This window comes from Mesorhizobium sp. M0563 (assembly GCF_040321065.1).
Classification (GTDB): Bacteria; Pseudomonadota; Alphaproteobacteria; order Rhizobiales; family Rhizobiaceae; genus Mesorhizobium.
Map to the genome: position 1 here is coordinate 109,078 of NZ_JAMYQV010000010.1, position 57,049 is coordinate 166,126.

Sequence of the window (57,049 nt, forward strand, 5' to 3'; positions counted from 1 at the left end):
GTGCCGTCGGACCTCCCGCCGAGATCCTGGCTGCGGACTTCGACAATGAACGCCTTCGCAGCTTCCTGGCGCGGTTTCGCGCCTCGCATTTTTGACACCGGACGGCGAAAGCTGTCGCAAGGAGCTTTTATGACGCCTTACATCCGGCTCGCGGAATTGGGCCTGACGCTGCCCGAGCCGCCGAAGCCCATCGCCAACTTCGTCACCTATGCCGAGAGCGGACGGCTGATCTTCCTCTCCGGCCAGGGGCCGTTGCGCGCTGATGGCGCGCTCTGCACCGGCAAGGTTGGCGAGGATGTCTCCGTGGAGGAGGCCTATGGGCATGCCCGTCTCACCGGCCTGAACCTGCTCGCCGTCATGCATGCCGCGGCCGGCGACCTCGGCCGCATCGTGCGCGTCGTCAAGCTGCTTGGCTTTGTCAATGCAACGCCGACATTCAGCGAGCACCCCAAGGTGGTGAATGGCTGTTCCGATCTTTTCGCGGCCGTCTTTGATACGCTTGGCGGACACGCCCGTTCCGCGATCGGTGTCGGCTCGCTGCCGGGCAACATCACAGTTGAAATCGAGGCGGTCGTCGAGATCGCCGCCTGAAAACAGGATCTACAGAGATGACGACCTATGCCGCTGACCGTTCCAATACGACAATCCGCGAACGGCTCGGCCTTCGCCCGATCATTAATGTTTCCGGAACGATGACGGCGCTCGGCGCTTCGATCATCGTGCCGGAAGCGATTGCCGCAATGTCGGAAATCGCCTCGCAATGGGTCGAGATGGACGATCTGCAGCGCGCCGCAAGCACGGTGATTGCACGCCTCACCGGCGGCGAGGCCGGCTTTATCACCGCATGCTGCGCCAGCGGCATAACCATGGCGATTGCCGGCGCGATGACCGGAACCAGCCTTCTTGCGATCGAGCGGCTGCCGGACGACACCGAGGGCCTCAAATCGGAGGTCATCGTCCAGCTTGGCCACATCGTCAATTATGGCGCGCCGATCGACCAGTCGATCCGGCTTGCCGGAGCCAAGGCAGTGCCCGCCGGCACGGTCAGCGTTACGCAGGACTATCATGTAGGCGAGGCGATCCAGGACCGGACGGCGGCAGCCCTCTACGTCGTCGCGCACCACACCGTGCAATACGGCATGCTCTCGCTCGAAGAGTTCTGCGAGATCTGCCACGCCAAGGGCGTGCCGGTGATCGTCGACGCCGCCTCGGAATACGATTTGCGCGGCTTTCTGGCGCGCGGCGCCGACATTGTCGTCTATAGCGGGCACAAATTTCTCTCAGGGCCGACAAGCGGCGTCGTTGCCGGCCGCAAGGATCTGGTGCGGGCCGCCTATCTCCAGAACCGCGGCGTTGCGCGGGCCATGAAGGTCGGCAAGGAGAGCATTGCCGGCACCATGGCGGCCCTGGAAGCCTGGGAACGGCGCGACCATGCCGGCATCCGCCAGCGGGAAGAAGCCGCACTGCATCTGTGGCAAACCGCATTGCAGGGCCTGCCCGGCATCGCAGCAAACATCATTCCCGATCCGACCGGAAATCCTCTCGAGCGCCTGCAGGTGTTTGTTGCGCCCGAAAGCCGGTTCACCGCCGCCGGGCTGGCCTCGGCACTGGCGGCGGGTTCGCCCCCCATTATCGTTCGCAACCACGAGGTCGAGCGCGGCCACTTCTTCCTTGATCCGTGCAATCTGCACCCCGGCGAGGCGGAGATCGTCGCCGAGCGCCTGCGGGCGGTGTTGAGCGCTGCTGAGCGGCCCGCGGATGCGATGAAGTCCGCTCGCAAGCAGTCTGCCGGGGCTTTGCGCTGGCCGGATTAGGTAGCGATGGCGCCATTCGCCCGAGTGCGGGAAGCTCCTATCCTTGCGGCTCCCCTCGATTTCCGCTAATGCGCGCGTTTGCCGCCGGGGAGCAGAAGCTTGGACAATCGCCGCGCCGACGTCGCCATCATCATGGGCAGCCAGTCCGACTGGGCGACGATGCGCCACGCCGCCGAAACGCTTGAAGCGCTTGGCATCCCGCACAAGCGGCTGATCGTCTCGGCCCACCGTACTCCCGACCGGCTCTATGACTTCGCCAAGGGCGCCAAGGCCGCCGGCTACAAGGTGATCATCGCCGGTGCCGGCGGTGCGGCGCATCTGCCCGGCATGACGGCGGCGATGACGCCACTGCCGGTGTTCGGCGTGCCGGTGGAATCGAAGACGCTGTCCGGCCAGGATTCGCTGCTATCCATCGTGCAGATGCCGGCCGGCATTCCGGTCGGCACTTTGGCCATCGGCAAGGCCGGCGCTGCCAACGCTGCCCTTCTGGCTGCCGCGGTGCTGGCACTGAGCGACGAAAAGCTTGCCGCCCGGCTGGATAGTTGGCGCGCCGCACAGACCGCCAAGGTGGCCGCCGAGCCCGTGGACACGCCGTGAGCCTGCCCGCCGGATCGACCATCGGCATCATTGGCGGCGGCCAGCTCGGCCGCATGCTGGCGATGGCCGCGGCCCGCCTCGGCTACCGCATCGTCGTGCTGGAGCCGCAGCCAGACTGCCCGGCGGCACAGGTCGCCAACCGGCAGATCGTCGCCGCCTACGACGACGCGGCCGCGCTCGGCGAGCTGGCTGCGGCCAGTGCCGTCGTTACTTACGAATTCGAGAACGTTCCGGTTGCGGCCGCCGCGGCACTTGCCACCACGGTCCCGGTCTATCCGCCGGCACGCGCACTGGAAGTGGCTCAGGACCGGCTGGCGGAAAAGAAATTCCTCAACGGCATCGGCATACCGACCGCGGATTTCAGCCCCGTCGACAATGACGAGGAACTGACGGCCGCGCTGAAAAAGTTCAACGGCAGCGGCATATTGAAGACGCGCCGGATGGGCTATGACGGCAAGGGCCAGCGTGTCTTCCGCAACATGGAAACAGGCGGCTTTGCCGGCACTTGCGAGGCGATGGGCAACGTGCCGTTGATCCTGGAATCATTCGTCGCCTTCGAGCGCGAGATTTCGGTGATCGCCGCGCGCGGCATCGACGGTTCGCTCGCCGCCTACGATCCGGCCTGGAATGTCCATCGCAACGGTATTCTTCACAGTTCGACGCTGCCGGCCGGGGTGAAGTCCGACACGGCGGCTGCGGCTCAAACGGCGGCGGCCGAGATACTTGCAGCGCTCGACTATGTCGGCGTCATCGGCGTCGAATTCTTTGTCCTGGCCGACGGTTCGCTGCTGGCCAACGAGATTGCGCCGCGCGTCCACAATTCCGGTCACTGGACGGAGGCCGCCTGCACCATCTCGCAATTCGAGCAGCACATCCGCGCCGTCGCCGGCCTGCCGCTGGGAAATCCCGCACGGCAGTTCGACTGCGTCATGGAAAACCTGATCGGCGACGACATCCGGCGCGTTCCTGAACTTCTCGCCGAGCCCGATCTGATGCTGCACCTCTATGGCAAGGCCGAGGCGCGGCCCGGCCGCAAGATGGGCCATTTCACGCGCGTGAGCCGCCGCAGCTAGAGCATGATCCCGAAAAGTGGAATCCGGTTTTCGGGAACGATCATGCTCAAACAAAAGTTAGAACCTACGCTTACTGGATGTCGCCGCTCTCGTCCTCGTCGGGGCTGGCGCAGCTCACATCGCCTTCCGCGCAGGTCGAATCGGCGGTGAGCTGTTTGGTGCGGTCGTCGGTCAGCCGCGTCAGGCATTCCGATATCAGCATCGGATAGATCGAGTCGCCTTCGCTGTCCGCGGCGGAATAGCTGCATTCCGCGTCGCGAAAGGCGATCCACGCGCGCTGCGCCGTCTGCAACAGCTTCCTGGCTTTTGCATCGCTTGCGCTGATGAGCTCTTGGTAGGCCTTGTTGAGTTTGGCGTCGGCGGATTTGTAGTCCGCGTCGGCGCAGATGTTCATCATCTGCTGGCTGTCGTCGTTGCGGTCGCATTCCTGCGCATGGGCAACAGAACCTGCCGCAAGGACGGCAAGACAGGCGGACACAAGAATTCGGCGCATGATGATCTCCAATTCGCAACCGCATCATTCCAGCCGTCTCAAGCCCGCGCAATGCCGCAAGGCGCCGTTGGCGGGTATTTCGATGATACGAAACGGTCCGTATCGTTTAGGCAACGCGCTTGCGGTTGACACGGGCAAGGCTCCTCGTCTATGAGCCACGCACAGTTCAAAGGCGCGTCTGTGGGCGCGCCTTAATAGTTCGGCCCGGGACCGGGCCCAGACCGACGGGCAAGACCATGAAGATCAAGAATTCGCTCAAGGCGTTGAAGGCGCGTCACCGCGACAACCAGCTGGTTCGTCGCAAGGGCCGCGTCTACATCATCAACAAGACCGCTCCGCGCTACAAGGCGCGCCAGGGTTGAGTTTTTGACCGGAGGCTGCGTGCCTCCGTGCGCATGATACGCCTCTCACGCTAAATTCAGTTTGACGATCCGGCGTCGGGGGCTAGATTCCCGCGATGCGGATTCTTTTTGCATTTTTCACGGCTTTCTTCGTTTCCAGCGCTGTCTCGCTGCCGGCGTGGGCTGAAGATCCGACAGCAAATCGGCCGACAGCACCTCCGGTTGTGATGACGAAACAGGCGCGGCTCGATCAGCTGTTTGCCGATCTCAAGCGCGAACGCAACGAAAAGGCGGCTGAGCGCATCGCCGGGCGCATCGGCAGCGAGTGGTCCCAGTCGGGCAGTGCCTCGATCGACCTGATGATGCAATGGTCGCAAAAGGCGACTGAAAACCAGAAATTCGATGTTGCGCTCGATTTCCTCGATCAGGTGGTAACCCTGCAGCCGACCTATGCGGAAGGCTGGAACCGGCGCGCCACGGTTCATTTCATGATGAAGAACTACGGGAAGTCGATGTCGGACATCGACCGTACCCTGCAGCTCGAACCACGCCATTTCGGCGCGCTTTCCGGCCTGGCCCAGATCATGGCCGAAACCGGCCACAAGCAGTCGGCGCTCGAGGCCTGGCAGCGCGTTCTCGGCATCTATCCGATGATGCGCAGCGCCCAGGACCAGGTCGCCGCACTTTCCGAAGAGCTTGCCGGCGAAGGCATTTGAGACCAGTAAGGGAATAGGGGAGTAAGGCAGTATGTGAGTGGTGTAGATGCACTCCGGAACACATCCCCTACTCCCCTACTCCCCTATCGGCCCGATCTATGCCGCTTGCTTCCGTGACGAGTTTCTCCACAAGGGCGGCGGCCGGCATCTCCCGCAGCTTCGCAACGCCCTGCCCGGCCCAAATAGGCAAGAAGTCAGCCCGCTTGCTTTCATCCTTTGCCATTGAAAGCGGCATGACCAGACTCGCCTGTAGCGGAAACGCCAGCGCAGCATCTTCCTCACCAGCCATTTCCATCACAAACCGGTTGCGCACCACGCGCGCTGGGCGGCCAGTGAAGCAGCGAGTCACCGACGTGCTCTCGTCGTTGGCCGAGCGCAATGCTACGCGATAGACTGGCTGCACATTGGCTTCAGGACAGGCCAGGAAAGCCGTGCCGATCTGCACACCAGATGCACCAAGTGCAAAGCTGGCAGCAATGCCGCGACCGTCGAAGATACCGCCGGCAGCAATTACAGGCACCCGCACGGCATCAACAATCTGTGGTACGAGGGCCATAGTGCCGGCTGTGCCGATAGCAGGGTCGCCAGTGAATGTGCCGCGATGCCCACCCGCCTCGTATCCCTGCGCGATAATGGCGTCCACCCCTCCTGCCTCAAGCTGGCGCGCTTCCGAGACGGTGGTAGCCGAACACAGGACAATACAGCCGCCGGCTTTCAACTGCTGCACAATTGCGGTGTCGGGTAGGCCGAAGTGGAAGCTGACCACCTTCGGGCGAAGCTCGAGCACAATTTCGAGACGCTCACGATCGAAGGTGGGGAAGGGTTCGCCCGGCTCGGGCACCGGTCCGAGGCCGACCTCCTCATAGCAGCCGCGAAGGCGGTCTCGCATACTTTGAGCTGCCGCATCATCGCGTGCCGGCGCCGGGTGCGCAAAGAAGTTGACGTTGATCGGACGATTGGTGGCGTGCTGTGTCGCCGTGAGCTGCTCGCGGATAGCCGCCGCAGGCAGAATGCCGCATCCGAGCGAGCCAAGCGCCCCGGCATTGCTGACTGCCGCCGCGAGTTCCGGCGTGGTGATGCCGCTCATCGGCGCCTGGATTATCGGGTGTTCAATGCCGAGGAGTTCCAGAAGATCAGTGCGCATCCACATTGGATCACCCTCCTCTTTCTCCCAGGAGAGATTACCTTAACTGACTTCCAGCTCAAGTCGGATAGGGCCTTCGAACCGCTTCACGGCCGGCCACAGGCTGATGCAAGCTGGCGGAGTTCGGCGTCGATCCTAACCCGACTGCGGTCGATGCGCCGGGCTGGCGCCGCGTTTACGACGCGCCATGCAGCCGGCCCATCCGGCAGCCGCAGCCGACATTAGCGGCCGACTTCCGATCCGACATAGGCGATGCGCAGCATGTTGGTCGAGCCCGGCGTCCTCAGCGGCACGCCGGCCGTGATGATGACGCGGTCGCCGGGCTTGCCGAAGCCTTCGTCCAAAGCGATGCGGCAGGCGCGATCGACCATGTCGTCGAGGTCGATGGCATCGGGAGAAACGACGCAATGCGTGCCCCACAGCAGCGACAGCCGCCGCGCCGTGTTGAGGATCGGCGACAGCGCCACGATCGGCACTTGCGGCCGCTCGCGCGCGGCGCGCAAGCCGGTTGTGCCGGACGCGGTATAGGTGATGATCGCCGACAGCTTAAGCGTCTCGGCTATTTCGCGGGCGGCGAGCGAGATGGCGTCGGCTCCCGTCGCTTCCGGTTCCGAGCGCTGCGCGTTGATGATGCCGGCATAGGTCGGGTCGGTTTCGACCTTGGTGGCGATCCGGTTCATCATCGCCACCGCCTCGACCGGATAGGCGCCGGCGGCGGACTCTGCCGAAAGCATTATCGCGTCGGCGCCTTCAAACACGGCGATCGAAACGTCCGACACCTCGGCGCGTGTCGGCACCGGCGCGGTGATCATCGATTCCAGCATCTGCGTGGCGACCACCACCGGCTTGCCGGCACGGCGCGCGGCGCGAGTGATCTGCTTCTGGATGCCAGGCACGGCTTCGAGCGGCATCTCGACGCCGAGATCGCCGCGGGCAACCATCAGCGCATCCGAAAGTTCAATGATCTCGGCCAGCCGGGCGACGGCCTGCGGCTTTTCGATCTTGGCCATGATCAGCGCCCGGCCGCGTGCGATCTTGCGTGCTTCGGCCAGGTCCTCGGGCCGCTGCACGAAGGACAGTGCCACCCAGTCGACGCCGGTCGCCAGAACCGCGTCGAGATCCCGGCGGTCCTTTTCCGTCAGCGCTCCGACCGGCAGGTCGGTGTCGGGCAGGCTGACGCCCTTCTTGTCGGAAATGATCGTGCCGGCGACGACGGTGCAGACGATCGCCTTGCCGTTGCTGCTGACCGCCTTGAGCTCGAGCTTGCCGTCGTCGATCAGCAGGCGATGACCAGCCTCGACCGAACGCAGGATTTCGGGATGCGGCAGGTAGACCCTCGTCGAATTGCCGGGTTCGGGATTGTCGTCGAGCGTGAAGGTCTGACCGACGGTCAGCACCTCTTTGCCGTTGGCGAACTTGCCGACGCGCAGCTTTGGCCCTTGCAGGTCTGCGAGAACGCCGATCGGCCGGCCGACCGCCTCCTCGACGGCACGAATACGGCCGACGAGCGTACGCATCAATTCATGGTCGGTGTGGCTCATATTGATGCGGAACACGTCGGCGCCGGCTTCGAACAGCTTCTTCAGCATCTCCTCGGACGAGGAGGCCGGACCGATGGTGGCGAGGATCTTGACCTTGCGGCTGCGTCTCATTGACTGTTTGTTCCCGGGGCGGCTGGAGCGCCATCCGTTGCGGGCTCGTCAGTCAGCTGGACCATCCAGCTTGCCTGCTCGCCCGTGTCATATTCCTGGAATCCGGCGCGCTGAAAGCCCCGGGCGACGCAATCGGTAACGCCGGCGATCTTGAACTCTTTTTCGGCCACGCACATGTTGATCGGGCCATCCCAGCGTCCGCCGCGCTCGGCGTCTTCTGCATAAAGATAGTAAAACCTTGATGACAACGGTCCCTCGATCAGCGTCTTGCAGCTCGATCCTTCGATGTGCCACCAGCCTTCGGTGATCCAGCCGGCTTTGGCGCGATAGCCGATGCCGACGCCGACCAGGTTCTGCGTGGCATTGCAGACGCGGAAATCGGCGCGTGCCGGCGAGGCCGAAATCACCACAAAAAGGCCCATGGCCGGTATCAGGAGCGGCATGGCCAAGGCATGGCGCACACGCAGCCTGCCGGCGAAACCCATCCCGAAACCCCTCAAGAACCACATTTGCATCTCTCAACGCCCCTTTTCGGAAAAGTCCGTACGCATGTCAACGCGCCGATCTGTCCAATCCAATCGATTTAGAAGGCTCTGGCGCGCTTACGGTCGCCCCTGCTCAGTTTTTTGGCAGAAACCGTGGCCAAACAACGGCATTGCGCGAGCGTTCTCTTCGTGGAATGACGGTACCACCCTCCCCGGAAGCCAGCGAACAGACCTTTCCCGCCAATGACCCGATCCACAGTTTTCGCGCCTTTCGACATCGTCGAAGGCGATCGCAAGCGCGGCATGGTGCTTTTGGCCGATCACGCCCGCCGCGACCTGCCGGAGGAGTATGGCAGCCTCGGCCTGCCCGCGGCGGAGTTCGACCGCCACATCGCCTACGACATCGGCGTCGAGACTGTAACCCGCGAACTCGCAAGTCTGCTCGGCGTTCCGGCGGTGCTTGCCAATTTTTCGCGACTGCTGATCGACCCCAATCGCGGCGAGGACGATCCAACGCTGATTCGCCAGCTCTATGACGGCACCGTCATCCCGGGAAATTATCCCATGGCGCCGGAGGAACGCGAAAGACGGCTGGATCGCTTTTACCGCCCCTATCATGACGCCGTCGGCGCCATGATCGCCTCGGTGGCGCAAGCGTCAGCGCAGGCGCCCTTCATTTTTTCGGTGCATTCCTTCACACCGACCATGCAGGGCTTCGTGCGGCCGTGGCATGTCGGCATATTATGGGATCTCGACGATCGCGTTGCGCGGCCGCTGATCGACATGCTCGCCGAGGACAAGAGCCTCGTCGTCGGCGACAACGAACCCTATGACGGCGCACTGCGCGGCGATACCATGTTCAGGCACGCTATCGTCAACGGCTTTGCCCATGCGCTTATCGAGATCCGCCAGGACCTGATCGCCGACCGGAAGGGTGCGCTCGCCTGGGCCGAACGGCTGGCGCCGATCGTTGACGCGATAGATCGACGTGCCGATATACATGCAGTGAAAATATTCGGCTCGCGCACCGGGCCGGCATGATGGAGGCCAAGGAGGCCAACAAGCCATGACCGAACTCAGCGACGTACAAAAGCGCGATTTCGAAGCCGCTGCCTTCCGCCGGCTGGTCGCGCATCTGCGCGAGCGTTCCGACGTGCAGAACATCGACCTGATGAACCTCGCCGGCTTCTGCCGCAACTGCCTGTCCAACTGGTACCGCGATGCGGCGCAAGCCGAGGGTGTCGAACTCAGCAAGGACCAGTCGCGCGAGATCATCTACGGCATGGCCTATGCCGAGTGGCAGGCACTGAACCAGATCGAGGCCTCCGATGCCAAGAAGGCCGAGTTCGAGGCAAGACGCCCCAGGGACCACTAGAGCAATTCCAGGAAAAGTGTGAACGGTTTTCCGTCCGGAATTGCGTCAAGACAAAAGGATGGAACGGTTCGGCGTTTCCGTGAAACGATGAACCGTTCCAGGTCACAATCCATCGCACTGAACGACCTTCACGAATGGTTTTTGCCCCAAATGGGAGGACTGCCGTGCCTAAGATCGACGTCGCCGACGTACCCGGACGCAAGGGCTCATCCTATCCACCTCCGTTCGATGCACCCTGTGCCGAACGCGTGCGGCAGCGGCTGGGCAACGCCGGCGGGCTCACCGACTTCGGCATCAATCTCATGCGCCTGCCGCCGGGCAACTGGTCGAGCCAGCGCCACTGGCATTCGCACGAAGACGAGTTCGTCTACGTGCTCGAAGGCGAGCTGACGCTCGTCGAAGATGCCGGCGAGACGGTGCTGCGCGCGGGTGATTGCGCGGCCTTTCCGAAAGGCTCCGGCAACGGCCATCACATGATCAACAAATCGGGCGCAGTTGCGATCTATCTCGAAGTTGGTTCGCGTTGGCCCGCCGACGTAACCACCTGCTCCGACATCGACATGATGAGCACCAACGCCGACGGCCGGTTTGTGCACAAGGATGGCGCGCCTTATCCCGAGCCGTAGAGATTTTGGAGTGGACCACCGAGGTGGTTGGCCGACACGAGAGGACGTAGCGTCCACCGGCGCCTTGTGGCGCCGTCTGGTCCAAGCACTTTCGGCGAAGAGCGCTTGACTGTGAATTGAATCGATCTAATTTGCCGCGCAAAGCCATTTCCGGACCGGATTCTACCCGATGGACGCGCAGAAAATCACGCAAATCGCGATTCGTGGACGCTGGGCCGTGGCCGGCATCTTCCTCGCCAACGGCTTCCTGACCGGCAGCTGGGCGCCGCAGATCCCGGTGTTCCTGACCCGGCTGGACATCAGCAAATTCACGCTCGGCCTGCTGATCCTGTTGTTCGGCGCCGGCGCCGTCACCGCCATGACCTGGTGCGGCCATCTGATCTCGAAGCATGGCTCGCGCACCGTGCTGCGCTGGTTCGGACTTGCCGGCAGCTTCGGTCTTTTGATGGTGGCTCTGGCCCCCAATGTGCCCCTGGCGGCCATCGCCATGTTCATCTTCGGCGGTTCGATCGGCGGCATGGACGTCGCCATGAATGCCAATGCGGTGGCGGTGGAACGGCGGCTGTCCCGCGCCATCATGTCGTCCTCGCACGGTTTCTGGAGCCTTGGCGGTTTCGCAGGCGGCGCTTTGGGCGGTTTCGCCATCCAGAACTATGGTCATCTCGCGCATGCGACGATGGTGACGGCGCTTGCCTTTGCTGTCATCGCGGTAGCGATCCGCTACCTGATCGCCGAGGACAAGCATCCGGTCGCCGAGCATCACAAATTCGCCCTGCCGGCAAACCCGCTTGTCTATCTGGTCGGGCTGATGGCGCTGCTGACGATGATCTCCGAAGGCGCGGTGCTCGACTGGGCAGCGCTGTATCTCAGGCAGGAGCTCGGCGCCGATCTTGCTATCGCAGGCCTGGCCTATGCCGCCTTTTCCGGCGTCATGGCCGTCATGCGCTTTCTCGGCGATGGCGTCCGCAACCGTTTCGGTGCCGTTACGACGCTGCGCGCGTCGGCGCTTGCCGCTGCAGCCGGCATGCTGGTGGCCGGGCTGGCTCCCTCGCCGTGGCTGGCCATTGCCGCCTTTGCCTTTTGCGGCCTGGGTATTGCCAATATGGTGCCGATCATCTTTTCGGCCGGCGGCAACCAGGAGCGCATGGCGCCCGGCACCGGCATGAGCGTCGTCACCACAATGGGTTACTCAGGCATCCTGGTGGCGCCTTCGGCGATCGGCTTCATCGCCGAACACTCGAGCTTCGGCCCGATCTTCGTCGCTCTGTCCGGGTTGCTGATAGTCGTGCTGTTGATGGCCGGGCTCGCTCACCGCGCCGAATTTGCTGCCGAGCCTGCACCGGCTGAATAGCGCTTGAACTGTTCGTAGAGGAAATCCGCGACGCGGCGGATGCGGACGCTGGTACGCACGTCGCGGTGCATGGCCAGCCACACCGGCAGCGTCGGCAGCGGGAGGTCCGGCAGCACGATTTCCACCAGTGCATCGCGCTCGGCCAGCGGCTGCTGGCCAAAGCCGATGCCGTTTCCCGCCCGCAGTGCCTCCCACAAAACTATGTGGTTGTCGGTCCTGAAGCGGAAGGCATTGCGGTTGAGCGGAACCCCGAATTGAGCGAAGCCGCGAATGATTTCATCGCTGCGATCGAAGCCGACCAGATCGTGCTCGGCAAGATCGCGGGCCTCGCGCGGACGGCCACGCCGGTCGAGATAGGATTTTGCCGCGCAGGCGCGGAGCGGAATGTCGGTCACCTTGCGCGCGACCAGTTCATTCTGCGCCGGCTTGACCATGCGGATGGCAATGTCGGCGTCGCGACGCAGCAGATTCTCGGCCTGGTTCGAAGCGACGATCTCAACCTCGATGCCGGGTTCCTCGACGGCAAGCCGCGCCGTCATCTCGGGTAGCACATAGGCCGCCACCACCTCGCTGGCGGCAATGCGCACCGTGCCCTCGATCGCTTCGACCGATCCCAGGGCCAGCAGCGAAAATGCGCTCGCCTGCTCGCTCACCGCGCGGCCCCGTTCAAAAAGCGTGCTGCCCGCTTCCGTGAGCGCATAGCCGCGCCGCCCGCGCCGGAACAAGGTGACGCCGAGCGCCTGCTCCAGCTCGGCGATGTGGCGGCCGAGTGTCGGCTGGCTTGCGGCAAGCTTTCGCGCGGCGGCCGACAGGCTCCCGGTCTCCGCCACCGTGACGAAACTCTTGATCAGGTTCCAGTCTATATCCATTCAAAATTGAATATCAGACCACCAGCTTTCGTCAATTTCCATTCGTTTGCGAGGAGATCATATTGGGTCATACGCAAACATGGAGACAAACAATGACCAAGATGGCAATTCTCGGCGCCAATGGCCGGCTCGGCCGCACGGTGGCCAAGGCCTTCATTAATGCCGGCTACGATGTCCGTGCCGTCACCCGCAGCGGCAAGGTGCCGGCGGAACTCAAAGGCGCCACGGCGATCGCCGGCGACGCGCTCGACCGTGCTGCGCTGATCCGCGCGACCGAAGGCGTCGATATCATTTTCAACGGCCTCAACCCGCTCTACACCGACTGGAGCAAATGCCTGCCGATGGCCGAGAATGTGATGGCTGCCTGCCGGGCGAATGGCGCACTGCATCTCTTCCCGGGCACCGTCTACAATTACGGCTCGCCGATGCCGGCGGTGATCGCCGAGGACACGCCGTTTCGTCCGACGACGGAAAAGGGCCGCATCCGCGTTGCCATGGAAGACCTGTTTCGCCGCGAGGCCGACGCGGGTCGGGTGCGCACCATCCTGCTGCGCGCCGGTGACTTCTTCGGCGGCACCGGCAGCGGATCGTGGTTCGATCTGGTCGTTGCCGCCAAGATGACCAAGGGCGTCTATACCGCCCCAGGGCCGGTCGATCTCGTGCATGAATGGGCCTATCTGCCCGAACTGGCCAAGGCTTTCGTCGGACTGGCCGACAATCTCGACAAGCTCGGCTCCTACGAGGCGCTGAACTTTCCCGGCCATGCGGTGACCGATCTCGAGATCAAGGCGGCCGCTGAGAAGGCGCTCGGGCGCACGTTGAAACTGACGTCGATGCCGTGGTGGGTGCTGCGTGCCGGCAGCCCGTTTGTGGCGATGTGGCGCGAGATCGTTTCGATGTCCTATCTCCGCTTCGAGCCGCACCGGCTGGTTTCAGGCGGGCTTGAAGGCATTATCGGTGCGATCCCCCACACGCCGCTGGAAAATGCAGTGTCGGAAGCGCTTGAAGACATCGGTATCGCCACGGTGAAGGCAGCGCAGAAGCAATCTGAAAAAAGGCGGATGGCCTGACGGTCATCCGCCGCTTGTCGGGGACCAATGATTGCGGTCAGATCCGGCCCATCAACAGCAGCACCAGGACAACGATCAGGATGACGCCGACGATGCCGGATGGTCCGTAACCCCAGGACCGCGAATGCGGCCACGCCGGAACCGCGCCAATCAGGATAAGAATAAGGATAATGATGAGAATGGTGCTTATCGTCATCAGAAAATCCTCGCTTTGAGGTTGCAATGACGGAACAATGCAGAAGGCCGCCCATTGTTCCCGGGCGGCCTTTGCTTGATCAGGACGGCGATTCAGCCTCTATTCGGCGGCCTTCGGGAAGGCGATCGCCGGTTCGGCGCCCAGATCGGCCTCCAGGCCTTCCGAGGAGATCTCGGCCTTGCCGCGCCCGAACAGGCGACTGAACCAGCCCCGACGCGCACTGGGTTTTACTTTGGCGCGGGTGAACACCATCAGCATTGACGGCGTCACCACCAGCGTCAGCACGGTGGCGAAGGACAGGCCGAAGACGATCGCCGACGACAGCGAAATCCACCATTGCGTCGACGGCGCGTTGATCGTCGTCTCGTGATGGAAGATTTCGAGGCCGAGGCCGAAAGCGATCGGCAGCACGCCGAGGATCGCCGACACCGCCGTCAGCACCACCGGGCGGGCACGTTCGCGGCAGGTCTGCAGAACGGCTTCGTATTTGTCCCAGCCCTCTTCGCGCAACCGGTCATAGGTGTCGATCAACACGATGTTGTTGTTCACCACCACGCCGGCCAGCGCGATGACACCGATGCCCGACATGACGATGCCGAATGCCTCTCCCGTCAGCAGCAGCCCTAGGAACACGCCGATCGTCGCCATGACCACGCAGGACAGCACCAGCCAGACGCTGGTGAACTTGTTGAACTGCGCCAGAAGCACAATGAAGATCAGGAAGATCGCGGCACCGAAGGCTTTGCTGAGGAAGGCCCCGGCCTCCGCGCTGTCCTCATTGGAACCGGCAAGCTTCCAGCGAATGCCGCTGCCGAGGTTCATGTCGGCGACAGCTTTGGTGACCTCCTGCTGGACGGCAGCCACCTGGGCGCCGGCAGCGACGTTGGCCTGGACGACCACCGTTCGCGCGCCGTCGATGCGATTGAGGATACCGACCGTCGGCTCCGGCTTGCGTACGACGAAGTTCGAGATCGGCACCGAGCCTTGCGCGGTCTGAACCCTGAGTTCGTCGAGCGTCGACAGCGTGCGCCGATCCTCGGGCAGGCGCAGTCTGATGTCGACGGCATCGTCGGCGCCGGCGGGGCGGTACTCGCTGAGCTTCAGCCCGTTGGTCACCAGTTGGACCACCGTTCCGACCGCGGTCGGGCTGATGCCGTACTGCGCCGCCTTGGCGCGATCGACCTCGAGCGCCCAATCGACGCCGGGCGGCGCCAGGCCATCGGAAATATCGATGACGCCGGGCACCTTGGTAATGCGCGCGGCGACGGCGCGGGCCTTGTCGTCAAGACCCTTCGGATCGACGGCCGAAAGCCTGATCTGGATCGGCTTGCCGGTAGGCGGGCCGGCTTCCGGCACGCGAACCTCGACGTCGACACCGGGAATGCCGGCCATCACGCCGCGCAGTTCGTCGAGGATTGAGTTCGCCGATTTGCGCTCGCGCCAGTCGACGAATTCGTACTGGATCACGCCGACCACGTCTTCCGGAACGTCCTGGCCGCCGCCCTGCGTCTTGCCGACATGGGTATAGACAGACTTCACGCCCGGCCAGCCGAGCAGCCGATTTTCCGCCGTCTTGGTGGCCGCGTCCATTTCGGCAAGCGAAAGATTGCCGCGGGCGTGGACATAGAGCAGGCCGTAGTCAGGCTCGACATTCGGGAAGAATTCGACGCCGGCGCCGAATTTCGAATAGGCGTAGCCCACGCCAAACAACAGCGCGACGGTAAGGACAAGCACGGTGATGGGATAATGCACCGCCTGCTTGACCACGGCCATGTACCAGCCGTCGCGATTGTCGTCGGGGTGATGAGCCGGCGCCTTGGCAAATATGGCGCCCAGCGTCGGCGCGAAGACCAGCGCATAGAGCATCGAGGCCGAGAGTGTCACGATCAACGTGATCGGCATGTATTTCATGAAATCGCCGATGATGCCCGGCCAGAACAACAGCGGCGAGAAGGCGGCAATGCGCGTCATCGTCGCGGCGATGACCGGGCCGGCCATGCGCTTGGCCGCAAGCGCGAACGCCTGTTCCTTCGGCATGCCCTCGCTCATGCGTCGCTCGGCGAATTCGGTGACGATGATAGCGTCGTCGACCAGCATGCCGACCGCCAGGATGAGGCTGAACAGCACGATCATGTTGATCGTGTAGCCCATCATCGCCAGCAACAGGATGCCGATCAGGAAGGATGAGGGGATGGCCAATCCGATCAGTAGCGAGGCACGGCCAGACAGCGCGTAGAGAATGACGATGAACACCAGGATGACGGCGATCATCACGTGGTTCTGAAGGTCGCCGAGTAACTGGTTCACGAAGACGGACTTGTCTTGCGTGTAGGTGACGTGCATGCCCTCCGGCATCGTCTCGATGAAGGCGTCGGACACCTCCCTGACCTTGCCAATCGTATCGATCAGGTTGGAGCCGATGCGCTTCTTCACCTCGATGGCAATCGCCGGCTTGCCGTCCAGGCGGGTAACCGTCTCGGCGTCCTTGAAGGTCGAGCGGACGGTGGCGATATCCTTGGCCTGCACCACCGCGTTGGGGCCGGCGACGACCGGAAGCGCCGCCACATCTTCTGGTGTCTCGATAAGCGAGGGCACCTTGACTGCGTATTTGCCCTCGGATCCTTCGATGTTGCCGGCGGCGACAAGACTGTTGGAAGCGCCGACCGCACCGATCAACTGGTCGAGCTGCAGCCCGTAGGACGAAAGTTTCATCGGATCGATGACCACTTCGACGAGGTCGTCGCGCGCACCCTGCAATGAGCCCTCGAGCACGCCAGGCACTTCCTCGATGCGGTCGCGCAACTCGCGCGCCGCCGCCGTCAGCACGCGCTCGGGCACCTCGCCCGACAGCGTCACGACCAGGACGGGGAACTCGGAGATGTTGACCTCGGAGACCACGGGCTCCTCAGCCGCTTGCGGCAGGTCGGCCTTGCCGTCCTGCACCTTGCTGCGCGTGTCCTGCAGCGCGGTGGCGAGATCCGTCTGTGGTTGGAATTCGACCAGCACATAACCGCCGCCCTGGAAGGCGGCCGAGCGCATCTCCTTGAGGCCCTTCAGGCTCTTCAGCTTGGCTTCCATCGGCCGCAGCAGGAGGCGTTCGGAGTCTTCCGGCGAGATTCCCTGGTAGATCAGGCTGACATACATCATCGGAATCGGAACGTCGGGTTCCGCTTCCTTCGGCGTCGACTGGTAGGCGACCGCACCGGCAAGGATGAGAAAGACCAGGACCGCAATGGTCAGCCGGGCATTGCTGATTGCAAGTTTGACGATGTCCATGATTACTGCGTCCCGGTCGTCGCTTCGCCCAACAGCTTTTGAATGGTCGCCTGGTCGGCCTCGACCGGCTTGACCACTTCGCCTTCCTTCACCAGCTCCTGGCCAGCGACGATGATGCGGGCGTCGGCCGGAATGCCGCCGAGCACCAGGCCGGTCGGCGTGTCGTCGACCAGGTCGATCGGGAAGAACACGACCTTGTCATCCTTGTCGACGGCGCGGATGCCGAGGTCGCCCTTGTCGCCGAGCGTCACCACCGATCGCGGCAGCATCACGGCGTCGGTCGGCTGGGCGCTGAGCGCAATTTCTGCCGTCATGCCGGCCGGTACGGACCCATCGGCATTGGGGATAGCGACTTCAACCCGGAAGGTACGGGTTGCCGAAGATGCATCCCGGCTGATGTAGCGCACCGTACCCTTGACGGTCTGGCCACTGACCAGGCGCACATTGGCTTCGTCACCGATCTTCAGATAGCCGAGATCGCGCTCGCTGACTTCGCCGCGGGCGATCACCGGATCGAGCTTCAGAATGGTCGCCACCTCGCCGCCCTGCATGACGGAACTGCCAAGCTCCACCGGCACCCGGTCGATGACACCGTCGAAGGGCGCCTTCACCTCGTTGCGGTCGAGTTCGGCTTGCGCAGCGTCCAGTTGCGACTTGGCCAGCGTCAGGTTGGAACGGGCCGTATCGAGCTGCAGCGTCGGCAGATTGCCGGTTTTCATCAACCGCAGGGCCGCAGCCAGCTCGGCCTCACGTTGCACGACAAGCTGCTTGGCGTTGTCGACCGCCGAGATTTTTTCCTCGGCGGCAAGCATCAGGATCAGGTCGCCGGTCTTGACGTGCTGACCCTGCTTGACCGGCAGCTTGTCGATGACGCCGGCGACGCGTGTCGCCAGGACCGCGCGCTTGTCGGCTTCGGTCAGTCCGGAAATGCGGATAGCGCGCGCATAGATGCGCCGCGGCGGGGTTATGATCGCGACCGTCCGCAAGGCCGCTTTGGGCTGTTCTGCCTCGGCAGTCCCCGGCTTGGCAGCCCCCTGTTCGCCAGTTTGGGGCTTGCCTGAGTCGGCGGCCTTGGGCTGCTCGACCTCTCCTGCCTTGGGCTTGTTGTCGGCGGACGCGCTGCCGACGGACGAGAATTCGCCTGTCGCCATCCAGCCGGCGAACCCGATGAGCACAACAATGGCTGCAAGCTTGTGAAACCTGAATTTCGGCATCGTCATTTTTTCCAGTGCGCGGGGTTCGGCCAGGCCGCATCTTCTACTTGGGGCGCGTCGCCGATATGGGTGCGCGCGAGGCCGTATTCAAATTGCCGTGATCGGCGAAGCGCGCTTCTACCTTAAAGTTGCGTCGCAATATAGTCAGAAAAGTTGATGGATTGTTGCTTTGTCCGCAAAGATGCGGCTGCAGCATCGGCTGTTGATCGCCAAAACAGCGGTATGGCAGCAAGTGTCAGGATGATTGGACAGATTGCGATGTCATCTGCTTTGCGGGGGAGCCAGAACAATTCCAGGAAAAGTGTGAAACGGTTTTCCGTCCGGAATTGCGTCAAAAAAGATAGAGCGGTTCGGCGTTTCCGTGAAACGGTAAATCGTTCTAGGCCGGACGGCGGGCGGCCTCGGGCTGCTTGCGCGCCGCAAGAAACTCCTTGACCCGCCGGCCCGGCGCCGGCCCGCGCACCGGCTTCAAGCCGTCGTCGAGCTCGCCGGACAGATCGATCGTCGGCCGCTTGCCGACGGCGTCGTAATTTTCTTCCAGCCAATCACTGGCTGCGGTGCGGCCGAGGTCACGCAGATAGGCAAGGAACGCCCATTCGGCATTGACCTTGGACGATGCCGACAGATCCTTGAACGCTTCGTCGGCATCGATGCGGTGCATGCGGATGTCGCGATATTCGCCGTGCGGCAATCGGCCGGCGGCGATCAGTTCCTTGACGAAGGCGATCGAGCGGAATTCGCGCAACAGCCCGGCATTGAAGGTGATCTCGTCGATGCGGTTCTGGATCTCATTGGCGCTCTTCGGCGTCCCTTCGCGGACCACCGGATTGATCTGCACCAAAAGCACGTCCTCAGTGGCCGCCGTCTTGAAGAACGGGAACAGTGCCGGGTTGCCGCCATAGCCGCCATCCCAATAGGGCACGCCCTTGATCTCGACGGCGCGGAACAATTGCGGCAGGCAGGCCGACGCCATTACCGTGTCGAGGTCGATCTCGCCGTCCGAGAAGACACGCAACTGGCCGGTCTCGACATTGGTCGCGGAAATGAACAGTTCCATCGACTTGCAGGCGCGCACATTGTCGAAATCGATCTCACGTTCGACCACATCGCGCAGCGGATTGATGGCGAGCGGATTGGCGACATAGGGCGAAAATACCCGCGACATCGTATCGAACAGGAAATAGCCGGGCGTGTTCTCGATCGACCAATTGCCCCAGGCGACGTCCCACGGCATGCGCTGCACTGGGCTGAAGCGGCCCTTTGCCGCCACCGCACGCCAGAAATCATCAAGTTTCCGCCGTGCGCCCTCGACGCCGCCGCGAACGAAGCCGTCGGCCAGCGCGACGGCATTCATGGCGCCGGCGCTGGTGCCCGAAACCGCCGTTATATCGAGGCGCCCGTCCTCGAGCAGCCGATCGAGCACGCCCCAGGAAAACGCCCCGTGCGAACCCCCGCCTTGCAGCGCGATGTTGATCTTCTTTGGCTCCTCCGCCTTGCCGTTTTTCGGCATGGCGTGACCCTTGACCGCTGGACGGCTCACTGAGCGGTCCAGCCGCCATCGACAGAGATGTGCGTGCCGTTGATCTGCGCTGCCGCATCCGAGCACAGGAACACTGCCGCCGCCGCAACCTGCTCGACGGTGACGAACTCCTTGGTCGGCTGCTTTTCGAGCATGACCTCGCGGACCACAGTCTCGCGGTCCATCTTGTTGGCCTTCATCTGGTCGGGGATCTGCGCCTCGACCAGCGGCGTCAGCACATAGCCGGGACAAATGGCATTGCAGGTGATCTTGTCGCGCGCCAGTTCCAGGGCGACCGTCTTGGTCAGGCCCATAATGCCGTGCTTGGCCGAGACATAGGCCGACTTGAACGGCGAGGCCACCAGCCCATGGGCCGAGGCGACGTTGACGATCCGGCCGCCACCGGCCTGTTTCATCAACGGGATGGCGGCGGCGATGGTGTGGAAGGCCGATGACAGGTTGATGGCGATGATCGCATCCCACTTCTCGATCGGGAAGCTTTCCACCGGCGCGACATGCTGGATGCCGGCATTGTTGACCAGGATGTCGACCGAGCCGAATGTCTCGGCTGCCTTCATGACCAGAGCCCGGCACTCGGCCGGCTTCGACATGTCAGCCTTGACATAGGCGGTCTGGACCTTGTGGTGTTTCGCAATTGCGTCGGCGATGGCGTGGTCGTCGGCGGTGTCGGAAAAGGAATTGACGACGATGTTGCAGCCTTCGGCCGCGAGCGCGTGGGCAATGGCCAGGCCGATGCCCGAGGTGGAACCGGTGACGATGGCGGTTTTTCTGGCGGTCAAGGCGGCTTATTCCTTTCGAGGCGGGCTCCCGCGGAACCATGCTGCACTGCAGCATATAGGCTCTCTGCCACCCAAGAACAGCGGATGTGTGGAGCAATGACATGAAATTTTTGTCATGAGGACCTCTCTCACCTTGACGAGAGAGTGTCTGGCACCGGCTGTAGCGGGGCCGGTTTCCGCAAAGCATGCGGGGGAAAATCCTTAGGCGACGAGGTCCGGCACCGGCCCGATATAGCGCGACTGCGGCCGGATCAGCCGTCCGCTCGTCTGCTGCTCGCGGGCGTGGGCGATCCAGCCGGCGACGCGCCCGGCAGCAAAGACATTGGTGAACGCCTCTTTCGGAAAGCCCGCGGCCTCCAGCAGAAGTGCTGTGAAGAACTCGACATTGGTCTGGAGCGAGCGCGACGGCTTGGCGATGCGAAGCACTTCAAGCGCCGCTTGCTCCACGCTTTCGGCAAACGCCAGCCGGTGGCCGGCTTCGCCCTCGGCGCCGAGTTGCCGCACCACCGCTTTCAGCACGTCGGCACGCGGATCGCGCACACGGTAGATGCGATGCCCGAAGCCCATGATGCGGCGGCCGCGCGCGATCTCGTCGCGCAGCCAGATGGCGGCGTCGCCATGCGCCTCTATCGCATCCAGCATCTCGATCACCGGACCTGGCGCGCCGCCATGCAGCGGCCCCTTGAGCGCTCCGAGTCCGGCCAGCACCGCCGAAGTAAGCCCCGCCTGCGTCGAGGCGACCACGCGCGTGGCGAAGGTCGATGCGTTGAGGCCATGGTCGCAAACCGTCACAAGATAGGTATCGAGCGCTTTCGCCAACTTCGGCGAGGCCGCCATGCCGGTCAGCATCCGCAGCATGTCGGCGGCATGATCGGCCTTGCGATCAGGCGCAATTGGGCTTTCGCCGCGCTGCAAGCGCAGCAAGGCCGGCGTCAGCACGGCAGGTGCCGCAACCAGCCTGAGCGCGTCCGGCAATTTGTCGCCGTCCGGCAGTAGGGCAATGCCGGCGCGCATCGCGCTGTAGATATCGAGGGATGCGAGAAACGGCAGCAAGGGTTCGATCCGCTCGAACACTTCACTGCGCGCCCGGCCGATCGCTTTCGCCAGCTCCTTTTCGCCGGGAAGATCGTCGAAAGAGCCGTCGAACAGCAGCCGAACCACGTCGGCGTATTTCCAGCGGCCTGCCAGTTCCGGCAACGAATGGCCCCGGATGGTCAGGCGGCCGCCAAGACCGTCGACATCGGAGAGCACCGTTTCTGCCACCACCACATCATCGAGCCCATTCGCCATTGGTTTTCTCCTTGACCCTTTCCGGGTCGTAGATAAGGGTTGGCGGCTGGGCCATCAATCTTGATCAACCGAATCAACGTGCCAGGTTTACATGACTGAGTGGCTGACGCGGGACGAAGCCCTGGAGCGCCTCAAGGTGCGCGCCCAGACGCTCTATGCCTATGTCAGCCGCGGACGCATCGGCATGCGGCCGGATCGGGCCGACCCACGCCGCAGCCAGTATCGCGCCGACGACATCGCGGCGCTGGCGAGCCGCCGGGCGCGCGGCCGAAATCCCCAGGCAATCGCCGAAAGTGCAATTGCCTGGGGTGAGCCAGCGATCGCCACCACGATCTCGACCGTTTTGCACGGCCGCCTCGTCTATCGTGGCCAGGATGCGGTTGCACTCTGCGAGACTGCCACGCTGGAGCAGACGGCAAACCTGCTTTGGGCATCTGACGCACCAGTGTCGTTCGTGTCGGCGAGCCGCCATGGCAACGGCGCAACTGGCCGGCCGGCTGCCTTCGCGGAATTGGCCGCGTTGGCGGCCAAGGGCCGGCCTTCGCTCGGCCGCAGGGCGGCTTCGCTCAACCACGATGCGGCCGGCGCCATCGCCGCTCTGGCCCAGGCGCTCGGCGCGGTTCGCGGAATCGGTGCCGTGCACGAACGACTGGCGCAGGGCTGGTCCCTCGATGCAGCCGGCGCAGACTTGATCCGCCGCTCGCTGGTGCTGTTGGCCGATCACGAACTGAACGCATCGACCTTCGCCGCGCGGGTCGCCGCGTCCACCGGTGCACCTGTTTCGGCCTGCCTGCTTGCTGGCCTCGCCACGCTCTCCGGTCCGCGCCATGGCGGCGCCGCGGAGGCGGTCATGATGCTGGCGGAGGATGCGCAGAGATTGGGGCCGGATGCGGCTGTCGGACGCTGGCTCGGTCACGACAGGCCACTGCCCGGATTTGGCCATCCGCTTTATCCCGACGGCGATCCGCGTGCGGAACCGTTGCTGGCCGCGATCGATGTCGATGATGGGCTGTTACGGCTTTGCGATGCGGCCTTTGCGGCAACGGGCATGCGCCCGAACGTCGATTTCGCCTTGGCCGCGCTGACGCGCAGCCTCCGTTTGCCGTCCGATGCGCCGTTTCGCTTGTTTGCGCTCGGCCGCAGCATCGGCTGGGCCGCGCATGCCGTGGAGCAGGTGACAAGCAGCGGCCTGATCAGACCACGCGCCCGCTACCAGGGACCGCTGCCGGAGTTCCATTAGCTGGCGACGCAATCGCGGGCCCTTTTTTTGGGTGCTGGCGGATTAAGCTTTAGATGGAATGGTCATCCGGCTCATGAAAAGTCGGAGAGCCCGCTGCGCGGCCAGGGCTGGCGGCTCGGACGGATGCCATTCCCGGAAATGACCATCGATCGCCATGCGTGCCAACCCATAAACGAGTGCACGCGCGGCAAGCACAAGATGATCAAAGTCGGTGCCGGGAGCAAGCCGACCCTGTTGTTGCGCTTGCGTCAGCAAGTCGATCATCGTCCGCCGAATAGCCTCATTCTGATCACGAAGGCTGTCCGACCCTTCAAAATCAATCAGGGTTCGGGAACTGATGATCTGGAAATGCGTGGGGTTGCTAATTGCCCATTCCAGATAGCCTTGTCCGATTGCTTCGAAGGCCTCAATGGGATCTGCGCTGTCGATTTTCGACCGCGCCTTGGCAACGGCCTTTGTCAGCCGATCCATGGCCTGTTCGGCGACCGCGGTGAGCAGCGCTGTTTTCGATCGAAAATGCCGGAATGGCGCGCCGGGCGAAACGCCGGCACGTTTTGCGGCCTCGCGTACGGACACATGCTCGGCTCCCCGCTCCTCGATGATCTCCACGGTTGCCGTGATCAAGGCCTCGACGAGATTGCCGTGATGGTATCGCTTGGCATCTCCGGCTTCGTCGGAATCAGTTGTCTTGGTCATCTCAGTCAAATAGCACGAGAGCGGAATGTAATCACTGATTATTTCCCTTGTGTTCGAGCGCTGCGTATGTAATCAATGTTTACATCGCAACGGAGGTTACCATGTTTCGCATCACCGCAACGACTGCCCTCGCTTTCTCCTTATTGTCGCTCGTATCTGCCGAGGCCGAGGATCGGCCCACCCTGGAAGTCGTCTGGCCGACGGCGGGTTCAGTTGTCGAACTGGGCAATTCTCCTGAGAAGGCGATAGGCGTTGTCGTCAGGAGCAACTTCAGGCTGCTCACTGCGGGTGAGTGCGGGGAAATCAAGCAATGCGGCCACGTGCATATGAAGATCGATCCCAACGGAGACACCTGCAACATCCCCGGCAAGCCGTACAACAGCATGAACAGCGACTTTGGCGGTGATCTTATCAAGGCCCGTTTCGGCCATTGCCCGGATGCCGCCGGCAGACACGTGATCGGCGTGCTTCTTGCCGATGATCATCACCGGCCCATTCTAGTAGACGGCAAACCTGTTACCGCTCTGGTGACGGTGACCACGAAATAGGGCATGCCACGAAATAGAGCGTGCCACAAAATAGAGCGTGGATGACATCTTCACCTTCGAGGCGAAGATGTTTTCTGACACAGGCCTGCTGAGGGAAATTTTGGGCCGGCGCTTCGCCGGCCGGCAGTCACGACATCGTGTCGAGCTTGCGCTGCATCGCGGCGATCTGCTCCTTCAGCTCCTGAAGGTCGTCCGGTTTTTCCGGTGTTTCTTTCCTGGCCTGTTCGGCCGGTGCTGCTGCCGGCGCAGACCCCGCAGGCGGGAACGGCGTGAACAGCCGCATGGCGTTCTGGAACATTTCCATGTTACGCCGAGTCTGCTCCTCCAGCACCTTGATCGGCGTCGCGATCTTCATCATGTCCATCGGCGACTTGCCGAGGGCATCTTTCATCTGCTCGCGAAAGCGTTCCTGCTCCTTCGAGAAGGCCAGCATCGACTGTTCGAGAAAGCTTGGCACGATCATCTGCATCTGGTCGCCGTAGTAGGCGATGAGCTGACGCAGGAACGGGATCGGCAGCATGTTCTGCCCGTCCTTGTTCTCCAGCTCGAAGATGATCTGGGTCAGCACCGGATGCGTGATGTCGTCGCCGGTCTTGGCGTCCTGGACAGTAAAGTCCTCGCCTTTTTTGACCATTTCTGCGAGATCCTCGAGCGTCACATAGGTGCTGGTGCCCGTATTGTAGAGACGGCGATTGGCATATTTCTTGATAACAATAGGTTCGTCTTTCGCGGCCATCTGCATCCTCCCCGGACACCGGCCAGCTTAAGTAAGCCGCCGGTAACGATTGCGCCTTGTTAAAGGATATGCGCAAAAGCGTCATGAATCCAAGCTGTTTGTGCAGTGCGGGAACATTTTATGCTGCGCAGCACGGATGGGCCGTCATCGCAGCGACGCGCGGCCTGCTTGCCGCGGAGGAACGCCATGCCCATTTCGGGTTTGACTCGGGTTGTGGAAAGGGCAAGAAAAGTCCCCGACGGCACCCGAAATCGCTCCCCGAAAGTCTGGAGAAGAACATGTCCGCTTCCAACGCCATCGTTGTCGCCAGTGCGGCGCGCACGCCTGTCGGCTCCTTCAACGGCGCCTTCGCCAACACGCCAGCTCATGAACTGGGTGCCGTCGCCGTCAGGGAAGCGCTTGCCCGCGCCGGCGTCGACGGCAAGGAGGTGGACGAGGTCATTCTCGGCCAGATCCTGACCGCGGCTCAAGGGCAGAACCCGGCGCGGCAGGCGGCCATGGCCGCCGGCGTGCCGCAGGAGGCGACCTCCTGGGGCCTGAACCAGCTCTGCGGCTCCGGCCTGCGCGCCATCGCGCTCGGCATGCAGCAGATCGCCCAGGGCGATGCAAAAATCATCGTTGCCGGCGGCCAGGAATCGATGTCGATGGCTCCGCATGCGCAGCATCTGCGCGGTGGCGTCAAGATGGGCGATTTCAAGCTGATCGACACCATGATCAAGGACGGCCTGACCGATGCCTTCTATGGTTATCATATGGGCAACACGGCGGAGAACGTCGCCCGCCAGTTCCAAATCACCCGCGACGACCAGGACCAGTTCGCACTGGCTTCCCAGAACAAGGCCGAGGCTGCGCAGAAAGGCGGAAAATTCAACGACGAGATCGTTGCCTTCACAGTCAAGGGCAGGAAGGGCGACACGATAGTCGACCAGGACGAGTACATCCGCCATGGCGCGACGATCGACGCCATGACCAAGCTCAAGCCCGCCTTCGACAAAGACGGCACGGTGACAGCAGCCAATGCTTCCGGCATCAATGACGGCGCCGCCGCCGTGGTGCTGATGACCGAAGCGGAAGCCGCAAGGCGCGGCATCACGCCGCTGGTGCGTATCGTTTCCTGGGCGACCGCCGGCGTTGACCCGCAGATCATGGGGACGGGACCGATCCCCTCCTCGCGCAAGGCGCTGGCCAAGGCCGGCTGGTCGGTCGGCGACCTCGATCTGGTCGAAGCCAACGAGGCCTTCGCCGCGCAGGCCTGCGCCGTCAACAAGGACATGGGCTGGGACCCGTCCATCGTCAACGTCAATGGCGGCGCCATCGCCATCGGCCATCCGGTCGGCGCCTCGGGCGCCCGCATCTTCAACACGCTGGTCTACGAAATGCGTCGCAGAAGTGCCAAGAAAGGTCTTGCCACGCTGTGCATCGGCGGCGGCATGGGCGTTGCCATGTGCGTGGAAGCATTGTGATGAGATAAGCGATACGAATAGGATACTGGCGCAAAGCGAGTAGGGAATAGAGGGCAAACCTACCGCTTCAACGCTCAGTCATCTGCATTTCCCGGGAGGACACATGACAAAGGTTGCAATCGTCACAGGCGGGTCGCGCGGCATCGGCGCGGCGATATCGGTCGCCTTGAAAAGCGCCGGCTATTCGGTTGCCGCAAACTACGCCGGCAATGAGGAAGCGGCAGCAAAGTTCAAGGCAGCGACCGGCATCCCGGTCTACAAATGGTCGGTTGCCGACTACGAGGCCTGCGCTGCCGGCATCAAACAGGTAGAGGCCGATCTCGGTCCCGTATCGGTGCTGGTCAACAATGCAGGCATCACGCGCGACGCGATGTTCCACAAGATGACGCGCGAGCAATGGAAAGAGGTCCTCGACACCAACCTTTCCGGCGTCTTCAACATGACGCATCCGTTGTGGGGCGGCATGCGCGACCGCAAATTCGGCCGCGTCATCACCATCTCCTCGATCAATGGCCAGAAAGGGCAGGTCGGCCAGGTCAATTATTCGGCCTCGAAGGCCGGCGATATCGGCTTCACCAAGGCGTTGGCCCAGGAAGGCGCGCGCGCCGGCATCACCGTCAACGTCATCTGCCCCGGCTACATCGCCACCGAGATGGTCAAAGCGATGGACGGGAAGGTGCTCAACGAGCGTGTCCTTCCGCAGATCCCGGTCGGCCGTCTCGGCGAGCCGGAGGAGATCGCGCGCTGCGTCGTCTTCCTCGCTTCCGACGATGCCGGGTTCATCACCGGCTCGACCATATCAGCCAATGGCGGGCAGTACATCGCCTGACCGTTTATCTTTACGTTGAGATAGATACGCGCTTGGACGAACGGGCCTGCAAAACGGCCCGTTTCTATAGCGGTCTTCCCGTTGCAAGATCTCCCCCCAATCCGGCACGCAAAGGTTAACGGCCGCTGCGCAGCCTGTGCAAAAACTGCCCGGCAGCCTGTGGATTCTCGGTGGAAAAGCTGTTCACAACACAACATGTTGCGGTGAACAAACCAAGAAACTTTGCCTATCGCTGATTCGTCGCCGATTCGTTCCGGCTTTGAGCGGAACGTTAACGGCGAGAGCCGAAAACACCCTCGAAATGATTAAAGCGGATTAGGAAACATCAATAATTTCATAATGTTGGGCGAAGCAGATTGGCCGGCCACGATCATTCACCGGCAAAGGTTAACGGTGGTGCTCGTTTGAATGCCGCCTGCATGAATCGGGCCAGTTTCTGTGATTCAGCATGTGGTGAGACTCGCCGGCAGAAATCCCAGATGTAGCCGTGAACAAAACCTGAATCAGCGCGAGTCAGTGATTCGTCGCTGATTCGTTCCAGACTCGTTCCAACTGTTAATCGGGAACAGATTTCTGGCTTCGAACCGACCAATCAGCCTGCCCTCGGCACATTCCGCTTTCGCTTCGCGCCCGAAATCCCTATGTGTCGCCTGTCATACGCGGCCAATATGGGCGCGCTCCCGACAATGCGAGGCAGAGAGCCTTATTTCCAGGCCGATGAACATCCATCCGAAACACACTGAACCGCTGATCCTGTCGGGTCGAGACGTAACGGCCGTGCTCGGCCCGACCAATACCGGCAAGACCCATCTCGCCATCGAACGCATGGTGGCGCATGAGAGCGGCGTCATCGGCCTACCGCTCAGGCTGCTTGCCCGCGAGGTTTATACGCGCGTCTGCGAGAAGGTCGGCGCCCATAAGGTTGCGCTCATCACCGGCGAGGAAAAGATCCAGCCGGCGGGCGCGAAATACTCGGTCTGCACGGTGGAAGCGATGCCGCGCGAGACCGACGCCGCCTTCGTTGCCATCGACGAGGTCCAGCTCGCTGGCGATCTCGAACGCGGCCACATCTTCACCGATCGCATCCTGCATCTGCGCGGCCGCCAGGAGACGCTGCTGCTGGGTGCGGCCACCATGCACGGCATTCTGCAGCGCCTGCTGCGGGGCGTGTCGGTGGTGACCCGGCCACGGCTGTCGCATCTTGCCTATGCCGGCTCGAAGAAGCTGACCCGCCTGCCGCGGCGCACCGCGATCGTCGCCTTCTCGGCCGACGAGGTCTATGCCATCGCCGAGCTGATCCGCCGCCAGCAGGGCGGTGCCGCCGTCGTGCTCGGCGCGCTCAGCCCGCGCACCCGCAACGCCCAGGTGGCGCTGTTCCAGTCGGGCGATGTCGACTACCTCGTCGCCACCGACGCCATCGGCATGGGCCTCAACCTCGACCTCGACCACGTCGCTTTCGCCCAGAATCGCAAATTCGACGGCTACCAGTACCGCAACCTGACCGCGGCCGAGCTCGGCCAGATTGCCGGCCGTGCCGGCCGGCATCTGCGCGACGGCACCTTCGGCGTCACCGCCCAGGTCGATCCGCTGGATGAGGAATTGGTCAAGAAGATCGAGGCGCATGATTTCGATCCGGTGAAAGTGCTGCAGTGGCGTACCGCGCATTTCGATTTCGCCAACCTCGATGCGCTGAAGCGCTCGATCGAGACCAACGCCCCGGTCGAAGGCCTGACGCGCGCACTGCCGGCCGTGGACGCGCAGGCGCTCGAGCATCTGTCGCGCGACGAGGACATCCGGGCACTCACCACCGACGCCAGGCGGGTGGCGCTGCTGTGGGAAGCCTGCGCGCTGCCCGACTACAGGAAGATCGCGCCGGCCCAGCACGCCGACTTGATCGCCTCCATCTACATGGACCTTGCCAGGCACGGCCATGTCGACGAGAACTACATGGCCGAGCAGGTGCGCCGCGCCGACACCACTGAAGGCGATATCGACACGCTATCGCACAGGATTGCCCAGATCCGCACATGGACCTTCGTTTCCAACCGGCCCGGCTGGCTGGCCGATCGGGCACACTGGCAGGAAAAGACGCGCGAAATCGAAGACAGACTGTCGGATGCGCTGCATGAGCGGTTGACGAAACGTTTTGTAGACCGCAGGACTTCCGTCCTCATGCGGCGCCTTAGAGAAAACACGATGCCTGAAGCCGAAATCAGCCCAACCGGAACCGTCCTCGTCGAAGGCCATCACGTCGGCGAGTTGCAGGGTTTCCGCTTCACCGCCGACCAGAGCGCCGGCGGCGAGGACGCCAAGGCGGTGCGGGCGGCGGCGCAGAAGGCGCTTGCCGCCGAGTTCGAGGCGCGTGCCGAACGCTTCGGCGCCTCGGCCAATGGCGACATCGCGCTGGGTTCGGATGGCACGCTGCGCTGGATCGGCGCGCCGATCGGCACGCTGGTCGCTGGCGAAGACGCTTTGAAGCCGCGTCTCGTTCTGCTCGCCGACGAGCAACTCACCGGCCCGGCCCGCGACAAGGTTGCGGCGCGCGCCGAGCGCTTCGTCAATTTCCAGATCGAATCCCTGCTGAAGCCGCTGGTCGATCTCAAGAATGCCGAGCAGATCACCGGCATCGGCCGCGGCATCGCTTTCCAGCTCGTCGAGCATTTCGGCCTCATCAACCGTCGCGACATCGCCGACGAGATGAAGTCGCTCGACCAGGAGGGCCGCGCGGCGCTTCGCCGTCTCGGCGTGCGCTTCGGCGCCTACCATGTCTTCGTGCCGGCGCTGATCAAGCCGGCGCCGGCCGGGTTGATAACGATGCTGTGGGCGCTGAGAAACGACGGCAAGGACAAGCCCGGCTTCGGCGATGTCGTTCACGCACTGGCCTCCGGCCGCACCTCGGTGGTCATCGATCCAACCTTCGACAAGACCTTCTACAAGCTGGCGGGCTACCGCAATCTTGGCCGGCGTGCTGTACGCGTCGATATTCTCGAACGGCTGGCCGACCTGATCCGGCCGGCGACCAACTGGAAGCCGGGCCTCGGACCTCGCCCCGACGGCGCCTATGACGGTCAGTCCTTCATGGTGACGCCGCCGATGATGTCGATCCTCGGCGCCACCGCCGACGACATGGAAGAAATCCTGAAGGGGCTCGGCTATCGCGCCGATGCCAAGCCGGCGGCCGAGGTCAAGGCGCGGCTCGAAGCACAGGACAATGCCGCGCGTGAAGCGGCCGCTGCAAAGCAGGCGGCGGAAGAGGCAACGCGAGCCGAGCAGGCGAGGATGGCGGAAGCAGCTGCCGCGGCAGAGCCGCCGGCGGAGGTTTCGGCGGAGGCTTCGGAGCCTGTGTCGGATGCGGCTCCTGTTGCGGAGGCGGCCGAAGCCGTGACCGAAGCGGCGGCAGAGCCTGTCGCGGAAGACCAGCCGGAAGCTCCAGCCCCTGAAGCTGCGGCAGAAGTCACGCAAGAGACCCAGCCCGCCGCCGAAGCGGCTGCAGAACCAGCGGCTGAGCCAAGGACGGAACTTGGGGCGGAAACTGAGGCTACGGCACCGGCAGAGCCGCCGGTTTCCGACACTATGGAAGCATCGCCGGCCGAACCTGCAGCAACGGCGGAAGCCGTCGCCGGCGAAGCTGCCCCAGAAGCCGAGGAGCCAAAACCTGTGCTGTTGTGGCGGCAGGGTCGTTTCGACCAGCGCCCGCGTCATCGCCAGCATGACAACCGCCCCCGGGACAATCATCGGGACAGTCGCCCGCGCAATGGTCAAGCTGCGCCGGACGGCAGCAGCGATGCGCCGGTAGATGCCGGCGGGCAACCGACGCCGGGCGACCGGCCCGCCCGTCAAGGGCGCCACGATCAGCGCGACGGCGCCGGCAAGCCACGCTTCGACCGCAGCAAGTTCAAGCCCAAGCCGCAAGGCGAGGCGGCAGAGCAGCGCGCCGGCAAGCCGCAAGGCGAACGCCTCGACCGGCGCGAAAACCGGCCCGACTGGAAGGCTGGACGGCAGGACGGCAAAGGCGGCGCCCAAGGCGCAAAGCCCGCCTTCCAGCCAAAGCCGCGTGAGGAACGCCCGGTCCGCTTCGATCCGGACTCGCCCTTCGCCAAGCTCGCCGCGTTGCGCGACCAGCTGAAGAAGTAAGCTGTTCGTCCGATGGTCACTGATGCCCGCCAGCGCATCGACAAGTGGCTGTTCTTCTCGCGCGCGGTAAAATCACGCACGCTGGCAGCCAAGCTGGTCGTCACCGGACGCGTCCGCATCAATCGCGACAAAGCAGCGCAGGCATCCGATACGGTCCGGCCGGGTGACGTTTTGACCATCACGCTCGAGCGGCGGATCTTCGTCTGGAAAGTCCTTGGCACCGGCGCACGGCGCGGCCCGGCCGAAGAAGCCCGCCTGCTTTACGAGGACATGTCGCCGCCCCCCGCGCCCAAGGGCGAGGCGCTTCCGGATGCGGTGCCGCCGTTGCGCGAGGCCGGCAGCGGTCGCCCGACGAAGAAGGAACGCCGCCAGACCGACCACCTGCTCGGCGACGATTGAGCAAGGTCGAACTTCCGCTTTGCCGGGCCTCTGGAATTCCATTCCGGAAACCCCGGCACCGCTGGCAAGGGCTGCCCTTGCCAGCGGCGGACAAAGGCGTTACCTCACCAAAAAAGCCCAACAAAATGGGACGTCCCGGAGCCGACCAATGACCTATGTCGTGACCGACAATTGCATAAAATGCAAATACATGGACTGCATCGAGGTCTGTCCGGTCGACTGTTTCTACGAAGGTGAGAACATGCTCGTCATCCACCCGGACGAGTGCATCGACTGCGGCGTCTGCGAACCGGAATGCCCGGCCGACGCGATCAAGCCCGACACCGAGTCGGGCCTCGACAAATGGCTGCAGATCAACACCGAATATGCCGATAAATGGCCCAACATCACCGCCAAGAAGGAGCCCCCGGCCGACGCCAAATCCTTCGACGGGGAAGCTGGCAAATTCGAGAAATATTTCTCCCCGGAGCCCGGCGAAGGCGATTAACGAGAGCGCTGATTGCGGCAGCCTGACGCGGCGTAACAGACGTGATACATTAACTGCCTTGACAGGCGGCGATGGCGCATGGCCTTCGCGCGTGCAGCAAAACCTTGATTCTTCCGACTTTTTGTGTTATATCAGCCCAACATGCCGGTGACACAACGTCGATTTATGGCGCAAACGCCCCAAATCACTGAAAGGTGAATTTCTCAATCCGGACCAGAGCGATCTGGGGCAGGCGGTCGCAATGTTGCGATTTGCCGGTCCTGGCCTTCCGGTGAGTTCATCGTTGTGTGGCTAAGGACCGGTCACCCCGGTCGCACGAGTTCGGGCCGGCACGATGCCGGTACCACAACAAGGAGTTCAGGGCGTAATGGCAACGATCACCCCGCAGAAGAAGTCCACCGCAGCGCGCCACGGTTTCAAGACCGGCGAGTACATCGTCTATCCGGCGCATGGTGTCGGCCAGATCGTCTCGATCGATGAGCAGGAAGTCGCGGGCCACAAGCTGGAACTGTTCGTCATCGACTTCCAGAAGGACAAGATGCGCCTGAAGGTGCCAGTCGCCAAGGCGACCTCGATCGGCATGCGCAAGCTGTCGGAAGAGGATTATGTCGAGCGCGCGCTGAAGGTCGTGCAGGGCCGGGCCCGCGTCAAGCGCACCATGTGGTCGCGCCGCGCCCAGGAATATGATGCCAAGATCAACTCCGGCGATCTGATCTCGATCTCGGAAGTGGTGCGCGACCTCTATCGCGCTGACAACCAGCCGGAGCAGTCCTATTCCGAGCGCCAGCTCTACGAGGCGGCCCTCGACCGCATGGCCCGCGAGATCGCGGCCGTCAACCGCATGTCGGAGACCGAAGCGGTGCGCCTTATCGAGGTGAACCTCAACAAGGGCCCGAAGCGCGGCGCCAAGGCCGACAACGAGGAAGCCGAGCAGGAAGAGGCCGCCTGAGCCTTTTCGCCTTCGAATTCAGAAAAGCCCGGCCTCGCGCCGGGTTTTTATTTTTGGGATCGGCGAATGCATATCTAACCTTCGACACCGCCCTCCCTTTCCGCCTCCTGCTTCAGCGTGGCGATGAACCGCTTGGTCCGCTGGCGCTCCGGGTTGCTGAACAGCACCGCGGCCGGCCCTTGTTCGACGATGTTGCCGGCATCGAGGAACACCACCTCCCGCGCGATCTTGGAGGCGAGCCTCAGATCATGCGTCGCCATCACCATGGTCGTGCCCTCGCTGGCGAGCTTGCCGAGCACGTCGACCACCTCTTGCGCCAGTTCCGGATCGAGTGCCGAGGTCGGTTCGTCGCAGAGCAGCACTTTCGGCGATGGCGCCAGCGCCCGGGCAATCGCCACGCGCTGCTGCTGGCCGCCTGACAGCGTCGCCGGCCAGGCGTCGGCCTTGTGCGCCATGCCGACCTTTTCGAGCAGGGCGAGCGCCCGTTCGCGCGCCCTTTCCTTGGGCCATTTAAGCACCGTCACCAGCCCCTCCATGATGTTCTCGATCGCGGTGCGATGCGGAAACAGCTGGAAATTCTGGAACACCATGCCGGTCTGCAGCCGCAGCCGCTGGATATCCCTGGTCGAGACCCTGCCGCCGGGGTGGAATTCGAGTGCATCGTCGCCGATCCGCACCGTGCCTGAAGTCGGCAGTTCGAGCAGGTTGATGCAGCGCAAAAGCGTACTTTTCCCGCCGCCCGATGGCCCGACAAGCGCGGTGACACTGCCTTCCTCGATAGTGACGGTCACACCCTTCAGCACCAAATTGTCGCCGAAACGCTTTTCGATGTTGGTGAGGCCGATCATGCACGCGCCTCCAGGAAGCCACCATAGCGGTTAAGCCGCGTTTCCAATCGGGCCTGCAAGGCCGACAGCACGGAGCTCATGACCAGGTACAGAGCCGCTGCCTCGACATAGAGGATCAGCGGCTCATAGGTGGTGGCGACAATGCGCTGCGCCGCCTGGAACATCTCGGGCACGGTAATGGCGGCGGCGAGCGATGTATCCTTGACCAGCGAGATGAAGGTGTTGGACAGCGGCGGCACGGCGACGCGCCCCGCCTGTGGAAGAATGGTGCGCCGCATTGCCTGGGCCCAGGTCATGCCGATCGAATAGGCCGCTTCCCACTGGCCCTTCGGCACCGAACCAATGACGGCGCGGATGATTTCCGACGAATATGCGCCGATGTTCAAGGTAAAGCCGATCAGTGCTGCCGGAAAGGCGTCGAGCAGGATGCCGACCGATGGCAGGCCGTAGAAGATAAGGAACAGTTGCACGAGAAGCGGCGTGCCGCGGAAGATCCAGACGTAGAACCGGACCACGGCGACCAGCGGTTTGGGACCGAACAGCCGGACAAGCGCCACGACCAGACCGAGGACAAGACCGAATGCAAACGACAGCAGCGTCAACGGCACGGTGAAGATCAGTGCAGCCCACAGCAGCGTAGGCAGGGATTCCAGCATCAATTGCAGCCAGTGCGGCACGAAGCCTCCTCCTTGCCAGATTGCCGTCGCTCATATCACGCGAAAGCGGCGGGCCGTAAAAGACAGCTCGCCGCGACATGAACGACGCGGGCCGGCATTCGGCCCACGCGAGAAAAGCCGTTTACTTCGAAACGTCCTGGCCGAAATAGGTATCGGCGATTTTCTGGTAGGTACCGTCGGCCTTGATGTCGGCCAGCGCCTTATTGATGGCGGCCACCAGTTCCGGATCGCCCTTGCGCACGATGACGCCGGAATAGTCGGCGTTTTCTTCCTGCGCGGCAATCTTCACATTGGCGTCGGGCTTGTGCTTCTTGAAGTCGAGGAAGGACAGGCTGTCGTTGATGGTGGCGTCGGCGCGGCCGGTGAGAAGAAGCTGGATCGACTGGTCGAAGCCGTCGGTGCCGACGAGCTCGGCGCCATTGGTTTCAGCCAGCTTGCCGAAATTCGAGGTCAGCGACTGCGCCGCCTTCTTGCCCTTGAGATCGGCGAAACCCTTGATGTCGGTGTTGTCGCCGCGCACGATCAGCACCGCCTTGGAGGCGATGTAAGGATCGGAGAAATCATATTTGGCCTTGCGCGCCTCGGTGATGCCGACCTCGTTGATGACGGCATCGTAGCGGTTGGCGTCGAGACCGGCGATCAGCCCGTCCCATTTGCCTTCGAGGAACTGGGCTTTGACGCCGACGCGCTCGGCGATGGCCCGGGCGATCTCGACGTCGAAGCCGACCAGCGCGCCGGAAGCATCATGATAGGTGAAGGGCGCATAGGTTCCTTCCGTGCCGACCTTGAAGACGCCGGACTGCTTGATCTGGTCGAGATTGGCGCCGGCATGACCGGCGGCGATTGCCAGAACCTGCAGCGTTCCGGCGATAATGAGCGATTTGAGCCATTTCATTTTTCTGTGATCCCGTCCTTGGCCGATGTCCGGCGTCGTTGCGAGTGCCGGAAAATGACAGATGCGCGATGCCAAAATAAGAAACTAAATTTCAAAAATCTCGCGCCCTTGAAATCCCATTCTCAACCAACACCTCCCGGCGGCACCCGGCCGAGTCAAGGCCGATGGCGAATCGCCTGGAACAGCGCAATCGGCATGACAGTCCGGGGGAACATTCCCCCGCATCGCACGTTCTTGGCTGTTGTAGGGCGCGGCGCCGCCATTTCAACCATCGGCGCCAACTCACGATTCAGCGATCGCACCGCAACGCCTGAAGCAGGAGCGCGGCATGATGCAAGACAGTGCAGGACGGACCATGGTTCGCGCGGCGATGAAAGCCCCTTACCTGGAGCGCGACGAAGAGCATCTCCTGGCGCTGCGCTGGAAGGAGAACAATGACCAGCACGCGCTGCACCGCATCACCGTCGCCCATATGCGGCTGGTTATTTCCATGGCGTCGCGGTTCCGCCACTACGGCCTTCCCCTGGGCGACCTGATCCAGGAAGGCCATGTCGGGCTGCTGGAGGCCGCGGCCCGTTTCGAGCCCGAGCGCGAGGTGCGGTTCTCGACCTATGCGACATGGTGGATCCGCGCCTCGATGCAGGATTATATCCTGCGCAACTGGTCGATCGTGCGCGGCGGCACCAGCTCCGCGCAAAAGGCGCTGTTCTTCAACCTGCGGCGCCTGCGCGCCCGCCTGGCAAACGGCGCCGAGCAGACGTCGAATGCCACGCTTTACCGCGAAGTGTCGGCGGCTCTCGGCGTTTCCGAGGCCGATGTGGCGATGATGGATTCCCGCCTTTCGGCACCCGACAGCTCGCTCAACACGCCGCTTGCCGACGATGCGGGCGCAACCGAGCGGATGGAGTTCCTGGTTTCGGATGACCCGCTGCCCGACGAGGTCGTCGGCGACACGATCGATGTCGAACGCCGCTCTGTCTGGCTGAAGACGGCGCTCGGCGCGCTCAATGCGCGAGAACTCAGGATTATCGAGGAGCGCCGGCTGAGCGACGAGGGCGCGACGCTCGAAGCGCTCGGCGAGACGCTCGGCATCTCCAAGGAACGTGTCCGGCAGATCGAGGCGCGCGCCATGGAAAAGCTCAAGGCAGCTTTGGTGAAGCAGAACCCGGAATTTCTCGCAGCCTAACGTGCCACGTCCTGGCTGATTATTTCTTGCCCGCTGCCCGGTTGATGCTGTTTGACATATGTCAGGCCTACCGCCAGTGAAATCGAAAGCAGGCAGCAGACCACCACAAAGAACCTTGGAAACCTGCTGCGCTCCGCTTTAGCGACCAGCGTTTTCATCATGAAATTGAAGAAAGTGTACAAAACCGCCTCGTTGCGGCGCGCAGCTTGCCACGGTATTCAGGCTCTGGCCCTTACACAAGCAGCGTCGCGATTACTTGTCGGTGACGATCTTGACCTTGTCGCCGGCCGAAACGGCGGCGCCCGGCGACAGCGCGTTGAGCACCCTGAACAAATCCAGCTTGCGGTCGACGCCGACCATCTGTGCGGCCAGGGAGCCCATTGTCTGGCCGGGCTGCACCGTGACGATGCGGATACGCAGCGGCTTCAACGCCGCCTTCTCGGCAGCACTCAGGATGCGGAACGAGCCGCTGACCGAGCGCGCCACCGTGCTCAGCGAGGTGCTGGCCGAAGGCGCCGCGGTCAGCAAGCGGTAGACCTGGCCGCCGGCGCGGATCACCGCAATATCGAATTGCCAGCCATCGGCGCCAGCATGCGCGGTTGCCGCTTCGTTGCCGTTGATCGTCTCCTGGCGCACGCTGCTGTCGTCGAGGCCGGCAACCCAGCCGCTGCGGATGTAGTCGGTCAACGAGCGGCCCTTGTCGATCGAAACGCCGTCGAAGCGGATGGCGATGTCGCCCGGGCCTGTCGCCGTCACCGCCGCTGCCGAATTGTCGATGATGAAGCCATTGGGCACCGAGAACGACACGCCGAGGCCAGGATGCAGGAAAGTTTCGCCGCGCACATAGCCTTCCTCCGGTGTATCGCCGTAAAGCAGCCCGTCTACGCCGGAAAGGAATGAATCGCGGTCGCGCGATCCGACACCGGGCGCGCCGAATTGGCGGGCGTGGCGCTGCGCGAGGTCGATACGTTGCGGCGTGTTGGGGTGCGTCGCCAGGAAGTCGAGGCTGGCGTCGGTGGCGCCGCTGATCGAGCGGAAATCGGTATAGGCCGACATCGATTGCAGGAAGCGGCCGGCGGCGTAGGGATCGAAACCGGCTTCGCCGATCGATTTGATGCCGATGGCGTCGGCCTCCAGCTCCTGATTGCGCGAGAACTGGGCCAGCCTCAGCTTGCCGCGGATCAGCGCCGCCTTGGCCGTCGGGTTGTCGCCGAGCACATCCGAAACGACCTTGGTCGCCAACCCCTCTTCGGCTTCCAGCTGCTGGCGCTGCAGGCCGTGATTGGCCGTAACGTGGCCCATCTCATGCGCAATGACGGCGGCAAGCTCGGCTGAATCGTTGGCCAAGGCCAGCAGGCCCCGGGTGATGTAGAGATAGCCGCCCGGCAGCGCGAAGGCATTGACGTTGGGCGAGTTGAGGATGGTGATGCGGTAGGTCTGGGTCGGGTTGGCCGACACTACGGTCAGTCTGCCGACGATCTTGGCCACCATGCGCTCGAGCTTGGGGTCGGAATATTCTCCGCCATAGGTGGCGAGGATGCGCGGGTGCTGCGCCTTCGCCAGTTGGGCGAGCTTGCCGTTGGCGGCGACATTGTCGACCGTGATCGGCTTGTCTGAGGGCTGAAAGCCTGATTCCTGCACGTCGGGAGGCGTGAACATCTGGCAGCTTGCCAGCGCCACGGCAAGACCGGCCAGCGCCAGAAAGCGCGCCAGCGGTTTCACCCTCCGATTGTCGATGCCGGTCGGCAGATCGGCTTCCTTTCAAGTCCTGGCACGTGACCGCGAAAATCGGGCGCGATTTCCGGAAAGCATCACGCGCAAAATCAAGTGCTACGGCGTCCTTCGTGCGTCCGACAGATACGAGGCAGCAAGGGCAAATCACGGTCTAAGCCGGACCAGCTCCTGGCGGACCTAGCCACACTACCTCGACCATGGCAAGCAAGCGCCGCTTCGCCTTCCGCCGGTTTGACCATAAATTATGTCCGCTTCCGGGCAACATCTCGTGATCCAGCCGCAAACGGACCCGAGCCGATATAGCGTCGGAATGCCTCCGGTCCAGCCCCGACGAAAAAATCGGCCGCAGTGCCCGTCGCGGCAACCGTGCCACCATCCAGGAAAACCATGTTTTGCCCGATACGGCGCGCATCGTCCGGCTGGTGCGTGACGAATAGCACCGTCATGCGCTGCTCCGAATGGACGTCGGCGACCAGGTCGAGCATGTCGTCGCGCAGTGCCGGTCCGAGCGAAGCGAACGGCTCGTCGAGCAACAACACCGGCCGGTCGCGCACCAGGACCCGAGCGAGCGCGACGCGCTGCCGCTCACCGCCGGAGAGTTCGCGCGGCAGCCGGCTTTCCTTGCCGGCAAGGCCGACGCGCTTCAGCGCTGCGGCGATTGCGGCGCGGTCAGCCTCGCTCAGCATGAGCGAAGGCGAGCGGCCGAGCCCGACATTCTGCTCGAGGGACAGATGGGCAAACAGGTTGTTTTCCTGGAACACCATCGATACCGGCCGCGCTGATGGCGGCGCAGTGCTGACGTCGGCGCCGCCGATGAGCACGCGGCCTGACCGCGGCGCTTCGAAACCGGCCACCAGATTGAGCAGCGTCGACTTTCCCGAACCGCTCGGCCCCATGATGGCGGTGATTTCCGACGCCGGGAAATCGACATCGAATATAAGCGGCGTTTCACCATAGCTGAACGAGACATTATCGAGCCGCACGGCCGCGCCTTTTTCGACCGAAATCGACCGTTCCGGGCTGATCGGCATCATGATTTCTCCCTCCTTCCCAGCCAGTCCGCGGTCAGCACAAGCGCCAGGCAGACAAGGCCGAGCAGCAGCGCCAGGCCGGCCGCATCCTCGGTGCGGTAGCTGCCCATGCGCGCCAGCAACAGATAGGGCAATGTCTGCACGGAATCGCTGCCGAACAGCGCAATGACGCCGAGATCACCGAGCGACAGCGCCATGGCGAAGGCGAAGCCGGTGGCGAGCGGCCGCCGCAGCGACGGCCAGTCGACCAGACGCAACCGGTTCCAGCCCGAGATGCCAAGCTGTGCACAGAGCCGTTCGTGGCGTTCGCTCGCCGCGTCATAGGCGGGGCGGATGGCGCGGATGGCGAACGGCATCGCCATCACCGCATTGACCACAACCACCATGACAGGGGCGATCGCAAAGACATCGCTGACGCTGCGCAGGAGCAGGAACCAGCCGGCACCGATGACGATGGGCGGCACCACCAGGACGAACCCCGCACCGGTGTCGGCCAGGTGTTCGAGCAGCGTCCGCCTGCCGGTCCGCCGGGTGAGCGCCAGCGCCCGGCGCGCCATAACCAGCGACAGCGACAACGCCAAGGAGAGCAGCGCCGATAGGAGGGAGAGCACGGCACTGGTCGCCGTCGCTTGCCGCACCGCGCTCTCGCCGGCCAGGCGGCCGAGATCGGCGCCAAGCCCGGCCGACAGCGTAGCCGCCATCGGTCCGGCGACAAACAGCAGTGCCAGCCCGATCACCAGTGCGTTCAGCACGGTCTCGGCCGCACCGGCTGAAAAATACCGGCGCGGGGCTACCGGCAGATTGGCGTCGCCGGTCATATTGGCGCCAAGCCGCGTTAGTGCCAGCACGACGACGAAGGTCAGGGCAATCTGCAACAAGGTCAGCGTCACCGCCCGCGCCGGGTCGAAGTCGAAACGCAGCGCCTGGTATATGGCAACCTCCAGCGTCGTCGCGCGCGGCCCGCCGCCGAGCGTAAGCACGATGGTGAAGGAGGTGATGCACAGCATGAAAACGAGCCCGGCAACGCCCGGCAGGGCCGCACGCAACGCCGGCCATTCGATCAGCCGGAAGGCCGGCGCAGCACCCATGCCAAGCTGGCTCGCCAGCCGCCATTGGTTAGCCGACACCGTCTGCAACGCTTCCAGGAACAGTCGCGTTGCCAGCGGCAGGTTGAAAAAGACGTGGGCGACGAGAATACCCGATAGGCCATAGATGCCGGGCCAGTTCTGGCCGCCAATCGCACCGAGCAAGCCGGCGAAATACCCGGCGCGGCCATAGAGTGCCAAGACACCGAGTGCGGCAACAATGGCCGGCAGCGCCAGCGGCACGGCGAAAAGCTGCAGGACAAAGCCTCGCCCGAAAAACTGTGGATGCCGCGACAGCGCGCGCGCGACGAACAGCGCCGGTGCGACGGAGAGCAGGGTCGACAACAGAGCCTGCCAGAGCGTGAAGCGGGCAACACGGAGGAGATAGGAATCAAAGGCGGAGGCGGCGCCCGACAGGTCGCGCATGGCTTCGACGACGAGCCCGGCGAATGCCCCGCCGATCAGCAGCGCGATGGCGGCGAGCGCGACGATACCGGCAGCGACGCGGGTATCCGATGATGGCGCGCGTTGCACGCTAGACCACCAGATTCGAGATTCTTAGCGAGGATTGCGTTCCTTCGCGCGCCCCTCTGTCCTGCCGGACATCTCCCCCACATGGGGAGAGATTGGCAGGTTCAGCGCTCCGCTCATTCCGGCAATGTCGGAGATTGGCGAAAGCCGGCATGACGGCCAATCTCCCTCCTTGTAGGGGAGATGTCCGGCAGGACAGAGGGGGGCGCCGTAGGGCGATCATCTTTCAATCCGAGCTACTTGCTCATCACCGCCAGCCACTCGTCGACCCAGGCCTTGCGATTTGCGGCGACCTCTTCCGAGCTGAACAGCAAGGTTTTGGTCGGTTTGACGAGCTTGTCGAACGCCGGATTGAGCGGCTTGTCGGTCTTGCCGGCCGGGAACATCCAGTTGGTTTCGGGAATGAGATCCTGGAATTTCGGCCCGGTCATGAAGGCGATGAACTTTTCCGCCAGCGGGTTCTTCGCGCCCTTGGTGGTGATCCCAGCGACCTCGATCTGCAGATATTCGCCTTCCTCGAAGGACGCCGCCTGGTAGCGCGAGGTGTTTTCGGCAACCATGTGGTAGGCTGGCGAAGTGGTATAGGACAGCACCATCGGCGCCTCACCCTTGGTGAACAGGCCGTAGGCCTCGCTCCAGCCCGGCGTCACCGTCAGCACCTTTGCCTTGAGTTTGGCCCAGGCTTCCGGAGCCTTGTCGCCATAGACCGACTTGACCCACAACAGCAGGCCAAGGCCCGGCGTCGAGGTGCGCGGATCCTGGATGACGATCTTGTCGCCGGCATCGCCCTCGACCAATTCCCTGAGGCTCTTCGGCGGGCTCTTCAGTTTTTCGCTATCGTAGACGATAGCGAAATAGCCATAGTCGAACGGCACGAAGATATCGTCGCTCCAGCCACCCGGCACACTGACGTCCGTCACGGCGCCATGCGGCGAAAACAGGCCGGTTGCCTTGGCGTCCGCCGTCAAATTGGTATCGAGGCCAAGCACGATATCGGCCTTGGTCGCGGCCCCTTCCAGCTTCACACGGTTGAGCAGTGCCACGCCGTCGGCGACCGAGACGAATTCGACGACGCAGGTGCACTCGGCCTCGAAGGCCTTCTTCACCGCCGGTCCCGGACCCCAATCGGCGGTGAAGCTTTCATAGGTATAGACGGTCAGCTTATCCTGTGCCGATGCCTGCCCCGGTAGGGCAAGCACGGATGCCGCAAGCAGGATAATCGAGGCAAGAGAGTGGAAAAAACTGCGCATCGGCGCCTCCTTCGTTCGCGTTGAAAGGAATTGAGGCGTCGGGCTGTCCGAAACGTCTAATCCCTCCGCCGGTACAAACCGGATCAGGTTCAGCGGGTTGGCAGTCTTGCCTCTCAGCCGGTCCGCGAAGATCGCGTCCGGCACCCCGTTAGAGCGTATCGACACATAGGCCCGGCCGAAGTGCTGCGCAAGCGGAAGTTTGCCGGGCATCCAAAGCGCGGCGTCCTGTTTCATCTGCCGTTTCATCTTCCGTTTCCGGGGCAGGGCTGGTAAGGGCCACGAGATATGAGCACATTCACCATCCTGCTTGGCGGCGATCTCATCCGCACGCCGCTGCTCGACCGCCAGGTCGAAGGCTCCCGCGTCATCGCTGCCGATGCCGGTATCGGCCATGCCCTTATGCTGGGCCTGATGCCGGAACTCTGGGTCGGCGATTTCGATTCCGTGCCTGCCGATTTGCCGGAGGATCTGGCCGCCGTGCCACGGCAGGTGTTTCCCGCCGAAAAGGACAAGACCGACGGTGAACTCGCTATCGCCGCCGCGCTCGAACGCGGTGCGACCAGCCTTGTGCTCGCAGGCGCCTTCGGCGGCAAACGCACCGACCACATCTTCCTGCATTTGGCGCTCAGCGTCCGGCTGGCGGAAGGCGGAACGGAAGTGCTTTTGACCAGCGGCGCACAGGAAGGCATTCCTTTGCTGCCTGGAAAGACTGGCTTCGATTATGTCGACGGTACGCTGTTTTCGGTGCTCGGCTTTTCGGATCTCGCCGGCCTGACAGTCACCGGCGCCAAATGGCCGCTCGCCCATGTCGAGGTTGCCTTCGGCTCGTCGCTGACCATTTCCAACGAGGTCAAGGGCCGGCTGGAAATCGCGCTGGCCAGCGGCCGCGCGCTGCTGCTCGCGCATCCTTTTCCCCTACCTGAAAGCTGACATGGCGCCGCCGCTTCTCAATCTCGACGGGATAAAGCTGACCTTTGGCGGCGCGCCGCTGCTCGACGGTGCCGCCCTGACGGCGTCAGCTGGCGACAAGATCGCCCTGGTCGGGCGCAACGGCTCTGGCAAGTCGACGCTCCTCAAGATCGCTGCCGGGCTGATCGAACCGCAGGACGGCGAAGTCTTCCGCCAGCCTTCGGCGACGGTGCGCTATTTGCCGCAAATGCCCGACATGGACGGTTTTGCGACCGTTCGCGCCTATGTCGAGGTGGGGCTCGGGCCCGCCGATGATCCCTACCGCGCCACCTATCTGATGGAGCATCTCGGCCTGACCGGCGAGGAACGGCCGAACGACCTCTCCGGGGGCGAGGCGCGGCGCGCGGCACTCGCCCGCGTCATGGCGCCCGAGCCCGACATTCTTCTCCTCGATGAACCGACCAATCATCTTGACCTTTCGGTTATCGAATGGCTGGAGGAGGAGCTTGCCCGCACCTCCTCGGCCCTGGTCGTCATCTCGCATGACCGCCGTTTTCTCGAACGCGTGTCACGCGCCACAATTTGGCTCGACCGCGGCCAGACCCGCCGTCTCGATAAGGGCTTTGCCTATTTCGAGGAATGGCGCGACACGGTGTTGGAGGAGGAAGAGCGCGAGCAGCACAAGCTCGGCCGCCAGATCGTGCGCGAGGAGCACTGGCTGCGCTATGGCGTGACGGCAAGGCGCAAGCGCAACATGCGCCGGCTCGGTGAGTTGCAGACCATGCGCCAGCGCTTTCGCGGTCATCGTGGCGCCGAGGGTGCGGCGACGATGACAGCCAGCGACGCCGCCGAATCCGGCAAGCTGGTGATTGAGGCCAAGAACATCGAGAAGAGCTTTGGCGATCTGACCCTGGTCAAGGGATTCTCGACACGCATCCAGCGCGGCGATCGCGTCGGTCTGGTCGGGCCGAACGGCGCCGGCAAGACGACGCTATTGAAGATGCTGACCGGCGAATTGAAGCCGGACGCAGGCACGGTGCGGCTCGGCACCAACCTGGAGATCGCCACGCTCGACCAGAAGCGCGAGGCCGTCGATCCGCAGGAGACACTGGCGCAGTATCTCACCGACGGACGCGGCGAGAACCTTGTCATCAATGGCGAGCAGCGCCACGTCGTGTCCTACATGAAGGACTTCCTGTTCAAGCCGGAACAGGCGCGCACGCCGGTGCGCGAGCTTTCGGGCGGCGAGCGGGCACGGCTGATCCTCGCCCGCGTTTTGGCGCGGCCGGCAAACCTGCTTGTGCTCGACGAGCCGACCAACGATCTCGACATGGAGACGCTGGAGCTGCTGCAGGAACTGGTCGCCGGCTTTGCCGGCACGGTGATCCTGGTCAGCCACGATCGCGATTTCCTCGACCGCACGATGACCAGCATCATCGCGCCGGATGGCGACGGCCGCTGGATCGAATATGCCGGCGGCTATTCCGATATGCTGGCGCAGCGCGGCGGCACCAGGCTGGACGACCGCAAGGCGCGGCCGAAGGCAGAGACCGGCGAGGCGACGGCGGCAAGCAGGAGCGAAGCGGCCGCTAGCAGGGGCCTGGCCAAGAAACTGTCGTTCAAGCAGAAATTCGCGCTGGAAACCTTACCCAAGAAGATCGAGGCGGTGTCGGCCTCGATCTCGCGGCTGGAGAACAACATCGCCGATCCGGCCTATTATGAGCGCGACCCGGCGTCGTTCCAGAAGACGATTGCCGCGCTCGACAAGGAGCGCGCCACGCTGGAAGCGCTCGAAGAGGAATGGCTGGAACTCGAGATGCTGCGCGAAGAGATGGAGGGGTGAGAGGTTGAATGCACGCTCATATGCGCCTACATTATGCGCATAAATGGGAGCGGCTCCATGCCTCGATCGAATCCAAAAACCCAAAGAAAGTCGGTTAATACATCGATCGACTCCGGATTGATCGAGGACGCCAAGGCGTTGGGCATCAATATATCCCGCGCTGCAGAAGAGGGTATCGCCAAGGCGATTTCGGCCGAAAAAACCCGGCGATGGCAGGAGGAAAACAAGGAAGCGATCGAGAGTTCCAATGACTATGTCAGGCGCAACGGCTTGCCTCTGGCCAAGCACCGGCTGTTTTGATGGCGCGTTATGATTTCTACCAGACTGCCGAAGGCGACGGTTATCTTCTCGATCTCCAGTCCGACCTTCTGGGACGGCTCGACACCAAGGTAGTCGTCCCGCTGATGCCAGCCAATAAGGCTCCAGTGCCGGGCCGCCGGCTAAATCCTATCTTCACCATCAACGGTAAGGACCATGTCATGGTCACTCAATTCATGTCAGCCTTGATGACATCTGAATTGCCCATTGCCGAAGGAAATCTTTCTCGCCATCACGACGACATCGTGAGCGCAATCGACATGTTGTTCCAAGGCTTCTGAGCCAAAGAGGGGTTGGGCTGGTGAGCCGGCCTCAACCCGCCGTCTTGGTTTGCCAGGCCTTCAGCGCCTCGTCGAACACCTTCTCGCCCGGAATGCCCTTTTCCATCGTGAGCAGCGCCCGCCGCCCGGTCTTGTAGACGACCGGCACGTCGATCCAGTCCTGGCCCCTGAGCAAGGTCAGATTGGCGTCTTCATCTGCCTTGGTATCGTTGAGCGCAACCAGGAAGAAACCGTCGGCGATCTTGGCCGGGATGCCGATCAGCGGGCTGCCGGCATCCTGCTCGGAGCCCTTCATGGCGACACGCAGGATGTTGTCGACGCCGCCGCCCTCGAAGCCGTCAGGCGTCAGGAAGATCATCTCGATGATATGGCTGGCCGGCAGTGTCTGGTCGGTGTTGCGACGGATCGTCATGCGCAACTGGATATCCTTGCCTGGAATGGTCGCCTCGGCGCGGATCGCCGGCTCGGGCGGCAGGTCGCCGCCGGGCGATTCCTGCACCAGTGACCAGACGATATTGCCGGGCTCGGCCGAGCCTTGAGCGGTGCTGGTGCGCTCCTCGTAGAAGATCGCTTTCTGGCCGACGGCCAGCGCGGCTTCCGGCGGAACTACCGTCGGTGCCGCTGCCGCCACGGGCGGTGTGGCGGCCGCTGCAGGCGCTGGCGGGACAGCTGCAGCATCGGCCGGCGCTGCCGCCCCGTTGGCGGGCGGCGTTGCGGGAGTTGGTGCAGCGGACCCGTCGACTGCTGGAGCATTGGCCGTGGCTTGCGCGTCTGCGGGCGCGGCCGGTGCCGGCGCGGCGGGTACCGGGCTGGTCGGCGTTTGTGCGGCCGACGGCGGCGTGGTCAGCGCGGCGACGGATTCGCCTTCGCCGATGCCCGCCTGCCCGGCCGCGGGGCCGGGATCGACCTCGTGGCCTTCGGGCGTCAGGCGCTGCGTGAACTTAGCGCCTTCGCCGGCCTCCGTCGGAGGCGCGGCGGCCGGGACGGCCGCATCGGCCACCGGCTTGGCCGGGGCTGGCTTTACCAGCGGTTCGGTGGCGACGGTTTTGGTCCCGTCGAGGCCGAGCATGCTGCCGAACGCATCCTTGTTCAGCCACATGCCGTAACCGCCACCGGCAATGACCAGCAAGGCGACGGCAGCGGCAATCACACCGCCATAGCTGCGCCTGCGCTCGGCAGGATGGAGCCGCTGGAACCTGTCCTCCGCGGGGTCGCCGTCGTTGGAAAAGTCATCGCCCCGAAAAACCCCGTCTTGGTCATCGGCTGTCGGAAGATCCATGTCGGACGGCGGCGGACCAGCGCGCTCCTGAGAAAGAGCGACGGGCTGCGGCTTTTGCCAGTTCGACGCCGGCTTGGCGGGCGTGGGCTGCCATGCCGGCCCAGTCTGTGCCGGCCCGGTCTTTGCCGGCTCGGTCTTGGCCGGCTCGGTTTTGGCCGGCTGGCGGACATGGCTGGGCTGGTTCTTGTTGCGGTCGATGGAGGAGAAGATGTCCTCCAGCTCCGCCAGCGGATCGGATGCCGGCGCCGGTTTGCCATACTCTCGCTCAATGCTTGCGATGGCATCTTCGAGTGCACGCTTCTGCCTGGCGACGTCCGACGGCGCAAGCGGTGGATCGCGTTCGGCAATCTTCTTTGCAATCGTCGAACGGGCCTTGTCGTAGACCCTGGCGCGCACCTCCGCCGACGGCTCGCCGAGATTGTCGAGCGTCTTTTTCAGAACAGAAACAAAATCTACCATGCTTCAGTCGACCTGCATTTTGTTTCTGGGCCGGCCCCCGCAAATCAGCCGCAATGCCCGGAAAGGCTGAGAAACTAGTCTTGAAACGGATCGGTCACAAGTATCGTGTCGTCCCGTTCAGGGCTGGTGGAAAGGAGTGCGACCGGCGCGCCGATCAGCTCTTCGATGTAGCGGACGTACTTCACCGCCTGGGCCGGCAGGTCGTTCCAGCTGCGCGCGCCGGCGGTGGTGCCTTTCCACCCCTCCAGCGTCTCGTAGACCGGTTCGACGCGCGCCTGCGCGCCCTGGCTGGCCGGCAGGTAATCGATCGCCTCGCCGTCGAGGCGGTAGCCGGTGCAGACCTTGATCTCGTCCAGCCCATCGAGCACATCGAGCTTGGTCAGCGCAATGCCCTTGATGCCGTTGACGGCGACAGCCTGGCGGACCAGCACGGCATCGAACCAGCCGCAGCGGCGCTTGCGGCCGGTGACGACGCCGAATTCATGGCCGCGCGTGCCCAGGAACTCGCCGATCTCGTTCTTCTGTTCGGTTGGAAACGGGCCTTCGCCAACGCGCGTCGTGTAGGCCTTGGTGATGCCGAGCACATAGCCGATGGCGCCCGGGCCGACGCCGGATCCAGCGGCGGCCTGGCCGGCAACCGTATTGGAGGAGGTAACGAACGGATAGGTGCCATGGTCGATGTCGAGCAGCGTGCCTTGCGCGCCTTCGAACAGGATGCGCTCGCCGGCGCGGCGCTTGTCATCGAGGATTTTCCAGACCCGGTCCATATAGGGCAGAATCTCGTCGGCGACCGAGATCAGCTCGCTCATGATCGCCTCATGCGTGACCTCGGCATGGCCGAGCCCACGGCGCAGCGCATTGTGGTGCGTCAGCAGCCTGTCGACCTTCAAGGGCAGCGTTTCCAAATCCGCCAAATCCATCACCCTGACCGCGCGTCGGCCCACCTTGTCTTCGTAGGCCGGACCGATGCCGCGACGGGTCGTGCCAATCTTCGTTCCGGAATTGGAAGCGGCGTCTTCGCGAAATCCGTCCAGCTCCCGGTGCAGCGACAGGATAAGCGCGGTGTTTTCGGCTATTTTCAGGCGGTCCGGCGTCACCTCGACGCCCTGCGCCTTCAATTTCGCCACCTCCGCGACGAAAGCGTGCGGATCGAAGACGACGCCATTGCCGATGATCGACAGCTTGCCTTGCCGCACCACGCCGGACGGCAGCAGCGACAGCTTGTAGACCTTGCCATCGACGACCAGCGTATGGCCGGCATTGTGGCCGCCCTGGAAGCGCACGACAACGTCGGCGCGCTCGGACAACCAGTCGACGATCTTGCCTTTGCCCTCATCGCCCCATTGCGAGCCGACGACCACCACATTGGCCATGCTTCTTTTCCCTTGAGATGCCGCGCCAGGCAGCTTGAAACGGTTCGAAACGACAGGCCTCTATAGCGTCAAGACCGGGCGAGCGCGACCATTCTTTGCCGCCCAAAACGCTCCGAGGCACAACAATTTTCGCCTTTGACATCATTTACTTGCGCGAGCTGCCGCAATAGGCCCGCATCGACCGCGCATTTCTCTCCGCCTGGCCGGGACTTCACGATGCATCGAGCCGCCTATCTGTTCCTGCTGTTCACCACCTTGCTGTGGGGCGGCAACTCCGTGGCGGGGAAGCTGGCGGTCGGTCATATCTCGCCGATGACACTTGTCTTCCTGCGTTGGCTGCTGGCGGTTCTGATCTTGCTGCCGATCGGCTGGGCAACGCTGCGCCAAGACTGGTCGGTGGTGCGCAGGCACTGGTTGCTGCTTGGCGGGCTCGGCGCTTGCGGCTTCGCCTTCTTCAACACGATCTTCTACACGGCGCTTAACTACACCACGGCAATCAACGTCTCGATCGAGCAGGCGGCGATCCCGATCGTCATCATCATCGCCAATTTCGTGTTCTTTCGCCTGCGCGTCAACGGCGTGCAGATCATCGGCGTCGTGCTGACCATCGCCGGCGTCGCGGTGACGGCGAGCCATGGCGATCCACGCCAGCTTCTCAGGCTGGATCTCAACTTCGGCGACGCCATCATGCTGATCGCCGTGCTTTGCTACTCCTTCTATTCGGTCGGGTTGCGGCTGAAGCCGGCCATCCGCTGGCAGAGCCTGATGCTGGCGCTGTCGGTTGCCGCACTCATCACATCGCTGCCTTTCTTCCTGTGGGAGATTGCCGCCGGCAAGGTCATCGTCCCCGATGCCCGCGGCTGGGCGGTCGCGTTCTATACCGCCATCGGTGCCTCGGTCATTTCGCAGATCTTCTATATCAGGGGCAACGAGCTGATCGGCGCCAACAGGGCCGGCCTGTTCATCAATCTGGTGCCGATCTTCGGTACGCTGCTGTCGGTGCTGATCGTCGGCGAGACATTCCAGCTCTATCAGGCGCTGGCACTCGCGCTGGTGCTCAGCGGCATCAGCCTCGCCGAATACAGCGGACGGAAGACGGCGATATCCGCCGCTGAATGAAGTCGCTTGCCGCGACGTTTGACTGCGGTCCATCAACGACCGTGGAAGCGCCCCGCGTGCTGCTGCACACGGGGTGACCGAATTTCAGGCCACGCCGACGTCGAAGTGCAGCCGCTTGGCGGAGTCGATCGACTTGTGCGAGCGCACCTGCGCCAACACCTTTTCCGGGAACGGCGCATCGAGATAGAGCAATGCGATGGCATCGCCGCCCGGCCGGTTGCGGCCGAGCTGGAAATTGGCGATGTTGACGCCGTTCTCGCCGCAGACCGTGCCGAGCAGGCCGATGATCCCAGGCGCATCGGCATTCGTCGTGTAGAGCATGTGCTGGCCGACCTCGGCGTCGAGATTGATGCCCTTGATCTGGATGAAGCGCGGTTTGCCATCCGAGAAGCAGGTGCCGGCGATCGAGCGTGTCCTATGCTCGGTCTTGACCGTGAGCTTGATATAGCCGTCGAACACGCCGGATTTGTCGCGCTTGACCTCGGCGACGATGATGCCGCGCTCCTTCACCATGATCGGCGCCGACACCATGTTGACGTCGGAGACCTGCGGCCGGATCAGCCCGGCAAGGGTGGCGCTGATCAGCGCGCGCGTGTTCATCGTCGCGGTCGAGCCGTCGAACAGTATCTCGACCTCCTTGATTGGATCCTCGGTGACCTGGCCGACAAAGGCGCCGAGCACTTCGGCAAGCTTGACGAAAGGTTTCAGCCGCGGCGCCTCTTCGGCGGTGATCGACGGCATGTTGATGGCGTTGGAAACGGCGCCCTTGATCAGATAGTCGGACATCTGCTCGGCGACATGAAGGGCGACATTCTCCTGCGCTTCGGTGGTCGACGCGCCGAGATGCGGCGTCGCCACGACATTCTCCATGCCGAACAGTTCATTATACTCCGCCGGTTCGACCTCGAACACGTCGATGCCGGCGCCTGCCACCTTGCCGCTTTTCAGTGCCGCGATCAGGTCGGCCTCGACGACCAGCCCGCCACGCGCGCAATTGATGATGCGCACACCGGTCTTCATTTTGGCGATCGCCGCGGCATCGATGATGTTGCGCGTCTTGTCGGTGAGCGGTGTGTGCAGCGTGATGAAGTCGGCGCGGGCGAACAGCTCGTCGAGCTCGACCTTTTCGACGCCGAGCTCCTCGGCGCGGCTGTCCGACAGGAACGGATCGAAGGCGATGACATGCATCTTCAGGCCGACGCCGCGCGTAGCGACGATCGAGCCAATATTGCCGCAGCCGATGATGCCCAGCGTCTTGCCGGTGATCTCGACACCCATGAAGCGGTTCTTTTCCCATTTGCCGGCATGGGTCGAGGCGTTGGCCTCCGGTATCTGGCGGGCCAGCGCGAAGATCATGGCGATCGCATGCTCGGCAGTGGTGATCGAATTGCCGAAGGGCGTGTTCATCACGATGATGCCCTTGCGGCTCGCCGCCGGGATGTCGACATTGTCGACGCCGATGCCGGCGCGGCCCACGACCTTCAGCCTGGTCGCGGCGTTGATCAGCTTCTCCGTGACCTTTGTCGCCGAGCGGATGGCCAGCCCATCATACTGGTCGATCACCTCGAGCAGTTTTTCCTTATCCTTGCCGAGATCCGGCAAATAGTCGACGTCGATGCCGCGATCCCTGAAGATCTGCACGGCGGTGGTGGAAAGTTTATCCGAGACGAGAACGCGAGGCATTGGCTTGGTCCTTTGCGATTGGCGTCCCTCCTTGAGGGGAGGGTCGGCGCGAAGCGCCGGGGTGGGGTCGGTGCGGCCGGATGCGGCCGAATCTTTCTGGATGGTGGATCGTTGAGCTCGTGTCGTTGAGCGGGTGGAGGCGACCCCACCCGGCCCTTCGGGCCACCCTCCCCTCGAGGGGGAGGGATCAGGCCGCCGCTTTGAGCGACGCCTTTTGCGCGGCAAAGGCCCAGTCCAGCCAAGGCAGCAGCGCCTCGAGGTCGGAGGCCTCGACCGTCGCGCCGCACCAGATGCGCAGGCCGGGCGGTGCGTCGCGATAGGCGCCGATGTCATAGGCGACGCCTTCCTTGTCGAGCACCGAGACAATTGCCTTGGCGAACGCGGCCTGTCCGTCGGCGTCGAGTGCCGCGACATCCGGATCGGTGAAGGAAAGGCATACCGATGTGTTCGAGCGCGTCGCCGGGTCGGCTGCAAGATGGCCGAGCCAGGAAGATTTCCGGACAAAGCCATCGAGCACGGCGGCATTGGCGTCGGCACGGGCGATCAGCGCATCGAGGCCGCCGATCGACTTCGCCCAATGCAGCGCATCGAGATAGTCCTCGACGCACAGCATCGACGGCGTGTTGATAGTCTCGCCCTTGAAGATGCCCTCGATCAGCTTACCGCCGGAAGTGAGGCGGAAGATCTTCGGCAGTGGCCAGGCCGGCTTGTAGCTTTCCAGGCGTTCGACGGCGCGCGGGCTGAGGATCAGCATGCCATGCGCGCCCTCACCGCCCAGCACCTTCTGCCAGGAGAAGGTGACGACGTCGAGTTTCTGAAAATCGAGCTTTTGCGCAAAGGCCGCCGAAGTGGCGTCGCAAATGGTCAGGCCCTTGCGGGTGGCCGGGATGAAATCGCCGTTCGGCACGCGCACGCCCGACGTCGTGCCGTTCCAGGTGAAGACCACGTCGCGGTCGAAGTCTATTTTGGTCAGGTCGGGCAGTGCCCCGTAGTCGGCCTCTAACCTGCGCACATCGGCAAGCCTCAGCTGCTTGACCACATCGGTGACCCAGCCGGAGCCGAAGCTCTCCCAGGCGACCATGTCGACGCCGCGTTCGCCGAGCAGCGACCACAGCGCCATTTCGACCGCGCCGGTGTCCGAGGCCGGCACGATGCCGATGCGATAGTCTGCCGGAACCTGGAGGATTTCCCGCGTCAGATCGATCGCTTGTTCGAGCTTGGTCTTGCCGATCTTGGCACGGTGCGAGCGCCCGAGCGCGGCATTTTTGAGCGCCTCGACCGACCAGCCGGGGCGTTTTGCACAGGGACCTGAGGAAAAATTGGGATTTGCCGGACGGAATCCGGGCTTCGTATGCGTCGTCATCGTGGTCTATCCTTCCAGATAGTGGCCCCTCGTTGGGGAGGGGTGGCCCACGAACGGCGATATGCGTTCAGGCTTTCGGCGTCAAGGGGAAAGTTTTTGTCGCTGTCAGGATATTGCCAGCGCCCGGGGCAAAAATGCGAACGGCGGGCCTACGACCCGCCATTGTTAACGCCTCGGCTTCGATCGAGCCTACCAGAGGTCGTAGCGTAGTCCGACTTTGACTTGATGATTGTTGATTCCTTTGCGGATCGGAAAAGAAGTCAGGCTCTCCGCAGTCACATATTCGGCGTCTGGCGCGGAAAAATACTGATAGCCCAGATCGACTGAGACGTTCTTGGACACTTGGTAGGCAAGGCCGGCATTCAGCGTGTAGGCGAAGGAGTATTGGGTCTTGTTGTCACGCAGGACGAAATCGTCGGCGGGGTTGGCGTTGTCCGTGAAGTAGCTCGCCGAGAGGCGACGCTTGCTCTGGACGACACCGATACCAGCGCCGAGATAAGGTGTGATTCCGACATAGGTGCCAAGGTCGACATAGCCATTGAGTATGCCTGAGAAGGCATAGTTCTTCAGGGTCGCCGATGCCACCGTCGTTCCGTCGTTATAGCCGACGTCGATCTTGTTGCCGGGAAGATAGCCGACATTGAGATCGGCCCGCAGATAGTCGTTGAAATGGTAGCCGAAGCCTATGCTGGCGAAGATGGGATCTTCCTTTTCGTCGAAGCTCGCGGGCGTGAAGGCGAAATCCTCATCCTTGAAGCTCTTCTGCACCAGATAGGAGACATCGCCGCGCAGATACCATCCCGAGCCAACCTCGACCGGTACATAGTCGGGCGCCTGGTCGACATAGACCGGCGGATCGTAATCGGCGCCAAGCGCCGGCGTGAGCGGCATCAGGACGACTGCTGCAAGCGCCAGCACTACAGGCGATTTGAATGTCATGGTCCCCGGCTCCCGACTTGGCGCATTCGCGATCGCGCGCGCCGTTTCAGAGAGCATTGTTAACCATAGTGGTTAAGTGCGGGTTAAGGATAACAGGCGTTAGCAATTGATTTGATCCGTTTTCGCTCCTCGAGCTGGACGGTATTACAGAGCAACGCAGCATCTTTAGGCAGCCAAACGAAACCGCCCGGCAGAAGCCGGGCGGTCGACGAATTCTTCGATTTCGAAGCGACTACTTGGTGTAGACGGGCTCGGGTTCCGGAACATAGGGCTCCGGGGGCGGAGCACAGTCCGACCTGCCGAACTGGTAGCGCAGGCCGCCGCGCACTTCGTGCACGTTGATGCCTCGGTCATAACCTGGGCCGACATTGCTATCCGAAGCATATTCGAACATCTTGCCGCCGTTGATGTGGCTGAAGCGGTAGCCGACATCGAGCTTTACGCGGTCGGTCAGGCAGTAGGATGCGCCCGCCATCGCAGCATATGCAAAACGCCAGCCCTTACCGCCATGATGCTCGAACTCGCCGTCGTCATCGACGTTGTGCAGTTCATCCCACTTGACCCAGGCGCCGCCGATGCCCGCTCCGACATAAGGTGTGACGCCATGCCAGGTGCCGATATCGACATAGGCGTTGGCCAAGAGCAGCAGCGCCGAATAGGACGAGGTGTCGACGGATGTGCAAGGGGTTTGTAATACGCCGCAGAAGCCGTTGGTCGAGCCGCGGAATTTGGATTTGCTCATCCAGTCCAAGGTGAGATCGGTACGGAAATGCTCGTCGATCTGGTAACCAACACCGGCGCCGGCCGAGAAGGCGCCATCCAGCTTGCCTGTATCGAACTTGCCGGGATTCTGGGGCGCTACACCGTAGGTGATATAGTCGCCACCGCGAAACTTCGACCAGTGATAGTCGATATCGCCGCGGATATACCAGCCGCCATACTCGGCCGGCGGCTCGTAGGCGATCGGTGGCGGCGCCTCCTCGACCACCGGCGGCTCGACGAAATCGGCGGCGAATGCCGGCCCGACGCCGGCAAACAGCGCGGCCAGGAGAGCCATTCTTGCTGTGTTGAACATGCTTATCACCCCTGAGAACCCTCGAACGGCGAACGCGCCCGAAATATGATTGACCTCAGTTGTGGATAATGAATCGGAAAGGTTAAAAGGCGTTTAACCGTATCGATTAACCACGAATCTCTAAAATCCGAGGATTCTGGCGGCCGTTGCTGTTGCAGGACTGACAGGCGATCCAACAAAAAGCCCGCCGGCAAGGCGGGCTTTTTGAACTGATATTGGAGGGAGATCAGGCGGCGCTGCGCGTTTCCGAAATGACCTCGACGATGTCGTTGACCACGGACTCGACAAGCTGCGGGTCGTCGCCCTCCGCCATGACACGGATGAGCGGCTCCGTGCCGGATGGCCGGATGACCAAGCGCCCGGCCTTGCCGAGGCGATGGCGCGCATCTTCGATCGCTGCCTTGACCGGCGCCTCCTCCAGCGGCTTGCCGCCGGAAATATGCACGTTCTTCAACAGCTGCGGCACCGGCTCGAACTTCTTCGACAATTCGCTGACCGGCCGGTTCTGCCGCTTGATGCAGGCGAGCACCTGGAGCGCCGAGACGAGGCCGTCGCCGGTGGTCGAGAAATCGGACAGCACGATGTGGCCCGACTGTTCGCCGCCGACATTGAGCCCATGGGCACGCATGTGCTCGACGACATAGCGGTCGCCGACCTTGGTGCGATGCAACTGCAGGTTCATGTCGCCGAGGAAGCGTTCGAGGCCGAGATTGGACATCACCGTCGAGACGACCCCGCCGCCGGCCAGCCGCCCGCTCTGGTGCCAGGATTCGGCGATCAGCGCCATGATCTGGTCGCCATCGACGATCGCGCCGTTCTCGTCGACAATGACGACGCGGTCGGCATCGCCGTCGAGCGCTATGCCGATATCGGCGCGCACCTCGTGCACCTTCTTTTGCAGGCCGGCCGGATGGGTCGAGCCGCATTCCTTGTTGATGTTGAAGCCGTTGGGCTCGACATTGATGGCAACGACCTCGGCGCCGAGTTCCCATAGCGCGTCGGGCGCCACCTTGTAGGCGGCGCCATTGGCGCAATCGACGACGATGCGCAGGCCCGACAGCGACATCGAGCGCGGCAGCGTGCGCTTGGCGAATTCAATATAGCGGTCATGCACGCCGTCGACGCGTTTGGCGCGGCCGAGCCCATCAGAATCGGCAAGCGCCAGTTCGATATCCTTGTCGAGCATCCCCTCGATACGCTCCTCGATCTCATCGGACAGCTTGTAGCCATCGGGGCCGAACAGCTTGATGCCATTGTCGTAATAGGGGTTGTGCGAGGCAGAGATCATCACCCCTATATCAGCGCGCAGCGAGCGCACCAGCATTGCAACCGCTGGCGTCGGGATCGGGCCGAGCAGGAAGACATCCATGCCGGCGGCGCACAGGCCCGACACCATCGCGTTCTCGATCATGTAGCCGGAAAGCCTGGTATCCTTGCCGAGCACGACGCGGTGGCGGTGGCTGCCGCGCTGGAACGAGAGGCCGGCGGCCATGCCGACCCTCATGGCGACCTCCGCCGTCATTGGAAACTTGTTGGCGCGCCCACGAATACCGTCCGTACCGAAATAATGTCCTGCCATGCTAGCCAGCTTCCCGATGGTTCTTTCCGAGCATCTCATGCCATAAAATCGGCCGAGCTCTGTCATCACATTGTATGATTATGGACGACCAATCCTTAGAAAATTGTTGTCTTGTGTGTTTTGCGTCACGCTAATGTGTTGATTTTCAAGTTTCGAGCCCTTGTTGCGGCAGCAGCATCAGAAACGTCAACCTCAAACCTCATCTGGATC

The 57,049-nt window shown here is 63.1% G+C and carries 53 protein-coding genes and 1 riboswitch (1 of these 54 cut by a window edge); of the genes, 26 read left to right on the forward strand and 27 right to left on the reverse strand.

The genetic code is table 11. The features are described from left to right. From NKI50_RS15260 to NKI50_RS15280, 5 genes are all read left to right on the forward strand, one after another. A protein-coding gene (locus tag NKI50_RS15260) for an amino acid ABC transporter ATP-binding protein (protein ID WP_023720990.1) crosses the window boundary here: on the forward strand, window positions 1–95 show its final stretch. The gene continues 700 nt to the left of window position 1, outside the view; 95 of the gene's 795 nt are visible here — the last part of the coding sequence; its start codon lies off the left edge, out of view; it ends in the stop codon at window positions 93–95. 34 nt (window positions 96–129) lie between these two features. After that, the gene (locus tag NKI50_RS15265) at window positions 130–591 is read left to right on the forward strand and encodes a RidA family protein (RefSeq protein WP_023678474.1); all 462 of its coding nucleotides are present in this window, start codon (window positions 130–132) and stop codon (window positions 589–591) included. A 17-nt stretch (window positions 592–608) separates the two neighbouring features. Further along, the gene (locus NKI50_RS15270) at window positions 609–1,814 is read left to right on the forward strand and encodes an aminotransferase class V-fold PLP-dependent enzyme (protein ID WP_352717025.1); all 1,206 of its coding nucleotides are present in this window, start codon (window positions 609–611) and stop codon (window positions 1,812–1,814) included. A 99-nt stretch (window positions 1,815–1,913) separates the two neighbouring features. Beyond that, window positions 1,914–2,411 (forward strand): 5-(carboxyamino)imidazole ribonucleotide mutase, encoded by a 498-nt coding sequence (gene purE / locus NKI50_RS15275; protein WP_352640165.1) that lies wholly within the window; start codon window positions 1,914–1,916, stop codon window positions 2,409–2,411. Next, window positions 2,408–3,484, forward strand: a complete 1,077-nt coding sequence (locus NKI50_RS15280) for a 5-(carboxyamino)imidazole ribonucleotide synthase (protein ID WP_352640164.1) — start codon at window positions 2,408–2,410, stop codon at window positions 3,482–3,484. Before purE ends, NKI50_RS15280 begins: the two co-directional genes overlap by 4 nt. Before the next feature lie 70 nt (window positions 3,485–3,554). Here the strand turns inward: NKI50_RS15280 and NKI50_RS15285 are convergent, their stop codons facing one another. Then, window positions 3,555–3,977 (reverse strand): lysozyme inhibitor LprI family protein, encoded by a 423-nt coding sequence (locus NKI50_RS15285; RefSeq protein WP_352717028.1) that lies wholly within the window; start codon window positions 3,975–3,977, stop codon window positions 3,555–3,557. 236 nt (window positions 3,978–4,213) lie between these two features. Here NKI50_RS15285 and ykgO point away from each other — a divergent pair, with 236 nt between their 5' ends. Further along, on the forward strand, window positions 4,214–4,339 hold the full coding sequence (gene ykgO, locus NKI50_RS15290) for a type B 50S ribosomal protein L36 (RefSeq protein ID WP_006327841.1): 126 nt from the start codon (window positions 4,214–4,216) through the stop codon (window positions 4,337–4,339). Between the two features lie 95 nt (window positions 4,340–4,434). After that, window positions 4,435–5,034: a tetratricopeptide repeat protein gene (locus NKI50_RS15295; protein WP_023720995.1), complete on the forward strand. Its 600-nt coding sequence runs from the start codon at window positions 4,435–4,437 to the stop codon at window positions 5,032–5,034. A 67-nt stretch (window positions 5,035–5,101) separates the two neighbouring features. On the opposite strand, the gene NKI50_RS15300 is transcribed toward NKI50_RS15295, so the two are convergent. From NKI50_RS15300 to NKI50_RS15310, 3 genes are all read right to left on the reverse strand, one after another. Further along, window positions 5,102–6,184, reverse strand: a complete 1,083-nt coding sequence (locus NKI50_RS15300; protein ID WP_352494179.1) for an NAD(P)H-dependent flavin oxidoreductase — start codon at window positions 6,182–6,184, stop codon at window positions 5,102–5,104. A gap of 215 nt (window positions 6,185–6,399) precedes the next feature. After that, complete coding sequence (pyk, locus tag NKI50_RS15305; protein ID WP_352494178.1) at window positions 6,400–7,830, reverse strand: pyruvate kinase; 1,431 nt, start codon at window positions 7,828–7,830, stop codon at window positions 6,400–6,402. Next, window positions 7,827–8,273, reverse strand: a complete 447-nt coding sequence (locus NKI50_RS15310; protein WP_245278666.1) for a DUF1036 domain-containing protein — start codon at window positions 8,271–8,273, stop codon at window positions 7,827–7,829. Before NKI50_RS15310 ends, pyk begins: the two co-directional genes overlap by 4 nt. A gap of 285 nt (window positions 8,274–8,558) precedes the next feature. On the opposite strand from NKI50_RS15310, the gene NKI50_RS15315 reads away from it, so the two are divergent. From NKI50_RS15315 to NKI50_RS15330, 4 genes are all read left to right on the forward strand, one after another. Then, window positions 8,559–9,356, forward strand: coding sequence for an N-formylglutamate amidohydrolase (locus NKI50_RS15315; protein WP_023720999.1), 798 nt, complete (start codon window positions 8,559–8,561; stop codon window positions 9,354–9,356). Between the two features lie 25 nt (window positions 9,357–9,381). Then, window positions 9,382–9,690 (forward strand): DUF1244 domain-containing protein, encoded by a 309-nt coding sequence (locus tag NKI50_RS15320; protein ID WP_023721000.1) that lies wholly within the window; start codon window positions 9,382–9,384, stop codon window positions 9,688–9,690. A gap of 164 nt (window positions 9,691–9,854) precedes the next feature. After that, window positions 9,855–10,316: a cupin domain-containing protein gene (locus NKI50_RS15325; protein WP_352480892.1), complete on the forward strand. Its 462-nt coding sequence runs from the start codon at window positions 9,855–9,857 to the stop codon at window positions 10,314–10,316. A gap of 169 nt (window positions 10,317–10,485) precedes the next feature. Then, complete coding sequence (locus NKI50_RS15330; protein WP_352640162.1) at window positions 10,486–11,667, forward strand: MFS transporter; 1,182 nt, start codon at window positions 10,486–10,488, stop codon at window positions 11,665–11,667. Here the strand turns inward: NKI50_RS15330 and NKI50_RS15335 are convergent. After that, window positions 11,625–12,536 carry a LysR family transcriptional regulator gene (locus tag NKI50_RS15335; RefSeq protein WP_352640161.1) on the reverse strand — a complete coding sequence of 304 codons (912 nt, stop codon included), beginning with the start codon at window positions 12,534–12,536 and terminating at the stop codon, window positions 11,625–11,627. The two genes, NKI50_RS15330 and NKI50_RS15335, sit on opposite strands and share 43 nt — an antisense overlap. A 92-nt stretch (window positions 12,537–12,628) precedes the next feature. On the opposite strand from NKI50_RS15335, the gene NKI50_RS15340 reads away from it, so the two are divergent. After that, window positions 12,629–13,606 carry an SDR family oxidoreductase gene (locus tag NKI50_RS15340; RefSeq protein ID WP_352717031.1) on the forward strand — a complete coding sequence of 326 codons (978 nt, stop codon included), beginning with the start codon at window positions 12,629–12,631 and terminating at the stop codon, window positions 13,604–13,606. A gap of 37 nt (window positions 13,607–13,643) precedes the next feature. Here the strand turns inward: NKI50_RS15340 and NKI50_RS15345 are convergent, their stop codons facing one another. The 6 genes from NKI50_RS15345 to NKI50_RS15370 form a co-directional block, all read right to left on the reverse strand. Then, a complete protein-coding gene (locus NKI50_RS15345; protein ID WP_023678456.1) occupies window positions 13,644–13,802 on the reverse strand; it encodes a DUF3309 family protein in 159 nt (52 codons plus the stop codon). 99 nt (window positions 13,803–13,901) lie between these two features. Further along, window positions 13,902–17,078 carry an efflux RND transporter permease subunit gene (locus tag NKI50_RS15350; protein WP_352717033.1) on the reverse strand — a complete coding sequence of 1,059 codons (3,177 nt, stop codon included), beginning with the start codon at window positions 17,076–17,078 and terminating at the stop codon, window positions 13,902–13,904. A gap of 2 nt (window positions 17,079–17,080) precedes the next feature. Next, a complete protein-coding gene (locus NKI50_RS15355) occupies window positions 17,081–18,292 on the reverse strand; it encodes an efflux RND transporter periplasmic adaptor subunit (protein WP_023721006.1) in 1,212 nt (403 codons plus the stop codon). Between the two features lie 379 nt (window positions 18,293–18,671). Next, window positions 18,672–19,802, reverse strand: a complete 1,131-nt coding sequence (locus NKI50_RS15360; protein ID WP_023721007.1) for a patatin-like phospholipase family protein — start codon at window positions 19,800–19,802, stop codon at window positions 18,672–18,674. 26 nt (window positions 19,803–19,828) lie between these two features. Continuing rightward, complete coding sequence (locus tag NKI50_RS15365; protein ID WP_023721008.1) at window positions 19,829–20,611, reverse strand: 3-hydroxybutyrate dehydrogenase; 783 nt, start codon at window positions 20,609–20,611, stop codon at window positions 19,829–19,831. A 201-nt stretch (window positions 20,612–20,812) separates the two neighbouring features. Continuing rightward, window positions 20,813–21,901: a citrate synthase/methylcitrate synthase gene (locus NKI50_RS15370; RefSeq protein ID WP_352480894.1), complete on the reverse strand. Its 1,089-nt coding sequence runs from the start codon at window positions 21,899–21,901 to the stop codon at window positions 20,813–20,815. Between the two features lie 91 nt (window positions 21,902–21,992). Between NKI50_RS15370 and NKI50_RS15375 the strand changes: the two genes are divergently transcribed. After that, window positions 21,993–23,141, forward strand: coding sequence for a citrate synthase (locus NKI50_RS15375; RefSeq protein ID WP_023721010.1), 1,149 nt, complete (start codon window positions 21,993–21,995; stop codon window positions 23,139–23,141). Between the two features lie 42 nt (window positions 23,142–23,183). Here NKI50_RS15375 and NKI50_RS15380 read toward each other — a convergent pair whose 3' ends face one another. Beyond that, window positions 23,184–23,837, reverse strand: a complete 654-nt coding sequence (locus tag NKI50_RS15380) for a TetR/AcrR family transcriptional regulator (RefSeq protein WP_352494173.1) — start codon at window positions 23,835–23,837, stop codon at window positions 23,184–23,186. A gap of 101 nt (window positions 23,838–23,938) precedes the next feature. Between NKI50_RS15380 and NKI50_RS15385 the strand changes: the two genes are divergently transcribed. Further along, a complete protein-coding gene (locus NKI50_RS15385) occupies window positions 23,939–24,385 on the forward strand; it encodes a hypothetical protein (RefSeq protein ID WP_023721012.1) in 447 nt (148 codons plus the stop codon). A gap of 127 nt (window positions 24,386–24,512) precedes the next feature. Here NKI50_RS15385 and phaR read toward each other — a convergent pair whose 3' ends face one another. Continuing rightward, entirely contained in the window at window positions 24,513–25,121 is a 609-nt protein-coding gene (gene phaR / locus NKI50_RS15390) for a polyhydroxyalkanoate synthesis repressor PhaR (RefSeq protein WP_023721013.1), read from the reverse strand. A 278-nt stretch (window positions 25,122–25,399) separates the two neighbouring features. On the opposite strand from phaR, the gene NKI50_RS15395 reads away from it, so the two are divergent. From NKI50_RS15395 to NKI50_RS15420, 6 genes are all read left to right on the forward strand, one after another. After that, window positions 25,400–26,584 (forward strand): acetyl-CoA C-acetyltransferase, encoded by a 1,185-nt coding sequence (locus tag NKI50_RS15395; RefSeq protein ID WP_352480897.1) that lies wholly within the window; start codon window positions 25,400–25,402, stop codon window positions 26,582–26,584. Between the two features lie 103 nt (window positions 26,585–26,687). Continuing rightward, a complete protein-coding gene (phbB, locus tag NKI50_RS15400; protein ID WP_352588271.1) occupies window positions 26,688–27,413 on the forward strand; it encodes an acetoacetyl-CoA reductase in 726 nt (241 codons plus the stop codon). 717 nt (window positions 27,414–28,130) lie between these two features. Further along, complete coding sequence (locus tag NKI50_RS15405; RefSeq protein WP_352640155.1) at window positions 28,131–31,547, forward strand: helicase-related protein; 3,417 nt, start codon at window positions 28,131–28,133, stop codon at window positions 31,545–31,547. 12 nt (window positions 31,548–31,559) lie between these two features. Continuing rightward, window positions 31,560–31,946 (forward strand): RNA-binding S4 domain-containing protein, encoded by a 387-nt coding sequence (locus NKI50_RS15410; protein WP_023721017.1) that lies wholly within the window; start codon window positions 31,560–31,562, stop codon window positions 31,944–31,946. 148 nt (window positions 31,947–32,094) lie between these two features. Beyond that, entirely contained in the window at window positions 32,095–32,433 is a 339-nt protein-coding gene (gene fdxA / locus NKI50_RS15415) for a ferredoxin FdxA (RefSeq protein ID WP_023721018.1), read from the forward strand. Between the two features lie 367 nt (window positions 32,434–32,800). Further along, window positions 32,801–33,382 carry a CarD family transcriptional regulator gene (locus tag NKI50_RS15420; protein ID WP_006327799.1) on the forward strand — a complete coding sequence of 194 codons (582 nt, stop codon included), beginning with the start codon at window positions 32,801–32,803 and terminating at the stop codon, window positions 33,380–33,382. Between the two features lie 74 nt (window positions 33,383–33,456). On the opposite strand, the gene NKI50_RS15425 is transcribed toward NKI50_RS15420, so the two are convergent. From NKI50_RS15425 to NKI50_RS15435, 3 genes are all read right to left on the reverse strand, one after another. Next, window positions 33,457–34,230 (reverse strand): amino acid ABC transporter ATP-binding protein, encoded by a 774-nt coding sequence (locus NKI50_RS15425; RefSeq protein WP_352588268.1) that lies wholly within the window; start codon window positions 34,228–34,230, stop codon window positions 33,457–33,459. After that, window positions 34,227–34,907, reverse strand: coding sequence for an ABC transporter permease subunit (locus NKI50_RS15430; protein WP_023721020.1), 681 nt, complete (start codon window positions 34,905–34,907; stop codon window positions 34,227–34,229). The genes NKI50_RS15425 and NKI50_RS15430 overlap by 4 nt, the downstream gene beginning before the upstream one ends. 121 nt (window positions 34,908–35,028) lie before the next feature. Next, a complete protein-coding gene (locus NKI50_RS15435; RefSeq protein ID WP_352640154.1) occupies window positions 35,029–35,802 on the reverse strand; it encodes an amino acid ABC transporter substrate-binding protein in 774 nt (257 codons plus the stop codon). Window positions 35,803–36,130: 328 nt separating this feature from the next. Between NKI50_RS15435 and NKI50_RS15440 the strand changes: the two genes are divergently transcribed. Further along, window positions 36,131–36,988 carry an RNA polymerase factor sigma-32 gene (locus tag NKI50_RS15440; protein ID WP_031194549.1) on the forward strand — a complete coding sequence of 286 codons (858 nt, stop codon included), beginning with the start codon at window positions 36,131–36,133 and terminating at the stop codon, window positions 36,986–36,988. 252 nt (window positions 36,989–37,240) lie between these two features. On the opposite strand, the gene NKI50_RS15445 is transcribed toward NKI50_RS15440, so the two are convergent. From NKI50_RS15445 to thiB, 4 genes are all read right to left on the reverse strand, one after another. After that, window positions 37,241–38,710 (reverse strand): M48 family metalloprotease, encoded by a 1,470-nt coding sequence (locus NKI50_RS15445; protein WP_023721023.1) that lies wholly within the window; start codon window positions 38,708–38,710, stop codon window positions 37,241–37,243. A gap of 254 nt (window positions 38,711–38,964) precedes the next feature. Continuing rightward, on the reverse strand, window positions 38,965–39,756 hold the full coding sequence (gene thiQ / locus NKI50_RS15450; RefSeq protein ID WP_023721024.1) for a thiamine ABC transporter ATP-binding protein: 792 nt from the start codon (window positions 39,754–39,756) through the stop codon (window positions 38,965–38,967). Then, on the reverse strand, window positions 39,753–41,372 hold the full coding sequence (gene thiP / locus NKI50_RS15455; protein ID WP_352717037.1) for a thiamine/thiamine pyrophosphate ABC transporter permease: 1,620 nt from the start codon (window positions 41,370–41,372) through the stop codon (window positions 39,753–39,755). The genes thiQ and thiP overlap by 4 nt, the downstream gene beginning before the upstream one ends. A gap of 233 nt (window positions 41,373–41,605) precedes the next feature. Further along, complete coding sequence (gene thiB / locus NKI50_RS15460) at window positions 41,606–42,619, reverse strand: thiamine ABC transporter substrate binding subunit (RefSeq protein ID WP_352640151.1); 1,014 nt, start codon at window positions 42,617–42,619, stop codon at window positions 41,606–41,608. Between the two features lie 43 nt (window positions 42,620–42,662). Beyond that, window positions 42,663–42,777, reverse strand: a riboswitch (TPP riboswitch). 127 nt (window positions 42,778–42,904) lie between these two features. Here thiB and NKI50_RS15465 point away from each other — a divergent pair. The 4 genes from NKI50_RS15465 to NKI50_RS15480 are packed head-to-tail and all read left to right on the forward strand — an operon-like array spanning window position 42,905 to window position 45,970. Next, a complete protein-coding gene (locus NKI50_RS15465) occupies window positions 42,905–43,549 on the forward strand; it encodes a thiamine diphosphokinase (protein ID WP_023721026.1) in 645 nt (214 codons plus the stop codon). A gap of 1 nt (window position 43,550) precedes the next feature. Beyond that, complete coding sequence (locus tag NKI50_RS15470; RefSeq protein WP_352717040.1) at window positions 43,551–45,371, forward strand: ABC-F family ATP-binding cassette domain-containing protein; 1,821 nt, start codon at window positions 43,551–43,553, stop codon at window positions 45,369–45,371. Window positions 45,372–45,428: 57 nt separating this feature from the next. Then, the gene (locus NKI50_RS15475; RefSeq protein ID WP_352480905.1) at window positions 45,429–45,671 is read left to right on the forward strand and encodes a type II toxin-antitoxin system CcdA family antitoxin; all 243 of its coding nucleotides are present in this window, start codon (window positions 45,429–45,431) and stop codon (window positions 45,669–45,671) included. Next, complete coding sequence (locus NKI50_RS15480; protein WP_352480906.1) at window positions 45,671–45,970, forward strand: CcdB family protein; 300 nt, start codon at window positions 45,671–45,673, stop codon at window positions 45,968–45,970. Before NKI50_RS15475 ends, NKI50_RS15480 begins: the two co-directional genes overlap by 1 nt. 31 nt (window positions 45,971–46,001) lie before the next feature. Here the strand turns inward: NKI50_RS15480 and NKI50_RS15485 are convergent, their stop codons facing one another. Both NKI50_RS15485 and NKI50_RS15490 read right to left on the reverse strand, forming a co-directional pair. Beyond that, entirely contained in the window at window positions 46,002–47,708 is a 1,707-nt protein-coding gene (locus tag NKI50_RS15485; RefSeq protein WP_352494167.1) for a hypothetical protein, read from the reverse strand. Window positions 47,709–47,782: 74 nt separating this feature from the next. Continuing rightward, window positions 47,783–49,081: an adenylosuccinate synthase gene (locus tag NKI50_RS15490; RefSeq protein ID WP_023680654.1), complete on the reverse strand. Its 1,299-nt coding sequence runs from the start codon at window positions 49,079–49,081 to the stop codon at window positions 47,783–47,785. A 216-nt stretch (window positions 49,082–49,297) separates the two neighbouring features. Between NKI50_RS15490 and NKI50_RS15495 the strand changes: the two genes are divergently transcribed. Continuing rightward, window positions 49,298–50,200 (forward strand): DMT family transporter, encoded by a 903-nt coding sequence (locus NKI50_RS15495; protein WP_352480908.1) that lies wholly within the window; start codon window positions 49,298–49,300, stop codon window positions 50,198–50,200. Between the two features lie 84 nt (window positions 50,201–50,284). On the opposite strand, the gene serA is transcribed toward NKI50_RS15495, so the two are convergent. From serA to glmM, 5 genes are all read right to left on the reverse strand, one after another. Beyond that, a complete protein-coding gene (serA, locus tag NKI50_RS15500; RefSeq protein ID WP_352480909.1) occupies window positions 50,285–51,883 on the reverse strand; it encodes a phosphoglycerate dehydrogenase in 1,599 nt (532 codons plus the stop codon). Between the two features lie 187 nt (window positions 51,884–52,070). Beyond that, complete coding sequence (locus tag NKI50_RS15505) at window positions 52,071–53,246, reverse strand: phosphoserine transaminase (RefSeq protein ID WP_352480910.1); 1,176 nt, start codon at window positions 53,244–53,246, stop codon at window positions 52,071–52,073. Window positions 53,247–53,435: 189 nt separating this feature from the next. Then, window positions 53,436–54,185, reverse strand: a complete 750-nt coding sequence (locus tag NKI50_RS15510; protein WP_352494165.1) for an outer membrane beta-barrel protein — start codon at window positions 54,183–54,185, stop codon at window positions 53,436–53,438. Window positions 54,186–54,417: 232 nt separating this feature from the next. Beyond that, entirely contained in the window at window positions 54,418–55,260 is an 843-nt protein-coding gene (locus NKI50_RS15515) for an outer membrane protein (protein ID WP_352640148.1), read from the reverse strand. A gap of 226 nt (window positions 55,261–55,486) precedes the next feature. After that, entirely contained in the window at window positions 55,487–56,839 is a 1,353-nt protein-coding gene (gene glmM, locus NKI50_RS15520; RefSeq protein WP_352494163.1) for a phosphoglucosamine mutase, read from the reverse strand. Window positions 56,840–57,049 lie beyond the last annotated feature (210 nt).

Bases quoted from the DNA above. Each gene is read 5' to 3' on its own strand.
- NKI50_RS15265 (WP_023678474.1), top strand. From the start codon at position 130: ATGACGCCTTACATCCGGCTCGCGGAATTGGGCCTGACGCTGCCCGAG.
- NKI50_RS15270 (WP_352717025.1), top strand. From the start codon at position 609: ATGACGACCTATGCCGCTGACCGTTCCAATACGACAATCCGCGAACGG.
- NKI50_RS15285 (WP_352717028.1), bottom strand. From the start codon at position 3,977: ATGCGCCGAATTCTTGTGTCCGCCTGTCTTGCCGTCCTTGCGGCAGGT.
- ykgO (WP_006327841.1), top strand. From the start codon at position 4,214: ATGAAGATCAAGAATTCGCTCAAGGCGTTGAAGGCGCGTCACCGCGAC.
- NKI50_RS15295 (WP_023720995.1), top strand. From the start codon at position 4,435: ATGCGGATTCTTTTTGCATTTTTCACGGCTTTCTTCGTTTCCAGCGCT.
- NKI50_RS15300 (WP_352494179.1), bottom strand. From the start codon at position 6,184: ATGTGGATGCGCACTGATCTTCTGGAACTCCTCGGCATTGAACACCCG.
- pyk (WP_352494178.1), bottom strand. From the start codon at position 7,830: ATGAGACGCAGCCGCAAGGTCAAGATCCTCGCCACCATCGGTCCGGCC.
- NKI50_RS15310 (WP_245278666.1), bottom strand. From the start codon at position 8,273: ATGCCGCTCCTGATACCGGCCATGGGCCTTTTTGTGGTGATTTCGGCC.
- NKI50_RS15315 (WP_023720999.1), top strand. From the start codon at position 8,559: ATGACCCGATCCACAGTTTTCGCGCCTTTCGACATCGTCGAAGGCGAT.
- NKI50_RS15320 (WP_023721000.1), top strand. From the start codon at position 9,382: ATGACCGAACTCAGCGACGTACAAAAGCGCGATTTCGAAGCCGCTGCC.
- NKI50_RS15330 (WP_352640162.1), top strand. From the start codon at position 10,486: ATGGACGCGCAGAAAATCACGCAAATCGCGATTCGTGGACGCTGGGCC.
- NKI50_RS15335 (WP_352640161.1), bottom strand. From the start codon at position 12,536: ATGGATATAGACTGGAACCTGATCAAGAGTTTCGTCACGGTGGCGGAG.
- NKI50_RS15340 (WP_352717031.1), top strand. From the start codon at position 12,629: ATGACCAAGATGGCAATTCTCGGCGCCAATGGCCGGCTCGGCCGCACG.
- NKI50_RS15345 (WP_023678456.1), bottom strand. From the start codon at position 13,802: ATGACGATAAGCACCATTCTCATCATTATCCTTATTCTTATCCTGATT.
- NKI50_RS15350 (WP_352717033.1), bottom strand. From the start codon at position 17,078: ATGGACATCGTCAAACTTGCAATCAGCAATGCCCGGCTGACCATTGCG.
- NKI50_RS15355 (WP_023721006.1), bottom strand. From the start codon at position 18,292: ATGCCGAAATTCAGGTTTCACAAGCTTGCAGCCATTGTTGTGCTCATC.
- NKI50_RS15360 (WP_023721007.1), bottom strand. From the start codon at position 19,802: ATGCCGAAAAACGGCAAGGCGGAGGAGCCAAAGAAGATCAACATCGCG.
- NKI50_RS15370 (WP_352480894.1), bottom strand. From the start codon at position 21,901: ATGGCGAATGGGCTCGATGATGTGGTGGTGGCAGAAACGGTGCTCTCC.
- NKI50_RS15375 (WP_023721010.1), top strand. From the start codon at position 21,993: ATGACTGAGTGGCTGACGCGGGACGAAGCCCTGGAGCGCCTCAAGGTG.
- NKI50_RS15380 (WP_352494173.1), bottom strand. From the start codon at position 23,837: ATGACCAAGACAACTGATTCCGACGAAGCCGGAGATGCCAAGCGATAC.
- NKI50_RS15385 (WP_023721012.1), top strand. From the start codon at position 23,939: ATGTTTCGCATCACCGCAACGACTGCCCTCGCTTTCTCCTTATTGTCG.
- phaR (WP_023721013.1), bottom strand. From the start codon at position 25,121: ATGGCCGCGAAAGACGAACCTATTGTTATCAAGAAATATGCCAATCGC.
- NKI50_RS15395 (WP_352480897.1), top strand. From the start codon at position 25,400: ATGTCCGCTTCCAACGCCATCGTTGTCGCCAGTGCGGCGCGCACGCCT.
- phbB (WP_352588271.1), top strand. From the start codon at position 26,688: ATGACAAAGGTTGCAATCGTCACAGGCGGGTCGCGCGGCATCGGCGCG.
- NKI50_RS15405 (WP_352640155.1), top strand. From the start codon at position 28,131: ATGAACATCCATCCGAAACACACTGAACCGCTGATCCTGTCGGGTCGA.
- NKI50_RS15410 (WP_023721017.1), top strand. From the start codon at position 31,560: ATGGTCACTGATGCCCGCCAGCGCATCGACAAGTGGCTGTTCTTCTCG.
- fdxA (WP_023721018.1), top strand. From the start codon at position 32,095: ATGACCTATGTCGTGACCGACAATTGCATAAAATGCAAATACATGGAC.
- NKI50_RS15420 (WP_006327799.1), top strand. From the start codon at position 32,801: ATGGCAACGATCACCCCGCAGAAGAAGTCCACCGCAGCGCGCCACGGT.
- NKI50_RS15425 (WP_352588268.1), bottom strand. From the start codon at position 34,230: ATGATCGGCCTCACCAACATCGAAAAGCGTTTCGGCGACAATTTGGTG.
- NKI50_RS15435 (WP_352640154.1), bottom strand. From the start codon at position 35,802: ATGAAATGGCTCAAATCGCTCATTATCGCCGGAACGCTGCAGGTTCTG.
- NKI50_RS15440 (WP_031194549.1), top strand. From the start codon at position 36,131: ATGATGCAAGACAGTGCAGGACGGACCATGGTTCGCGCGGCGATGAAA.
- thiQ (WP_023721024.1), bottom strand. From the start codon at position 39,756: ATGATGCCGATCAGCCCGGAACGGTCGATTTCGGTCGAAAAAGGCGCG.
- thiB (WP_352640151.1), bottom strand. From the start codon at position 42,619: ATGCGCAGTTTTTTCCACTCTCTTGCCTCGATTATCCTGCTTGCGGCA.
- NKI50_RS15465 (WP_023721026.1), top strand. From the start codon at position 42,905: ATGAGCACATTCACCATCCTGCTTGGCGGCGATCTCATCCGCACGCCG.
- NKI50_RS15470 (WP_352717040.1), top strand. From the start codon at position 43,551: ATGGCGCCGCCGCTTCTCAATCTCGACGGGATAAAGCTGACCTTTGGC.
- NKI50_RS15475 (WP_352480905.1), top strand. From the start codon at position 45,429: ATGCCTCGATCGAATCCAAAAACCCAAAGAAAGTCGGTTAATACATCG.
- NKI50_RS15480 (WP_352480906.1), top strand. From the start codon at position 45,671: ATGGCGCGTTATGATTTCTACCAGACTGCCGAAGGCGACGGTTATCTT.
- NKI50_RS15485 (WP_352494167.1), bottom strand. From the start codon at position 47,708: ATGGTAGATTTTGTTTCTGTTCTGAAAAAGACGCTCGACAATCTCGGC.
- NKI50_RS15490 (WP_023680654.1), bottom strand. From the start codon at position 49,081: ATGGCCAATGTGGTGGTCGTCGGCTCGCAATGGGGCGATGAGGGCAAA.
- NKI50_RS15495 (WP_352480908.1), top strand. From the start codon at position 49,298: ATGCATCGAGCCGCCTATCTGTTCCTGCTGTTCACCACCTTGCTGTGG.
- serA (WP_352480909.1), bottom strand. From the start codon at position 51,883: ATGCCTCGCGTTCTCGTCTCGGATAAACTTTCCACCACCGCCGTGCAG.
- NKI50_RS15505 (WP_352480910.1), bottom strand. From the start codon at position 53,246: ATGACGACGCATACGAAGCCCGGATTCCGTCCGGCAAATCCCAATTTT.
- NKI50_RS15510 (WP_352494165.1), bottom strand. From the start codon at position 54,185: ATGACATTCAAATCGCCTGTAGTGCTGGCGCTTGCAGCAGTCGTCCTG.
- NKI50_RS15515 (WP_352640148.1), bottom strand. From the start codon at position 55,260: ATGTTCAACACAGCAAGAATGGCTCTCCTGGCCGCGCTGTTTGCCGGC.
- glmM (WP_352494163.1), bottom strand. From the start codon at position 56,839: ATGGCAGGACATTATTTCGGTACGGACGGTATTCGTGGGCGCGCCAAC.